Here is a 52,105-nt window from a genome sequence, read left to right as displayed (position 1 = left end):
CCGCCGAGGACTGCCGCTCGGCGGGGCTGCCGCCTCGGCGGGGTTGCCAGTCGAGCGGGGCGGTCGCCCGTCGGAAGGGGTGGCGACCGTGCTGGCCGCACTGCCCCGTAGGGCGGCGCGTGAGCTGCGGTCCGTCTTCCGCCCGCTCGACGAGCGTTACCTGGCGCGCGGTGGCCGACCCGCAGTCGTATCGCGTGCGAACGTTGCTCCTGTGACGCCACAGGCCGGAACCGTCGAGGACACCCGCTCGGCGGGCTGCCAGTCGAGTGGCGCGGTCGCGCGTCGGAAGGGGTGGCGGCGGTGCTGGACGCACTGCCCCGTAGGGCGGCGCGTGAGCTGCGGTCCGCCCTCTGGACGAGCGCTACCTGGCGCGCACCGTCGCTGGTTCGGAGACGCATCGCCTGCGAGCGCTGCTCCTGTGACGCGTCAGGCCGTGCCGCCGACGGCTGTCCACGGCGGCGACCCACGCGCCGCCCACGCCGGAACCCGATGGCCATGTCGCGCGTGGCCGCCGGCCTCAGTGCGGCCGCCGGGACGCCGGGGTCGCGAGCCGGAGCCGGCTCCGCCGCGCTGTCCCGGGCGCCGGCGGCGCCACCCGGCGTCCAACGGCAAGCGATCGGTCGCCCCGAGCCAGGCTCCCCGCCGGGCCTCCTCACTCAGGCCAACCCGGGCCGGATCAACCCCGTCTCGTAGGCCAGCACCACCGCCTGCACGCGGTCCCGCAGTCCGAGCTTCGCCAGGATCCGTCCCACGTGCGTCTTCACCGTCGCCTCGGAGAGGAACAGCTTTTCCGCTATCTCCACATTGGACAGGCCCTTCGCGATGAGCACCAGCACCTCCCGCTCCCGCTCGGTCAGCACGTTCAGCTCGGCCTCGTCGCGCAGGGGGCCGCCGCCGCTCATGAAACGGTCCAGCAGCCGCCGCGTCACCGACGGCGACACCACGGCGTCCCCGGACGCCACCGACCGCAGCGCCGACACCAGGTGGTCCGGCGGCGTGTCCTTCAGCAGGAACCCGCTGGCCCCGTTCTGCAGCGCCGCGTACACGTACTCGTCCAGGTCGAACGTCGTCATCACCAGCACCCGCGACGTGCCGGCCTCGACGATCCGCTTCGTCGCCTCCACCCCGTCCATCACCGGCATCCGCACGTCCATCAACACGACGTCCGGCCGCAGCGAACCGGCCAGTGACACCGCGTCCGCGCCGTTGCCCGCCTCGCCGACCAGGTCGATGTCGTCCTGCGCGCCCAGCACCATGCGGAACCCGACCCGCATCAGCTCCTGGTCGTCGACCACCACCACGCGGATCACGGGTCGAGCCTCACCGGGAAGCTCGCGTGCACCCGCCAGCCACCCCCCGGCCGCGGTCCCACCTGCAAAATCCCGCCGAACAGGTGCGCCCGTTCGCGCATCCCGATCACCCCGTTGCCTCCCGGCAGGTCCGGCCCGGGCACCAGCTCCCGCGCCTTCCCGGCCCCGTCGTCCACGATCTCCACGTCCACCAGGTTCTCGGTCCGCCGTACCCGCACCTCCGCCCGGGCCCCCTGTCCGGCGTGCTTGAGCGTGTTGGTCAGCGACTCCTGCACGATCCGGTACACGCCGAGCGACACCCCGGCAGGCAGTTCGGCGAGCGACCCGTCGATCGACAACTCCACCGGCACCCCCGCGGTCCGCACCCGCTCCGCCAGGTCGGCCAGCGACTCCGCGGTCGGCTGCGGGATGCGCGGCTCCCCGGCCACCTCTTCGTTGCGCAGCACCTGCAGCAGCCGCCGCAGCTCGGTCAGCGCCTGCCTGCCCGTCTCGGAGATCGTGCGCACCGCCCGCTCGGCCAGCTCCGGGTTGGACCGCAGCGCGTAGGACGCCCCGTCGGCCTGCACCACGATCACGCTCACGGCGTGGGCGACCACGTCGTGCAGCTCCCGCGCGATCCGCCCGCGCTCCTCGGCCACCGCGATCCGCCCGGCCTGGTCGCGTTCGGTCTCCAGCAGGTGCAGCCGCGCCTCCATCTCCGCGTGGTAGGCCCGGCGCGCGCCGACGAACTCGCCGAGCACCCAGCACAACGCGAAGGTCAGCCCGATGAACAGCAGCGGCGCCCAGCCCTGCGGCGACCAGCCCGCCCACATCTGCACCACGCTGACCGCGGCCTGCGCGAGCAGGTACAGCGCGGCCTGCCGCCGCCCGACGTAGACGACCACCGTGTACAGCGCCACGCAGCTCGCCGTCGCGCTGCCGACCCCCAGCTCCAGCGCGCTGTGCGGCACTGTCATCAGCAGGATCACGTAGGCCGTGACCACCGGGTACTTCCGGCGGAACGCCACCGGCCCCACCATCGCGAGGTCCAGCGGGATCGCCACGTACCACCGCTGACCCTCGCTGGGCTCGGCCCGCGCGACCAGGAACAGCAGGTCCATGAGCAGCAGCAACACGGCGAGCAGGACGTCCCCGACCATCGGGTGCGTCCGCATCCACAAGCTCAGTCGCCGCACACCGTTCACTCTAGGTCGGCGGCGGTCCACTCCGCGTCATCCCGAGGTATCACCGCACGTGGGACTTCGGGCCGAGCTTCATGGCAGGATTCGGGGGCACAACGCAGGCACCGGGAGGGGGCGACGTGACGGCGACGACGGATCAGGGCCGCCTGGCCGGTCCGCTGTCCGTGTCGGTAGCCAACCTCTGCCGCCGCCTGCAGCCGCAGGTTTCCGCCCGCACCGCCGCCGGGTTCGCCGAGGTGCTGCGCCGCCTCGGCGCGCCGCTGCAGGTCGCGGTCGCCGGGCGCATCAAGTCCGGCAAGTCGACGCTGGTCAACGCGCTGATCGGGCGGCGGGTAGCGCCGACCGACGTGGGCGAGTGCACCCGCCTGGTGACCCGCTTCCAGTACGGCACGGTCGACCGCATCGAAGTGGTCTTCGCCGGGGGTCACAAGCAGGTGCTGCCGTTCGCGCCGGACGGGTCGATCCCGGCCGAGCTGGGCGTGGACATCAGCAAGGTCTCGCACATCGAGGCGTACCTGACCAGCGCGGTCCTGCAGGAGATGACCGTCATCGACACCCCCGGCCTCGGCTCGCTGGACGCCGCGTCGGTGTCGCGCACCGAGCAGTTGCTGGGCGCGGCCCAGGCCGAAGAAGGCGGCGACGAGCTGGACGAGACCTCGCGCAACGCGGTCGCCGGCGCGGAGGCCGTCCTCTACGTCGTGACCCAGGGCGTGCGCGCGGACGACCAGCAGGCGCTCGCCGCGTTCACCGCCGCGACCGCGAGCCGCGAGGCCGGCCCGGTCAACGCGATCGCCGTGCTGAACAAGGCCGACACCATCCCGCCGGAGTCCGTCGAGGGCTCCGGCGGCGACGTGTGGCGGGCCGCGTCGATCCTCGCCGAGAAGCAGGGGCTGCTGCTCAAGCCGCGGGTCGCCGACGTGCTACCGGTGATCGGGCTGATCGCCGAGTCGGCCGAGTCGGGCAACTTCACCTCCGCCGACGCCGACGCGCTGCGCCAGCTGGCCGCTCTGGACGACGCGACGCTGGAGACCATGCTGATGGCGGCCGACATCTTCACCAGCTGGGACTGCGACGTCCCGGCAGGCACCCGCCTGCGGCTGCTGGAGAAGCTCGACCTCTACGGCATTCGCCGCGCCATCGACGCGATCCGCGCCGACTCGACGATCACCGCGGGCGCCCTGCGCAGGCTGCTGCTCAGCGCCTCCGGTCTGGACGCCGTCCGCGCCCGGCTGAACACGGTCTTCGCCGCCCGCGCGGACGGGATCAAGGCCGCCGCCGCGCTCGCGTCGGTCACCGCGCTGGCGCACGCCTCCGGTGACCCGGCCGAGCGGCAGCGCGTGCACGACGCCATCGAGGTGCTGCTCGCCAAGCCCGAGGCGCACCAGCTGCGGCTGCTGGAGGCGCTCACGCTGGTCGTGGCCGGCGCGGTCGACATGCCCGAGGACCTGGCCGAAGAGGTCCTGCGGGTGGGCAGCAACGCCGACATCGACGAGCAGCTGGGCCTGCCCGGCGCGTCCCGGCCGGAGCTCGCCGCGCACGCGCTGGAGCGCGCCGGCTGGTGGCGGTCGTTCGCGTCCTTCGGCGCGACGCCCGCGCAGAGCCGGGTCGCACACGTCGTGCACCGGGCGTACTTCCTCATCTGGCAGCAGCTGAGATGAACGAGGGGTGGTGAGCGTGGCTTCCTGGTTCCGGCGCCGGTCCGCGGACGACTCCCCGACCGGGCAGATCCCCGGCGCGCAACTGGCGAAGATCATCGACGAAGTCGAGGGAACCACAGCGGCGCAACCCCCGTCCAACACCGATGTGAACCGTGTATCCGATCTGGCCGCCGCCGGCCCGGAAGCGCTGGAGCAGGCGCGGGCCGACCGGCAGGAGCTGATCCAGCTCTGCCTCTACGCCCTGGACCGGGCGCGCAGCGGGGGCGTGGTCGAGCGCCTCGAACAAGGGCTGGCCCGCGTCGGGGTCGAGGCGGTGCGGCCGGACGGGCAGCGGTTCGACCCGTCCGTGCACGAGGCGGGCGGCGCGATCAAGACCGACGACCCGGCGCTGGACGGCGTGGTCGCCGAGACCGAGGTCGTCGGGTTCACCGACGGCGGCCGCCTGCTGCGCGCGCCCGTCGTGACGGTCTACACGAAGCGCTAAGGTCCGGTCGTGACCGCTCCGCCGCTCTCGTCCCTGCCCAACCAGGTCAAGCAGGCCCGCGAAGCACTGCTGACCCTGCTGCGGGAGAACGACCCGAAGGCGGCGGCGTGGGTCGAGGAGGTCCGCCGGTCGCGGCCGAAGAAGCCGCAGGTGGTGGTGGTCGGCGAGACCAACCGCGGCAAGAGTTCCCTGGTCAACGCGCTGCTGGCGACCCCCGGTCTGTCCCCGGTGGACGCCGACGTCGCCACCGCCGGCTACCTCGTCTTCGACCACGCCCCGGAGTGGGGCGCGCAGGCCTGCTACCCCGGTCAGCTCGCGCCGGTCGCCGTGCCGCTGCCTGAACTCGTTCGCTGGGTCTCGGCCGCGCACGAGCTGCCCGACGGCCAGCTGCCGCCGCGGTACGTCGAGGTCACCGGCCCCGTCCCGATCCTGGAGCGTGTGTCGCTGGTGGACACCCCCGGGGTCGGCGGGCTCGATTCGATGCACGGCGAGCTGGCCGCCGAAGCCGCGGCGAACGCGACCGCGCTGCTGTTCGTCGTCGACGCGTCGGCCCCGTTCACCGCCGGTGAGCTGGAGTTCCTGCGCCGCGTCGGCGATCGGGTGGAGACCGTGGTGTTCGCACTGTCCAAAACGGACGCCTTCCGCGGCTGGCGCGAGGTGCTGGAGGCCGACCGTCGGCTGCTGGCCGAGCACGCGCCGCGCTTCGCAGACGCGGTGTTCCACCCGGTGTCGGCGCGGATGTTCGAGATGGCCGCGAAGGCGCCGAACGAGCAGGCCGCGGTGATGCTGCGGGAGCGGTCCGGGGTGATCGAACTGCAGGCCGCGCTGCAGGAACTCGTCGTCGGCCGCTCGGCGATGCTCGGCGAGGCCAACACGCTGCGAGCGCTGTCCAGCGCGCTCGGCGAGGTGCACGCCGGGCTGCTGGCCGAGCAGCGGGCCCTGTCCTCCGGCGAGGCCGAGGCGGAGCGGTTGCGTGAGCGGCGCGACGAGCTGGCGGCCGAGCGCAAGACGTCCACCCGCGGCTGGCAGCTCAAGCTGCGCGGCGAGATCCAGCGGGCCAGGGTCGACCTCGGCCACGAAACCAGCCGCCAGGTCCGGGACGCCCAGTCCTACTTCCGCGCCCAGATCGACAACGCCAAGCGCGACCAGCTGACCCAGCTGCCGCAGCAGGTGGACGCGGCGCTGCAGATGATCTCCCAGCGCGTGTCGGCGACGATGGCGCAGCGGCTGAACCGGGTCACCGAGATCGCGCTGGCCGAGCTGTTCGCGCCGGAGGAGCTGGACGTGATCCGCTCGCAGTTCCTGCGCGCGGGCGGGCCGCAGGTGGTGCTGCGGCCGCCGGACCGCAAGCCGTCCACACCCGAGGACAAGCTGCTCATCTTCATGGGGATCTCCGGCGGGGTCGGGGCGGGCAAGATCGCCGCGCTGCCGCTGGCCGGGGTCGCCCTGCTCAACCCGGTCGTGTTGCCCGCGACGATCGTCGTCGGCCTGGGCGCGGGCTGGTGGATGGCCCGCACCCGGCGGCACGCGGCGGACAAGCAGCACCTCAAGCAGTGGCTGGTCGAGTCGATCGCGGAGGCGCGCTCGATTCTCGACCAGCTGGTCGCCGAGCAGCTCATCGAGGCCGAGCAGCAGCTGTCGCTGGCGCTCGACGAGGCGCTGTCCCGCCGGATCGACGCCATCGAGGCCGAGCTCAAGCAGGTCGACAAGTCGATCAAAATGGGCGCGCAGGAGCGGGCGAAGAAGCTGGCCGCGGTGAGCCGGAAGCTGAAGGAGACCGGTGACGGCCGTGATCGGGCCGAGACCCTGCTCGGGCGCATCCGCACCCTGCGTGAGCAGGCCTGAGAGGGTCGGTTGTGCCGGGGAACCGAACCGGCCTAACGTGAGTCAAAGCGTGTGACTTCATTGGTGTGAGATTGGGGAGTTCGGCGTGTGGATCGATGAGACCGGCGGGGTTGAGCCCACCGACGCCACGACCTCCGACGGTGACCTGGAGATCACGGTCGACGGGCAGACCTACACGGCCGAAGAGAACATGGACCTCAACCACGACGGGGTCAACGAGACGGTCCGCCTCGACAACGCCGACGGCACGATCACCGCGTACGTCGACACCGACGACGACGGGCGCGCCGACCAGTACGTGCACACCGACACCGAGGGCAACGTCGTCGACCTGGCCCGCTACGACGAGACCACCGGCGACTGGGTCGCCGACCACGACTCCGAGGCGGGCGAGCCGGACGCCACCGAGACCGGCCGCGCCGGCGAGATCACGGCGGACATGTCCGACGGCACCGTCGAGGTCGGCCCGGCCACTGTGGACAGCGACAACGACGGCACCGCCGACAGCGCGGTCGTCACCGACGACCAGGGCAACACGCGTGTCTTCACCGACGTCGACGGCGACGGCCAGGCCGACGTCCAGACGATCATCGCGCCCGAGGGTGAGACGACCACGTACCAGCACACCGGCCCCGGCGAGTGGACCGAGACGACGAACGGTTTCACCGCCGAGGTGCCGCCGGACAGCGACCAGCTGTGGGGCGGCAGCGGCGCACAGGCAGTGGAAGGGGTCGCGAAGATCGACTCCGGCACCGGGCAGTGGATCTCCCAGAACTGACGGCCGCGGAACCGAACTTCCCTGAACTGACCGGTAACCACGGCGACATCAGGCCCCGATCGTCCCTCGCGGACGGCGGGGCCTGATCGCGTTTCCGGGCAAATCACCCACCCCCGGATATCGGCGAGATCACGCGCAAGCCGAAGAACTTTCTCCGCTACGCCGGTTCAGCGATATCTGAATCGATTCCCTGATCGTTCTTGTGAGAGAACCGACAGGTCAGGCCTCGGTTACCGGCCGTCCATCCGGCTACCCTCGGGGAATCCCAGTATTTCCAGCACACCGGTAGGGCAGCCGGTGTGCGAAGCCATTCGGTCGCCGGCGACGGAGCGCTTCCCCGGACCACGTTCCGGGCGGGCGTTCCTGCCGTCGAAGTCAGGAGAAGGAATGACTGCAGTAGCCATCCCGGGACTGGACAAGGCGCCGACGTCGCACAGCGGTGTGCTTGCGTGGGTACGGGAGGTCGCCGAGCTGACCACCCCTGACCGAGTGGTGTGGTGCGACGGCTCCGACGAGGAGGCCGAGCGCATCAACAACGAGCTGGTCGAGGCCGGCACGTTCGTCCCGTTGAAGGCGAAGCCGAACTCCTTCTGGGCCGCCTCGGACCCGAGCGACGTCGCGCGGGTCGAGGAGCGGACCTTCATCTGCTCCGAGAACGAAGAGGACGCCGGGCCGACCAACAACTGGATGCACCCGGACGAGATGCGCGCCACCATGACCGAGCTCTACCGGGGCTGCATGCGTGGCCGGACGATGTACGTCATCCCGTTCTGCATGGGCCCGCTCGGCGACGAGAACCCGAAGCTGGGCATCGAGGTCACCGACTTCGCCTACGTCGTGGCGTCAATGCGGGTGATGACCCGCATGGGCACCAAGGCGCTGGAGAAGTTCGTCACCGACGACGGCACCGAGCGCGAGTTCGTGCCCGCTCTGCACTCGGTCGGCAAGCCGCTGGAGCCGGGCGAGAAGGACGTCGCCTGGCCGTGCAACGACACCAAGTACATCTCGCACTTCCCGGAGAGCCGGACGATCTGGAGCTACGGCTCGGGCTACGGCGGCAACTCGCTGCTGGGCAAGAAGTGCTACTCGCTGCGCATCGCCTCCGTCATGGCCCGTGACGAAGGCTGGCTCGCCGAGCACATGCTGATCCTCAAGCTGATCTCGCCGGAGAACAAGGCCTACTACGTGGCGGCCGCGTTCCCGAGCGCGTGCGGCAAGACCAACCTCGCGATGCTGCAGCCGACCATCCCGGGCTGGCGCGCCGAGACCATCGGCGACGACATCGCGTGGATGCGGTTCGGCGAGGACGGCCGCCTGTACGCGATCAACCCCGAGTTCGGCCTGTTCGGCGTCGCGCCGGGCACCGGTGTGAAGACCAACCCGGTGGCGATGAAGACCATCGAGGCCGGCAACACCGTCTTCACCAACGTCGCGCTGACCGACGACGGCGACGTGTGGTGGGAGGGCATGACCAAGGAGGCGCCGGCGCACCTCACCGACTGGAAGGGCCGCGACTGGACCCCCGAGTCGGACGAGCCGGCCGCGCACCCGAACTCGCGCTTCTGCACCCCGATCGCGCAGGTCCCGACGCTCGCGCCGGAGTGGGACGACCCGAAGGGCGTGCCGATCTCGGCGATCCTGTTCGGCGGCCGCCGCGCCACCACCGTCCCGCTGGTGACCGAGGCCCGCGACTGGCAGCACGGCGTGTTCATGGGCGCCACCATGTCGTCGGAGAAGACCGCGGCCGCGGCGGGCAAGGTCGGCGAGGTGCGCCGCGACCCGATGGCGATGCTGCCGTTCCTCGGCTACCACGCCGGCGCGTACTTCCAGCACTGGCTGGACACCGGCAAGAACGCCGACGCCGCCAAGCTGCCGAAGATCTTCTACGTCAACTGGTTCCGCCGCGGTGACGACAAGCGGTTCCTGTGGCCGGGCTTCGGCGAGAACTCGCGCGTGCTCAAGTGGATCGTCGAGCGCCTCGAGGGCAAGGCCGGCGCGGTCGAGACCCCGGTCGGCCTGGTGCCGCGCGCCGAGGACCTCGACCTGGACGGCATCGCCGAGCCGATCGAGGACGTCCAGGAGTCGCTCGCGGTCAAGCCGGAGGAGTGGCGCCAGGAGATCCCGCTGATCGAGGAGTGGTTCGCCAAGATCGGCGACCGGGTGCCCTCCAGCCTGCACGACGAGCTGGCGGCCCTGAAGCAGCGCCTCGGCTGAGTTTTCCGCCGCGCGAACGGCCATCCCCGGTTCCGGCCGGGGGTGGCCGTTTCGTCGTTTTCGGCTCTATGGTCGGAACATGCTGGGGATGCGCTTCGGTGTGAACATGATGGAGCCCGGATCGCGGGCGGAGTTCGTGGACAAGGTGCGGCGGGCGGAGGAGCTGGGCTTCGACGTCGTGACCGTGGCCGATCACCTGGGGATGCCGGCGCCGTTTCCGGCGCTGGTGCTCGCCGCGGAGGCCACGTCGACGGTGCGGCTGGGCACGTTCGTGCTCAACGCGCCCTTCTACCACCCCGCCGTGCTGGCGCGGGACGTCGCGACGACCGACCAGTACAGCGGCGGGCGGCTGGAGCTGGGTCTCGGCGCGGGGTACGTGCGCGAGGAGTTCGAGGCGGCCGGGCTGCCGTGGCCGGGGCGCCGGGTCGACCACGTCGAGCGGACGGTCGTGGAGCTGCGCAAGCTGTTCGGCGACCCCGAGCACCAGCCGCGCCCGGCGCAGGACGGCGGGCCGCCGCTGATGCTGGGCGGCTGGGGCGACCGGATGCTGGCGCTGGCCGCGGAGTACGCGGACACGATCGCGCTGACCGGCGCGCCGACGGCGAAGGGCGGCGGACTGGTCGGCCTGGCCGGCGCGGACGCGTTCGCCGAGCGGGTGTCGTTCGTGCGGTCACGGCTGGGCGACCGCACGGCGGAGATCAACGTCCTGGTGCAGCTGGTCGTGGTGACCGACGACCGCCGCGCCGCACTGGCCGACCTCCAGCGGTTCGCGCCGGAGATGAGCGTCGACGCGATCGGTGAGCTGCCGACGCTGCTGGTCGGTTCGGTGCCGGAGATCGTCGCGCAGATCGAGCGCATGCGGGAGCAGTTCGGGATCACCTACGTGTCGGTGCTGGAACGCAGCCTGGACGCGTTCGCCCCGGTGCTGGAGCAGCTGAAGTAGCCGCGAGTTCCGTGCTGTCCACGTTCAGTGTCGCGGTCCCCCCAACCGCGCGCATCCACCGTCAACCGGTCGGTACGCCGGTGATCGCGTCGCGCAGGGCGTCCAGTGGGAGGCCGACCGCGTCCGCGAGTGCGACCACCGTGAAGAACGCAGGCGTCGGGATGCGGCCGGTCTCGATCTTGCGCAGCGTCTCGACCGAGACGCCGGCCTCCAGCGCCACCTCGGCCATGCTGCGGGAACCCCGCGCGGCTCGCAGTGCGGCACCGAGACGCTCGCCGCGTTCGCGTTCGGCTTCGGTCAGCGGGACTCGCACCATGTCCACAGTCTATCCGCCCACCTGTCCCCAGCCTGTGGACAACTCTGTGCACAGCCTGGGGACTACCGGAAGAAAGGGGGCGTGAAAACCGCCGGAACGGCAACTCTCCTGCTGTGTCGCACGTCTCACTCATACCAGTCGGAGAGGAGGCCGCCATGTTGCTGGCCGGCGGACTGATGTTCGTGTTGACCCTGGTCTACCTGGTGTTGTGCACCTGCACGGGCCGGTTCCGCGAACTGAAGGAAGAACTGAAGAACCCCGCCGAGAACGAGCCCGGCGGGGTCCTGAAGACCGAGAACTAGGCGGTCGGGTCGGGCAGCGGCATACCAGGCAGCGTCTGGTCCCGCGGCACCACCCCGTCCACGAGGAAGTCCTCCACAACCTTGTCCACCGCCGCGTTGCCCCCGGCGTAGATCCCGTGGTCACCCTCGCCGGTCACGGTGATCATCCGCGAGCCCTTGAACGCGCGGTGCGCGCGCTCGGCGCCCTCGATCGGCGTCGCCGGGTCGTGCGTCGACTGCACCATCAGCACCGGCGGGACGCCCCGCCCGTCCAGGACCGGCAGCGGCTCCGGCTTGTTGTTCCAGAAGATGCACGGCTGGATCAGCCACCCCCAGCCCAGCAGCGGGTACTGCGGCCCCAGCTGCGCCGACTGCCGCACCGCCGTGTTCCGGTTGCCGAACCACGGACCCTCGTTGCACGGGATCGTCCAGAAGCTCGCGTCGTAGGCGTCGTCGTAGTCGGTGGGCACCACCAGCGGCTGCGGGCCGACCGCGTCGGTGACCGCCTTCACTTGGTCCAGCAACGCGGTCTGCTGCTGGGCCGACGCGGTGCCCTGCGTCAGGTTCCGCACGTTGACCAGGTAGTCGGCCAGCTCCGGGAAGTACCGCTTGTTGTACAGCTCGGAGGCGATGAACGAGTCCAGCGCGTTGGCCGACAGCTTCGTCCCGTCGACCTCGACCGGGTTCTGCGTCAGGGCGTAGCGCACCTGCTCGTAGGTATGCCGGGCCATCTCCGCGGTCGTGCCGAAGTGGTACAGGCTGTCGTATTTCGCCATCCACGGCAGGAAGTCCTCCCGCCAGCGCCGCTCGAAGCCCAGCGGCTGCCAGTCGAACGACATCTGCCACGTCGTGGTGAACTCGGTGTTCGAGTCGAGCACGAACTTGCCGGTGCGGTCCGGGAAGGCCTGCGCGTAGTGCGCGCCCATCCAGGTGCCCGCCGAGTAGCCGACCCAGTTGATCTTCTGCCGCTTCAGCAGCACGCGCAGCAGGTCGAGGTCGTTGATCGTCTGCCGGGTGTTGATGAACGGCCCGAGGTCGCCGGACTTCACCTGGCACGAGTCGGCCGCGTACTCGGTGGCGTCCAGGATCAGCTTCAGGTTCTCCCGGCTGCGGTCCCGCGGGTCGAGGTCGCTGCCGGTGCCGATCGCGCCGCCGCAGGTGATGTTCGTGCTCTTGCCGGTGCCGCGCGGGTCGAACCCGATGATGTCCTGGTGCTCACGTACCCGCGTCTGGTTGCGCAGCCGCGCCGGGAACATCCGGCCGGGCGCGCCCGGGCCGCCCGGATTGACGAACGTGCTTTCCGTCGCCTCGCCGGTCGCCTTGAGCCTGCTGACCGCGATCGTCACGTCGATGCCCTGGTTCGGCGCCGACCAGTCCCGCGGCGAGAGGTAGGTGGCGCACTCGATGCCCTCGGCGCCGGGAGGCGGGGTCTGCCCCGACAGCTCGTCGGGCGTGCAGGTGTGCCAGTTCAACGTCTGGAGGGCGTAGCGATCCGGGATGCCGGCCGAGTTCAGTGCGGGCCCGGCCGGCGCCGCGATCGCTGGTGTGCCCGCCGCCAGCAGGGTGCCGGCCAGAGCCGGGATCACCACCGCCCAGCGCGTCCGTGTCATGCTCGCCCCTTCGTCACTAGCCGCAGCCGCGCGCATACCCCGCGGCGCGCCTATTCATATCGGCCGGGCCGGGGCCGGGCAACCTGCGTTCGTCGGGTGTTGCGCTGATCAAATCGATACTCGGGCACGCGTGACGGCGGGGAGGCCAGGACTTAAGGTCAACGCGGCCATTCCCCGTCCAAGTGAGGTCACATGTCTGGCAAAGCCGCCGGGAAGGTCACCGGGCTCCAGATCAGCCCGTGGAACCTGATCCTGCTGTTACCACTGCTGATGCTCGTCACGCCGTGGTTCAACTTCGACAAGCCGCGGTTGCTGGGACTGCCGTTCTTCTACTGGTACCAGTTCCTCTTCGTGTTCGTCGGTGTCGTATCCGTGGCGATCGTCTACGTGATGACCAAGGGGAAGCCGGTCGTGACGGGCAAGCCGGACCGGCTCGCCGCCGAAGAGCTGGACGAGGGTGAGAAGTGATGGCACTGGCGCAGGCGCCCGGCAGCGGGCTGCAGTGGGTGGAGCTGAGCGTTTTCGTCCTGCTGTTCCTGGTGGTCAGCGTGATGGGCTTCGTCGCGTCCCGGTGGCGCGCGGCGGCCTCGCTGGACCACCTCGACGAGTGGGGCCTCGGCGGCCGCAAGTTCGGCTCGTGGATCACCTGGTTCCTCGTCGGCGGTGACCTCTACACCGCCTACACCTTCGTGGCCGTGCCCGCGCTGGTGTTCGGCGCCGGCGCGCTGGGCTTCTACGCCCTGCCCTACACGGTGATCCTGTACCCGATCGTCTTCCTGCCCGCGCTGCGGATGTGGTCGGTGTCCCGCTCGCGCGGCTACGTGACGCCGGCCGACTTCGTGCGCGGCCGCTACGGCTCGCCGACGCTGGCGCTGCTGATCGCGATCACCGGCATCGTCGCGACCATGCCGTACATCGCGCTGCAGCTGGTCGGCCTGGAAGCGGTGCTGCGGACGATGGGCCTCAACGGCGGCGGCATCGCCGGTCACCTGCCGCTGCTGATCGCGTTCCTGGTGCTCGCGCTCTACACCTACCAGTCGGGCCTGCGCGCGCCCGCGCTGATCGCGTTCGTCAAGGACGGCCTGATCTACATCGTCATCCTGGTCGCGGTGTTCTACCTGCCGTCCAAGCTCGGCGGCTGGTCGCACATCTTCGACGTGAGCCAGCAGAAGCTGCAGACGCCGGACCCGAAGACGGGCAACCCGTCGGGCTCGATCCTGCTGACCGCGAACAACCAGCTGCAGTACGTCACCCTGGCGCTGGGTTCGGCGCTGGCGCTGTTCCTGTACCCGCACTCGCTCACCGGCGTGCTCGCCTCGCGCGGCCGCAGCGTGATCAAGCGGAACATGATCGCGCTGCCCGCGTACTCGCTGCTGCTGGGCCTGCTCGCGCTGCTCGGCTACGTCGCGCTGACCGCGGGCGTCAAGCCGATCACCAACGCGGCCACCGGCAACGCCGACTCCAACACCGTGGTGCCGGTGCTGTTCGACACGCAGTTCCCGTCGTGGTTCGCGGGCGTGGCGTTCGCCGCGATCGGCATCGGCGCGCTGGTGCCCGCGGCGATCATGTCCATCGCCGCGGCGAACCTGTGGACCCGCAACATCTACAAGGAGTACCTGAAGCGGGACGCCACGCCGGCGCAGGAGGCCAAGCAGGCCAAGCTGGCGTCGCTGGTCGTGAAGTTCGGGGCGGTCGCGTTCATCCTGTTCATCGACCCGCAGTTCTCGATCGACCTGCAGCTCATCGGCGGTGTCCTGATCCTGCAGACCCTGCCCGCGGTGGCGATCGCGCTGTACACGCGATGGCTGCACCGGTGGGGCCTGATCGCCGGCTGGATCGTCGGCATGGTGTGGGGCATCATCATGCTCTACGGCATCCCGAATCCGAAGACGGGCAAGGCGCACTTCGGCGGTTCCGCGCTCGCGCTGGACAAGCTGTCGATCTTCGGCTGGCACCCGTTCTCGGGCTCGATGGTCCAGATCTACCCCGGGTTCGTGGCGCTGATCGCGAACCTCGTGGTGGCCGTGATCGTCACGGTGATCGCCCGGAGCCTGAAGATCTTCAACGGCACCGACGACACCGAGGGCACCGACTACCACGCCGACGAGCACGACAAGGACCTGCGCCCCATCGGCGCCGCGCACTAGAAGGAGACCAACGTGGACAGCCGGTTCGGTGTCACGGAGCTGGAAGACCTGCCCGAGGACCTGCGGGAGCGCATCGGCGTGATCGCGGAGAAGTCGGGGTTCGTGCCGAACGTCTTCCGCGCGCTGGGGCACCGGCCGGCTGAACTGCGTGCCTTCCTCGACTACCACGACGCGCTCATGGAGCGCACCGACGGCCTGAGCAAGGCCGAGCGGGAGCTGGTCGTGGTGGCGACGTCGGGGGCGAACCACTGCACGTACTGCGTGGTCGCCCACGGCGCGATACTGCGGATCCGCGCGAAGGACCCGCAGCTGGCCGACCGGGTCGCCACCAACCCGTGGCAGGTCGAGCTGGACGAGCGGGGCCGCGCGATCGTCGACCTGGCGCTCGCGCTGGCCCGCAAGCCCGAACTGTTCGGGGAGGCCGACATCGAGGCCGCCCGCAAGGCCGGGCTGACCGAGGACGAGATCTGGGACGTCGGCGCGATCACCGCGTTGTTCGCGATGTCCAACCGGCTGGCGCACCTGACCGCGTTGCGGCCGAACCCCGAGTTCTACGCGATGGGCCGCGATCAGAAGCGGTAGAGCGACTCGTGCAGGTCGCGCTGGATCTCGTACTTGCGGAGCAGGCGGCCGAGCAGCCGGGCCCACCACTTCGCCGGGTGCCGGTAGGCGCGCACCCACAGCGGCGGGATGCGGTCCGGGACCCGCGGGTCGGCCTTCGGGCGGAACTTGTCGCCGGTGAGGACGACGGTCGGGTGCCCGCGCGGGCAGGCCGTGGTCACCGAGATGACGCCGGGCGTCAGGTTGTGCACCCACTCCACCTCGTCGATGCCCATCAGGGTCCGGGTGTCGCAGGTTTCGCAGTAGACGACGAACACGTGGTCACAACTCCCGCCGCCAGGTCTCGCCGACGAGGTCGTGCCCGAAGCTGTGGTGGGGTTGCGAGTCGACGAGTTCGAACCCCGCCCGCCGGTAGATGTGCCGCGCGGCGGCCAGGACGCTGTTGGTCCACAGCTCCATCGCGGTGTAGCCGTGTGCCCGCGCGAAGGCCAGGCACTCGTCCACCAGGCGCTTGCCGACGCCGCGGCCGCGGGCGTGCGGTTCGACGAGCAGCAGGCGCAGTTTCGCGGTCTTGTCGTCCGAGCCGCGGACGCAGAACACGGAGCCGACGCGCTCCCCGCCCAGCTCGGCGATCCACCCGGCCTCGCGGGCCGGGTCGTAGTGCTCGACGTAGTCGGCGATGATCCGGGCGACGAGGGCTTCGTACGTGGCGTCCCAGCCGTACTCCTGGGCGTAGACCGCGCCGTTGCGCTGCACGACCCAGCCGAAGTCGCCGGGCCGGGGCGGGCGCAGCACGAGCGCCGGGGCGGGTTCGCGCTCGCCGACGAGGTGGCGGATGGTGCGCATGGACGTGACCAGGCGGTGCTGGTCGTCGTCGGTGAGGCGGCTGAGCAGCTTGCCGATCTGTTCGATGGTGCGGTCCTCGAGGACCTGCTGCTCGGCGCGGCCGGCTTCGGTGAGCCGGACGAGCTGGCGGCGGCCGTCGGTCTCGTGGCGCTCACGGACCAGCAGGCCGCGGCTTTCCAGACGTCCGAGCAGGCGGCTGGCGTACCCGGGGTCCAGATCGAGGCGGCGCCGCAGCTCGGCGACCTCGGTGACGCCCTCCTGCGCGAGCTCGTAGAGCACGCGGGCCTCGCCGAGGGAGTAGTCGCTGCCGACGAGGCCTTCTTCGAGGACCCCGATGAGGCCGGTGTAGAGCCGGTTGAAGGCGCGGACCTGGGTGATGCGGTCGAGCAGTGGCGGGCTGTTCATTGACCACCTCAAGAAACTCGTTGACTGAGTCAAACAGTACTCGGGTGGAGGTGGGCCGCAAGTGGTTTTTCGAGGTGGGAGCCCGGGAATTGGAAAACCCCGTGATGCTGCCAGGTCGGGGGTCCGCCAGCATCACGGGGTCATCTGGGGTATCGCCACTTCCCCTGGTGGCGTTACAACCTGATCTATTTGTGGCCTAGCTCACGCGTCAGCGCAAGTTGGACTGACGCGCCTGGGCGATGGCGATCAGCTCCTGGCGGACCGTCACGGAACCGGCGGTGTCGATCGCGCGGCTCAGCGCCCGGCGGGTGCGCGCCTCGGCGCGGCGGGCTCGGAGCTTGGCGGCGATGTTGCTCATCGGTGTTCGCATCCCTCGTGCATCTCGGTGGCTGTGCTTCCAGTATGCACCTTTTTTCACAAGGTCGCCAACGATTATCCGGTGACCTAGGGCACTTGCCTACGAATCATCGGCAACAGCTCGATCTTGCGGAAGATCGCCATTTCTAGCTTCATCCCTAGAAAGCGGTAGAGACTGCCAGATGCGACTACGCAGATCGGCGCCGCGGATGACCTGGATCCGCCACGGCTCGAGCCGGAGCACGTGCAGCTCCGGGTCCGACGGCGACCGCCAGAACGCGCCGAGGTCGTACCCGGCGCCCCGCGGGCTGGTGTTGCGGTAGAGCCGCCACACGTGCGACTTCACGTCCACGTCGTCGACCCACTCGGCGACCGCCTCGACGGCGACCGAGTTGTTCCCCGGCTTCCAGTACGAGAACGAGGTGTGCGGGTTGCGGGCCAGGTGCGCGGCCTTGACCGGCGTCCGGTAGGTCGCCAGCCACCCGCGCGGCTGCCCGTCCACGTTCTCCCAGACCGGGATGAGGATCCGCGTGCGAGGCCGGTTCCGGGAGTCGACCGTGACCATCGTGGCGTACCCGATCGACCCGACGTAGGCGTTGAACTCGGCTTCGAGCTCGGCGAAGGAGGCGACGACGCGGCTCATCGGGCCACCCGCTTCCGCAACCCGGACGCGCTGATCACGGCGGCCACCGCGGCGGCCGCGATCGGCACCACCAGCGCGGACCGGTAGCCGTCGACCCCGCCGCTCGCCCCGGTGAGCACCGCCGTGCACGCCGCGAGCCCGAGCGCGGCGCCGAACTGGAAGGCCGTGTAGAGCAGGCCGCCGGCCAGCCCCTGCTCGTGCTCGGCGACCCCGTCGGTGGCGACGATCGTCAGCGGGCCGTAGGCGAGCGCGAACGCCACCCCGAGCACGATCATCGTCGGGAACATCGCCAGGTAGACGGTGTCCGTGGAGATCGGCAGGAACAGGGCGTAGGACACCACGGCGAGCACGAGACCGGCCACGATGACCTTCGCGTTGCCGAACCGCTCGACCAAGCGCGGGGTCAGGGTCGGCGCGAGCACGGCGTCCGCGCCGATCGCCAGCATCGCGAGGCTGGTCTCCAGCGCACTCCACCCACGCAGCTCCTGCAGGTACAGCACGGCGATGAACTGGAACCCGAAGAAGGCCGCGGCGAACAGCAGGCCCGCCAGGTTCGCGCGCACCAGCGCCCCGGACCGGAGCAGCCCCAGCCGGATCAACGGAGCCGCGGACCGGCGCTCGACCAGGACGAACACGGCCGCGAGCACGAGCCCGGCAGCGATGGTCGCGGTGGTCCAGCCCGCGGCGGAGTGCGCCGAGCGCTCGACACCCAGCACCAGCAGCACGATGGCGGCCGTGACGGTCACCGCGCCGAGCACGTCGACCCGCCGGTCCCGGGTGCGCTCCTGGGGAGTGGCGGGGATCAGCGCGGCCCCCAGCAGCAGGATGACCAGCGCGAGGGCGGCGGGCACGAACAGCACCAGCCGCCAGTTCACGGCACTGAGCAGCCCGCCGAGCACCAGGCCGAGCGAGAAACCGCCCGCGGCCGTCCCGGAGTAGACCAGCAGCGCCCGGTTGCGCTGCGGGCCCTCCTCGAAGCCGGTGGTGATGATCGACAGTCCGGCCGGGGTCATCACCGCGGCGGCGACACCCGCTACGAACCGCGCGGCGATGAGCAGCCAGCCCTCCCCGGCGAGCCCGCCGACGGCGGAGACGACCAGGAAGACGGCGAGCCAGATCAGGAACATCCGGCGCCTGCCGAACAGGTCCGCGGCCCGGCCGCCGGCGAGCATGAACCCGCCGTAGCCGAGCACGTAGGCGCTGACCACCCACTGCAGCTCGCCGGTGGACAGGCCGAGATCGGCGCGGATGGCGGGCAGCGCGACGTTCAGCATCGCGACGTCGATGCCCTCCAGGAAGATCGCGCCGCACAGGACGAACAGCGTTCCCCAGGTTCGTGGGGTGAAGCGCGGTGGCGCTCCGGCGGTGGTGGACACGAGATCCGCTCCCAAGGTTTCGATTGGTAACAGACGAATCTTGTGTGACCATGGACGACTGTGGAAGACGGCACTTCAAAGGCACTCGGTTACTGCACGGGAACCGAGGACGACGAGGTCATCCAGTGGGACACCCGCGCGGACTGCGACGTCCGGCGCATCCTCGACCGGATCGCGGACAAGTGGTCCCTGCTCGTGATCGCGCTGCTCGACCGCCGGACGATGCGGTTCTCCGAGCTGCGGCGGGCGATCGACGGGGTCAGCCAGCGGATGCTCACCGTGACGCTGCGGCACCTGGAGCGGGACGGGATCATCAGCCGGACGGTCTACCCGGTGGTGCCGCCGCGCGTCGACTACGAGCTGACCCCGCTGGGCATGTCGCTGCACCAGGTCATCAAGTCGCTGGTGACCTGGACCGAGGAGCACCAGCGGGAGATCGCCGCGGCGCACGAGGCCTACGACCGGCGGGTCGCCGAGGAGGAGCGGGAACTGCTTCAGTCCACGGCGCGGCTGAGCAGGTAGTGCCCGAAGTGCGGCACGGTGAAGGCGATGTGCCCGCGCTCCGCGGAGTACACCAGCCCCTTCTTCATCAGCGAGTCCCGCGCCGGGGACAGTGACGAGGGCTTGCGGCCCAGGTAGACCGCCACGTCGGAGGTGCCTGCGCTCTCGTCCCGGCCCTGGGTCAGCTCCGCCATCGCCCGCAGGTACTCGCGCTCGGCGGGCGTGGCGCGTTCGTAGCGGGAGCCGAAGAACCCGACCGCCAGTTCCTGCTCGGCCTCCGGCGCGGCGACCTGCACGTCCTGCACCGTGATCGGGTCGTCCGGCGCCGCGTCCCAGGCCGCTTTCGCGTAGGCCTGGATGAAGTACGGGTATCCGCCGGAGGCATCGAACAACGCGTCCAGCGCCTCGGGCTCGATGCCGGCGTCCTCCCGCTCGATCGGCGCCAGCACGGCCCGGTCGGCCTCTTCCCGGTTCAGTCGGTCGATGCGCACGTACCGGAACAGCCGCTCGGAGTAGGACTTCGACGCCGACAGCACCGCGGGCACGTGTGGCAGCCCCGCCCCGACCACCACCAGCGGCGCGCCCGACTGGGACAGCTCGTGGCACGCCGCGCACAGCGCCGACACGTCGTCCGGCTGCAGGTCCTGGATCTCGTCGATCAGCAGCGCCACGCCGGTGCCGACGTCCGCGGCCAGCTCGGCGACGTCGGTGAACAGCTCGACCAGGTCGATCTCGATGTCGCCGGAGTCGGCGCGGCCCTGCGCGGCGGGCACGTCGATGCCCGGCTGCCACCGGTCCCGCAGCTTCGCGTCCGCCTTGTTCGACCGCAGCGCGAACGCCTTCAGCACGCCGAGGACCTCTTCGACCCGGTCCGGCGCCCGGTGCCGCACCGCCAGGTCGCGGATCGCGCGGTGCAGCGCCGCCGACAGCGGCCGCCGCAGCTCCGCGTCCGGGCGCGCCTCGATCTTGCCCGCGCCCCACTTGTGCTTCACGGCCATCGACCGCAGCTCGCCGAGCAGCACGGTCTTGCCGACGCCCCGCAGGCCGGTCAGCACGAGACTGCGTTCCGGGCGGCCACGGGCGACCCGCTGCAGCACCACCTCGAACGCGGTCAGCTCGCGTTCACGGCCCGCCAGCTCCGGCGGCCGCTGTCCCGCGCCCGGCGCGAACGGGTTGCGGATCGGGTCCACTCTGCCAACGTATCGGCGCGTCTAGCGCGACCCCGATATTTGTGGAGATTCCGCTACCGGCGTGTCGCTACCTTTTTATAGGGATATCTAGCGTGCGAACTAGAAAACGTTAGGGATGAACAGACGCGGGAATGGGTAGATCCTCGACGTGACATGTCGCATCCGAGGAAGGCGAGGATCGTGATCTTGCGTCGACTGGCCCGCCCCATGCTGGCGAGCATCTTCATCTACGGCGGCATCAACGCCCTGAAGCAGGCCGAGGGGCACGCGGAGGCGGCCAAACCCGTGCTCGACAAGGTCGGCGAGCAGCAGGACAAGCTGCCCGACGCGCTCCCGACCGACCCGGTGAGCCTGGTCAAGATCGACGCGGGGGTGAAGATCGCGGCCGGGACCCTGTTCGCGCTCGGCAAGTTCCCGCGGCTGTCCGCGCTGGCGCTGGTCGGCAGCCTGGTCCCGACGACCGTCGCCGGCCACCCGTTCTGGGAGGCCAAGGACCCGCAGCAGAAGCAGGACCAGCTGATCCACCTGCTCAAGAACGCCGGACTGGCCGGTGGCCTGCTGATCGCGGCCGCCGACACCGAGGGCAAGCCGTCGCTGGGCTGGCGCGCCCGCCGCGCCGCCGACAAGGCGAGCAAGCAGGCCCACAAGGCGACCGAGAGGGCGAGCAAGCAGGCGCACAAGGCGTCGAAGCAGATCCAGTCGACGGCCGCGTCCGCCCGCGACGTCCTGCCGGTCTAACCGAGCAGGCGGATCACCAGGTCCCGGCGGCTGCGCACGCCGACCTTGTCGAACACGGCCTTGAGGTGGTCTTGCACGGTGTGCGCGGAGATGTGCAGCCGGTCGCTGATCGCGCGGGTCGGCAGGCCACGCAGGACGAGCGTGGCGACGTCGGCCTCGCGCGTGGTCAGCCCGTGCGCGGCCAGCACCAGCGGAGCCGCCGCGCGCGCGTCGGCCGGTTCGACGACGACGGCCAGCTGCCGGGTGCCGGTGAGCCGCGAGGCGTGCAGCGTGAGCCATGAGCCGTCGGCGCCACGCACCCGGACACTCGGCACCGCGCTACCGGACCGCAGCGCGGCGGCGACCGCGTACACCGGCAGGGGCAGCGGAACGCCAGGCGGGAGCAGGGACAACAGGTGCTCGGCGTCGGGGGTGAGCGAGACGAGCCGCAGGTCGTCGGTCAGCAGCACCACGCCCGGCCGGTGGTCCGCGGCGGCCGGGCCGTCCACGAGAGCCGCGGTGCGGATGGCGTGCGCGAGATGAGGGGCGAGACGGGCGAGCGCGGTCTTCTCGGTCGCGGTGAAGCCGGGCAGGCCGTCCTCGCGGTGCAGGCAGAGGTAGCCCCAGCAGCGGCCGCCGGTCACGAGCGCCGCGCGCATCTCGTCGCCGAGCCCGAGCGGGCGCATGATCTCGCGGTAGCGCTCGCTGGCCCAGCGGTCCCGCCCGGTGGCGCCGTCCAGGGTCGCGACCGGCCTGCCGGAGGTGACCAGCCCGGCGAAGGTGTTCACGTCGCCGCCGCCGAACTCGTTGTCCAGGAACAACGGCGCCGCGGTGTCCAGCGGCGGGTCCGGCCAGGCGCCGGTGAACAGCAGCGTCTCCGGATCGGCGGTCGCGAAGAACGTCGCGTCCGAGGGCACCACGCGGCGCAGGGCCCGCAGCACCTCCCGCCGGACGCCGGTGGTGTCCAGGCCGCTGTGCGACAGGCGGATCACGTCGTGCTCGGCGCGGACCGCACTGGGCGATCGCCGCATGCGCCCAGTGTGCGCCCCCGCCGTGCCCCGCGGAAATCCCAGACGCGTGGGATGGTCCCGGGGTCATCGCCGCCGCAGCATCACCGCATGACCACTGACCAGCTCAGCAGCAACAAGCAACTCGTCGAGGACTTCATCCAGGACCTGTTCACCAAGGGCGACCTCGGCGCCGTCGACCGCTACCTCGACCCCGCGTTCGTCAACCACGACCCGCCGTTCCCGGGCATCCCGGACGGGCCCGACGGCATGCGCCAGGCCGCCGCGACGATGCGCCAGGCCATGCCCGACTGGCGCAGCGAAGTCGAGCGGCTCGTCGCCGAAGACGACATCGTCGTGGAGGTGTTCACCGCCCGCGGCACCCACCAGGGCGAGCTGATGGGCGTGCCGGGCACCGGCCGCACGATCACCCTGCGGGGCATCAACGTCTTCCGCGTGCAGGGCGATCGCATCGTCGAGCGCTGGGGCAGGCTCGACCAGCTCGGCCTGCTCCAGCAGCTCGGGCTCGTGCCATGACAATCGGCCTGCGTTGCGGTGCGGGTGGCGGAACCTCAGACTCCCGCCCGTCACCCACCACCACCCTCAACCGACGCGCTCCGCGCGGCTGAGCCAACTCAGAACCCGCGGCGGTGCCGGCTGCTGGCCCACAGCAACCGGCTCCGCCGCTCAAAACCTCTGTTCACTTCTCCAGGATCGCCGTGATGCCCTGGCCACCCGCGGCGCAGATCGAGATCAGGCCCCGCCCGGAGCCCTTCTCGTGCAGCAGCTTCGCCAGCGTCGCCACGATGCGGCCGCCCGTCGCCGCGAAGGGGTGGCCCGCGGCCAGCGACGAGCCGTTCACGTTCAGCTTCGACCGGTCGATCGGCCCGAGCGGCGCGTCCAGCCCGAGCTTCTCCTTGGCGAACGCCGGGCTCTCCCACGCCTTCAACGTCGCGAGCACCTGGGAGGCGAACGCCTCGTGGATCTCGTAGAAGTCGAAGTCCTGCAGCGTCAGGCCGGCCTTCGCCAGCATCCGCGGCACCGCGTACGCCGGGGCCATCAGCAGGCCCTCGCCGCCGTGCACGTAGTCCACCGCCGCGGTCTCCGAGAACGTCAGGTACGCCAGGACCGGCAGCTTCCGAGCGGCGGCCCACTCCTCGGTGGCCAGCAGGACCGTCGACGCGCCGTCGGTCAGCGGGGTCGAGTTGCCCGCGGTCATCGTGCCGTCCGGGCCGCCGAACACCGGCTTGAGCTTGGCCAGCTTCTCCGCGGTCGAGTCCGGCCGCAGGTTCTGGTCGCGGGACAGGCCGAGGTACGGCGTCACCAGGTCGTCGAAGAACCCGCGCTCGTACGCCGCGGCGAGGCGCTGGTGGCTGGTCGCGGCGAGGACGTCCTGCTCCTCGCGCGAGATCTCCCACTCCTTGGCCGTCAGCGACGCGTGCTCGCCCATCGACAGCCCGGTGCGCGGCTCGGCGTTGCGCGGGATCTCCGGCACGATCTGGCCGGGCCGCAGCTTGGTCAGCAGCTTGAGCCGCTGGCCCACGGTCTTCGCGGAGTTGAGCTGCACCAGGATGCGGCGCAGGTCGTCGTTCACCGCCAGCGGGGCGTCGGAGGTGGTGTCCACGCCGCCGGCGATCGCCGAGTCGATCTGGCCGAGCGCGATCTTGTTCGCGACGTTGACGATCGCCTGCAACCCGGTGCCGCACGCCATCTGGACGTCCGCGGCCGGGGTCTCCGGCGAGAGCTTGCTGCCCAGCACGCTCTCCCGGGCCAGGTTGAAGTCCCGCGCGTGCTTGAGCACGGCGCCCGCGGCTACCTCACCGATGCGCTCGCCCTGCAGCGCGAAGCGGCTCACCAGGCCGTCCAGCGCGGCGGTGAGCATGTCCTGGTTGGACGCGTTGGCGTAGCGGCCGTTCGACCGCGCGAACGGGATGCGGTTGCCGCCCACGATGGCGACGCGACGAACGTCCATCAATTCCTCCCACTGCGGTGGTGAGCCTCGGATGACAGTGTAACCTACTCACGAGTAGGTAAGCTCGGTAAGGAGGCACGTGATGGCCGACCGGTATCAGCAGTTCACCAAGACGCCGATCGGGAAGTTCCTGGTGCCCAAGCTCGGGCTGCCCAACCCGCCGGTGCTGCGTCGCTACCGCCCCGGACAGCCCGCCCTCGATGGTCCCGCACTTTTCGGCGCCGCGCCCGGTGGGCGGCTCGAAAAGACCGTGCAGAACCAGCTCGCGGCGGCCGGCATCACGGTGCTGACCGAGCCCGCGGGCGGTGACCAGCGCTACGGCGGCCTGGTGTTCGACGCCACCGGCATCACCGACCCGGCGCAGCTGCGCGAGGTGTACCTGTTCTTCCACCCGGTGATCCGCAAGATCGGCTACTGCGGCCGGGTCGTCGTGCTCGGCACCCCGCCGGAGCTGGCCGACGGCCGGGAGCGGATCGCTCAGCGCGCGCTCGAAGGGTTCGTCCGCTCGGTCGGCAAGGAGCTCAAGCGTGGCGCGACCGCCCAGCTCGTCTACGTCGCGCCCGGCGCCGAGGAGGCCGCCGAGTCGACGCTGCGGTTCGTGCTGTCGGCCAAGTCGGCGTTCGTGGACGCCCAGGTGATCCGCGTCGGCGCCACCGGCACGCCGTCGGTGCCCGCGATCGAGAACTGGGAGAAGCCGCTCGACGGCAAGGTCGCCCTGGTCACCGGCGCCTCCCGGGGCATCGGCGCGGCGATCGCCGAGGTGCTCGCCCGCGACGGCGCGCACGTGGTCGGCCTAGACATCCCGGCGCAGGGCGGCGAGCTGTCCGAGGTCGCCAACAAGGTCGGCGGCTCCGCGCTGCAGATGGACATCACCGCGGCGGACGCGCCGGACAAGCTGGCCGCCTACCTCAAGGAGCGGCACGGCGGGGTCGACATCGTCGTGCACAACGCCGGCATCACGCGCGACAAGACGCTCGGCAACCTCACCGAGGGCGCCTGGGACGCGGTGATCACCGTGAACCTGGCCGCGCAGCTGGCGGTCAACGACAAGCTGCTGAGCGAGAAGGTGCTCCGCGAGAACGGCCGCATCATCGGCGTTTCGTCGATCGCCGGCATCGCGGGCAACGTGGGCCAGACCAACTACGGCACCAGCAAGGCCGGCGTGATCGGCATGGTGCAGGACGGCGCACCGAAGCTCGCCGAGTACGGCGCCACCATCAACGCCGTCGCGCCCGGCTTCATCGAGACGAAGATGACCGCGGCGGTCCCGCTGTTCATCCGCGAGGCCGGGCGGCGGCTGTCCAGCCTCGGCCAGGGCGGGCTGCCGGTGGACGTCGCCGAGACGATCGCCTGGTACGCCAACCCCGCGTCGGCCGCGGTGAACGGCAACGTGGTCCGCGTGTGCGGCCAGGCTCTGCTGGGGGCGTGATGGGCACGAAGGAACTCCGCGAGGCACCGAAGCTGGCGCCGTTGTACGCCAAGGCGTTGCTGCCGCACAGCGGTGGCGGCGGCCTGCCGGACACCGAGTACGTGCGCGCGGGCGTTGAGTTCGACCCGGCGCACGTGGCGGCCTACAACCAGGTCTGCGGGTTCCGGCTGGGCGACGAACTGCCGGTGACCTACCCGCACATGCTCGCGTTCCCGCTGCAGATGGCGCTGATGACGCAGCCGGACTTCCCGTTCCCGCTGCTGGGCATGGTGCACGTCGCCAACCGCATCACGCAGCGCCGCCCGGTGCGGCTGACCGACACCGGCACGGTCCGGGTGCGCGCGGAGAACCTGCGGCCACACGAAAAGGGCCGCCAGTTCGACGTGATCAGCGAGTTCACCACCGCCGACGGTCCGATTTGGACGGAGGTGAGCACGTACCTGCGGCGCGGCGGCGGTGAGGGCGGCGGGAAGCGCGAGCAGCTCGCGGCGCCCGCGCCGAAGGCGATCTGGCGGGTGCCCGCCGACATCGGCCGCCGCTACGCCGAGGTCTCCGGCGACCGCAACCCGATCCACCTGCACCCGCTGACCGCGAAGCTGTTCGGGTTCCCGTCGGCGATCGCGCACGGCATGTGGACGAAGGCGCGCGTGCTGGCCGCGTTCGAGGGCAGGCTGCCGGACGCCTACACGGTCGACGTGAAGTTCAAGCTGCCCGTGCTGCTGCCGGCGAAGGTCGCGTTCACGTCGTGGCAGACGGGCGACGGGTGGGCGTTCGAGCTGTGGGCGGCGAAGAAGCCGAAGCCGCACCTGGAGGGGACGATCACTCCTCCGGACGCCACACCGAACCCTCGATGAGGTCGTTGAACCCCAGCCACACCAGGTTCATCAGCCAGGACGCGAGCACGCCGTCCGACACCTCGGAGTGATCGAGCCACCAGTCGGCCAGTGATTCGGCGGCTCCGACGAGCGCCACGGCGAGGGCCGGGCCGGAGAACTCGGCCCGGTCCCCCAGGCCCTTCTTCATGCCCGCGGTGACCACGAGCGCGGTGACCACCTCGATGGCGCGCGAGCGCAGCATGGTGATCTCGTCGGCGAACCGGCCGCCGACGGTCAGGGCCTGGCGGTGCAGCACCGTCCAGGAGTCCCGGTACTCGGCGACGAAGCGGTAGAACGACCGCAGCCCGTGCCACAGCTGCATGTCCGGCGGCAGTTCCGAGCGCAGTCCGTCGCGGACCGCCTCCAGCAGGCGGCCTGCCTCGCGGCGGATGCACTTGGCGAACAGGTCTTCCTTGGCGCCGAGGTAGGAGTAGATCATCGGCTTGGAGACGCCGGCGACCTCGGAGATCTCGTCCATCGACGCGGAGTGGTAGCCGTGCCGGGAGAACACCTCCACGGCGGCGTCCAGGATCTGCCGTTCTCGCACGGCTCTGGGCAACCGCCGCGAGCGCGGGGTCTTCACGTCTTCCGTCACGCTGACCTCCTTCACGCCGAAACGCTACCTCCTCACCCCTTCGCCGGTAGAATCTCCGCCTGTGTCCGGCACAGTGGTCGACGCGTTCGCCCGCCAGATCGATCTGAGCAGGCTGTCCGCGGAGCAGTTCATCCAGCTGCTCGAAACTCTGCACATGCTGGGGTCGGCCGGGACCGGCGTGCACCTGAGCGGGATGTCCACGGAAACGCTCGCCGACGTCGTGCGGCGCGCGTCGAAGGAGCAGCTCAGGGCGATCGGTGAGCATCCTGAACTGCGGATGGTGTTCCTGGAGGAGATCTTCCGCCGGATGTCGGACCACTTCCTGGCGGAGAAGGCGCGGTATTCGAGCGTCGTGGTGTGCTGGCGGTTCCCGGGTGGCTCCGGGATCGGCGGGTACGACCGGTTCCAGACGGTCATCGAGGACGGCCGGTGCCACTCGGGGAAGGACCTGGGGCGCGAGCCGGACACGACGATCACGATCGCGCCGGACGACTTCTTTCGCGTCGCGACGGGCAACGCCGCGGTGGCGGCGATGTTCGTGACCGGCAAGGTCAAGGTGAAGGGCGAGTACGCGCCCGCGGTGCGGCTGTCGGGTTATTTCGATATACCGAAGCCGGCTTAGCCCTCGATGATCGGGCGGTTGGTGGTCTCCTTGTCGACCACCTCGCTGTCGACGACGATGAGCCGGTTCGGCATGCGGCGTTCGGCGCGCTTGAGCCAGGCCCGGCGGACGATGCCGCGGGTGGGCGGCAGCAGCAGCGCCAGCCCGGCGAGGTCGGAGAGGAAGCCCGGGATCATGATGAGCAACCCGCCGAACGCGACGAGCATGCCGTCGGTGATCTCCGCGTGCGGCGACCGGCCGGCGCGAGCGGTGGCGAGGAACGCCTGAGCGGCGCGCGCCCCTTCCCGCCGGGCGAGCCAGGAGCCCAGGAACGCCCCGACCACGAGCAGCCCGAGCGTGCCCAGGAAGCCGATGAGCGAGCTGACCGCCCAAACGGCAGCCACCTCGGCGACGATGTACAGCAGCAACACGACAGCCATACCGGTTCAACGTCCGGAACCGGCGGATTTCTCCCGGGCCAGGCCGGAGAGGAACAGCCCGGCCTCGCGCGGGGTGGTCAGCAGGTACTGCCGGGCGCCGCAGCCGTGCTCGGCGATCGCGCGCAGGGCCCGGGGCCGCGAGCGGCGGCGGAAGGCCCAGATCCAGGCCAGGAACTCGAGGGACAGACGTTCCGGGCAGCCCGGCGCCTGCCCGTCCCGCCCCCAGCCCCGCAGGACACGCAGGACGGCCCGGCGCAGGCAGACCCTCCGCGGCGGGTCGAGAAGGATCACGGTGTCGGCGGCGGCGAGCCGGATCTCCAGCGTGCCGCCGTAGTTCCCTTCGAGGAGCCACCGCTCGCCGGCGACCAGGGCCCGCTGCCGCGCGGCGAACTCCCCGGCGGGCAGCGGCACCCAGCCCGGCTGCCAGTAGACGTGGTCGAGGTGGGTGACCGGGAGGTCGAGCAGCGCGCCCAGCCGCCGGGAGAAGGTCGACTTGCCCGCCCCACCGCAGCCGAGCACCACGACGCGCCGCATGGCCGCCGACCCTAGCCCACCTGTCTCAGCACGGCCGCGAGTTCCGCCGGCCGCGTCAGGAACGGGTGGTGCCCGCACGTCATCTCGACCACCGAGCCAGCCCGTTTCGCCTGCTCGCGCTGCACGTCCGGCGGTGTCGCCGGATCGTCGGCGCACACCACGTACGTCGAGGGCAGCGAGCGCCACGCGGCGGCCCGCACCGGCTGGGTGAAAGCCGTCGCGGTCTGCGGGACCAGCCGCGTCATGGCGCCGGCCGCAACCTCCGGGTCGCAGTCGTGCAGGTAGCGCGGCGCGAGCGAGGGGCGCAGCGACACCAGCCCCTCCCCGGCGGGCTCCACCGGCGCCACGCCGCCGGTCACGTCGGACAGGGACTCGCCAACGTCGGGCAGGTACGAGTCGACGTAGACCAGGTGCCGCGCCGCCGGGTGATCCGCCGCGGCCTCGGTCATCACCACTCCGCCGTAGGAGTGCCCGCACAGCACCGCGGGGCCGTCGTCCAGCGCCGCCCGCACCGCCGCGACGTCCGCGTACAGGTCACCCCCGCCGCCGCAGCTGGGCAGCTCCACCGCCACGCTCTCCGGCAGCAGCGGCGCCATCGGGCTCCACCACCAGGCGCCGTCGCGGACCAGGGCACCGTGCACGAACACCACCCGCATGCCCCCAACCTGGCACCGCCCGGCGGCCGCCGGAAGCGTGTTCGCTCAGGGCTTGCGGGCCACGCCGCCGAGGACGCGGGACTCCGAGGGCGTCCGGCGGAACAGGGTGCGCCGGTCCGGGTGCCACGACGGCGCGTACACCAGTCCGGGCTCGAGCAGCTCCCAGTCGCCGAAGAAGCGGGCGAACTCGGCCCTCGTGCGCAGCTGCCCGGGGTTCGTGGTGCCCTCGTAGTACTCCACCAGGTCGGCCAGCGCCTGCCGCTCCTCGTCGCTGCGCGGGTTTTCGTTCGTCATCTGCGACAGGACCAGCAGCGAGCCCGGCCCGAGCCGGTTCCGGAAGTAGGCGACGCGGCTGTCCGGGTCGTCGGCGTCCTTGATGAAGTGCAGCACCGCGTTGATCACGAGCGCGACCGGCTGCCGCGCGTCCACCATGCCGGTGTCCAGGACCCGTTCCCACAGGTCCTCGGCGTGCATGAAGTCGGCGGCGATCGCCACGTGCCGCGCCGGGTCGGCGGTGTCGGCCAGCAGCAGCTGCGAGTGCGCCAGCGCGACCGGCTCGTTGTCCACGTACACGACCCGGCTATCGCGTTGGGGCCGCGCCTCGTCGGCGACGTCGTGCACGTTGCCCGCCGTCGGCAGCCCCGACCCGATGTCCACGAACTGCCGCACCCCCAGCCGCGCGCACTCCCGCACCGCGCGGCCGAGGAACTGCCTGCTGGTCTTCATGTACTCGCCGATGAGCGGCAGCCTGCGCCGGATCTTCTGCGCGAACTCCCGGTCGATGGCGTAGTTCGTCGTGCCGCCGATGAAGTAGTCGTAGACCCGCGCCGCGGACGGGCGGTCCAGACTGTTCTCCACAGCGCGCAACGCCTCGTCCATGCGCCCCATGGTAGTGATCAACGAAGTCCGGATGTGATCCGAAATGAATTGCCCGATTGGAGCGTGATGGCCGAATTCGTCCTGGTCCACAGCCCGCTCGTGGGTCCGCAGACCTGGCAGCTGGTCGCCGCCGAACTCCGTGCGCGTGGCCACCGCGTGGCCACCCCGTCCCTGGTCGCCGCGCTCGACGGGCCCGGCCCCTACTACCCGCGGCTCTTCGACGCGGTCCGCGAACCCGGCACCCTGGTGGTGCACAGCGGCGCGGGTGCGCTGGCCGCCGGGATCGCCGCCCGCACCGGCGCACCGCGGGCCGTCTTCGTCGACGCCCTCCTGCCGCACCCCGGCCGCAGCTGGTTCGACACCGCGCCGCCCGAGCTGGCCGAGCGCCTGCGCGACCTGGCCACCGACGGCAGGCTCCCGCCGTGGCACGAGTGGTTCCCGCCCGGCACGGTCGAGGACCTGCTGCCCGACCAGCGGATCCGCGACGAGTTCCTGGCCGGGTTGCCCCGCGTCCCGCTCGCCTACTTCACCGAACCCGCGCCCGCCGAGACCGAACCGCCGAGCGCCTACCTCCAGCTCAGCGGCGCCTACGACGAGGAAGCCCGCGAAGCCGCCGGACGCGGCTGGCCCGTGCAGCGCCTGGACACCCACCACCTCGCGCCGCTCACCGACCCCGCCACCATCGCGGACGCCCTGGAACGGCTGTGAGATTCCACATCGTGAGCTGCGGGAACAAGCGGATTCCCGCGTCTCGTTGAACCGTTCCGTGGCATCAGAGCAACGGCAGGCGCGCGTGCGCGCGCCCGAACTCGCCGGCGACGTGTGGCTGAACACCGGCGGTGAGACCGTCACGCTGGCCCAGCTGCGCGGCAAGATCGTGCTGCTCGACTTCTGGACGTCGGGCTGCATCAACTGCCTGCACGTCCTGGACGAGCTGCGCCCGCTGGAGGAGGAGTTCGCCGACGTGCTCGTCACGATCGGTGTGCACTCGCCGAAGTTCCTGCACGAGGGCGAGGCCGCGGCCATCGAGGCGGCCGTGCGCCGCTACGAAGTGCACCACCCGGTCCTCAACGACCCCGACATGACGACCTGGTCGCAGTACGCCGTGAAGGCCTGGCCGACGCTGGTGATCGTCGACCCGCAGGGCTACGTCGTGCACACCGCCGCCGGCGAGGGGCACGCCGAGGCGCTGCGCCGGGTCGTCGCCGAGCTCGTCGAGACCCACGACGCGAAGGGCACCCTGCGCCGCGGCGGCAACCCGTACGTGCCGGTCGAGGAGCAGCCCGCCGACCTGCGCTTCCCCAGCAAGGCGGTGGTGACCGCCGAGGGCCGCATCCTGGTCGCCGACACCGGCAACCACTCGATCGCCGAGTTCGCCTCCGACGGCGAGACCCTGATCCGCCGCTTCGGCAGCGGCGCCCGCGGCCGCGCCGACGGCGCGTTCGACGTCGCGAGCTTCGCCGAGCCGTCCGGTCTCGCGTTGCTGCCCGCCGAGGTCGCCGACCAGGCCGGCTACCACCTGCTCGTCGCCGACACGGCCAACCACCTGCTGCGTGGGGTGGACCTCGTCACCGGCGAGGTCACCACGGTCGCCGGCACCGGCAACCAGTGGCGCGACGGCGAGACCGACGGCGACGCGCTGTCCATCGACCTCACCAGCCCGTGGGACGTGATCTGGTGGGAGCCCGCGGGCGGCGCGGTCGTCGCGATGGCTGGCAACCACACGCTGGGCCTGTTCGATCCGCGCACCGGCCGGATCTCCCGGTTCGCCGGCACGACCGTCGAGGGCCTGCGTGACGGCGCGGCCGCCGAGGCGTTCTTCGGGCAGACCTCCGGCCTCGCCGTCCAGGGCGACCGGTTGTGGCTCGCCGACGCCGAGACCTCCGCGCTGCGCTACCTGGAGGACGGTGCCGTGCACACCGCGATCGGCACCGACCTGTTCTCCTTCGGCCACCGCGACGGCGACGCCGCGGACGCGCTGCTGCAGCACCCGCTGGGCGTCGCGGTGCTGGCCGACGGCACCATCGCGATCGCGGACACCTACAACGGCGCCGTCCGCCACTACGACCCGGCGAGCGGCAAGGTGTCCACGCTGGCGAAGGACCTCGCCGAGCCGTCGGGCCTGCTGGTCACCGGGGACGCGCTGCTGGTCGTCGAGTCGGCCGCGCACCGCCTCACCGCGCTGCCGCTGACCGCGGACGGGCAGCAGGTCGCCGGGGACGCGCTCGCCGTGCGCCGCCCGCCGACCGAGCTGGCCCCGGGCACGGTCGAGTTCTCGGTGGTCTTCACGCCGCCGCCCGGCGAGAAGCTCGACGACCGGTTCGGCCCGTCGACCCGCCTGCAGGTGACGGCCGCGCCGCCGGAGCTGCTGGTCGAGGGCGAGGGCACCGGCACCGAGCTGACCCGGTCGCTCAAGATCGCCGAGGGCCACACCGAGGGCGTGCTGCAGGTCGTGGCGCAGGCCGCGAGCTGCGACGCCGACGCCGAGCACCCGGTCTGCCGGGTGACCCGCCAGGACTGGGGCGTGCCGATCCGGATCACGCCGGACGGGCCGGACCGCCTCCAGCTGATCCTCGCGGGGGCGTGAAGGCGCGCTCCAGCACGTCCATGGCCTGGTGGAACAACGTGACCAGGTCCGGATCCGAACCGGGCTGCCAGCGTCCGATGGCGGCCCGGTTCGCGCCGATCGCGGCCGCGGCCGTGGTCCGCACGTAGAGGTCGTCCGCCGGTAGTCCGGTGCGCGCGGCCAGGGCTTCGGCCACCGCCTCTTCGAGCGCGCGGTTGGCCTGTGCCACTCGCGGCATCAGCTCCGGGTGCTCCCGCAGCAGCAGCGTCCGCTCGGTCCACACGTCAGTGGCGGCCAGTTCGGCGAAGCGCCCGGCGAACACCTCCCGCAACGCCGTCAGCGGCGGCTCGTCCGCGGGCCGGTCCGCGATGCGCTGCCCCAGCGTGGCGGCCGCGATGTCCAGCGACAACACGGCCTCGTCCTTGGTCGCGAAGTAGTTGAAGAACGTCCGTGGCGAGACCCCGGCGGCCGCGCAGATGTCCTCGACGGTCACCGCGTCCGGCCCGTGCCTGCGGTACAGCGTGACGGCCGCGTGGCGCAGTGCTTCGCGGGTGGCTTCCTTCTTGCGCTCGCGCAGACCGGTGGGCGGGCTCACGATTCTTACAGTACTGCATTTTTGCAGCGCCTGCAAAAAGTGATAAGCTGACAGCATGGCGGAACATGTCGAAACCCAGGAACAAGAACCCGGAAAGCTCCGCACCCTGGCCGAAAGCCTGTGGTTCCCGGTCTTCTTCGCCCTCGGCTTCGTCTTCTGCTACCTGCTCGCGTTCCACGCGCCGTCGCCGCACCACATCGAGGTCGCGGTCGCCGACGAGACCGCCGCGGCGCGCATCGAGGCGGCCCTGGGCCAGGCGAGCCCCGGCGCGTTCGACATCCAGCCGGTCGCCACCGCCGACCAGGCCCGCCAGGCGGTGCTCGACCGCGACGCCACCGCCGCCTACTCGGCCGATCCGGCGCGCCCGACGCTCTTCGTCGCCAAGGCCGACGGCTACCTGCTCGAATCGGTCCTCAACCAGGCCTTCGCCCCGGTGGCCGCCCAGACCGGGCACGCGCTCACCGTCGTCGACCTCGCGCCGACCGAACCCGGCGACGCGATGGGCACCGGTCTGTTCTACCTCGTGCTGATCTGGAACATCCCCAGCTACATCGTCGTGATGATGTTGCTGCGGGCGGTCACGCTGAGCCGCCGCGCCAAGGTCGCCACGCTGGTCGGCTTCGGCGCCCTGCTCACCCTCATCGGCTACGCCGGCGGCGTCGCGATGGACGTCATCCCGAACGACCCGGTCGCGATCCCCGTCGCATTCCTGCTCACGCAGGCCGTCTCGCTGACCTCGTTCGGCCTGGTGCCGCTGGTCAAGCAGTGGTTCCCCGGGGTGGCGATGGGTCTGTTCGTGCTGCTGTCGATGCCGTCCAGCGGCGGCGCGGTGCCGGTCCAGATGGTCCCCGGGTTCTTCCGCGCGCTGCACCCGTTCTTCCCGATGGGCAACCTGATCGAGGCCCTGCGCGGCATCTTCTACTTCGACGGCCGGGGCGTGCTGCGGCCGGTGCTGGTGCTGTGCGGGTGGGTCCTGCTCGGCGTCGTGTTGATCGCCGGTCACGCCCTCGTGCAGCGTCGCAAGGGCGGCGCGGTCGAGGAGCCGCCGGTCGAGGACCCGGCCTTCGAGATGCCGCAGCCGACCGCGGTGCCGGCGGACCACCGCCACTTCGGCGAGCCGGTGCCGACGCTGACCGGCGCGGTCCACGCGGCCGACGGCTCGCCGGTGCCGGGCGCCGCGGTGACGGTGATGGACGGCCGCGGGCACCAGCTCGTCCGCACGACGGCCGACGGCGAGGGCCGCTACGCGGTCGCCGGGCTGCCCGGTCAGTTCGTCGACCTGGTCGTGTCCGCGCCAGGGTTCGAGGCGACCGCGAGTCGCGCGCTGGTGCGCGAGGGCGGGACCACGCACCGGGACTTCACCCTGCGCGGACGGCAACCGCTGGTCTCCGCGGCACGCTGAGGACACGTAGCATTACCGGCGTGTCGGAAGCCAAGAACCTGCCGGACGCCGCGGCGAAGCTGGAAATCCAGATGCTGCACGACCGCGTCCTCGTCCGGGTCTCCGCGGAGGAGGGAGAGCGCCGCAGCAGCGGCGGCATCGTGATTCCGGCGACCGCTCAGGTGGCGCGCCGTCTCGCGTGGGGCGACGTACTGGGGGTAGGCAGTAATGTACGCAACGTGAAGGTCGGCGACCGCGTGCTGTTCAACCCCGAGGACCAGCTCGAGGTCGAGGTCCAGGGCGAGGCGTACCTGGTGATGCGGGAGCGCGACATCCACGCGGTGGCCACCGAGCGCACGGAGCACGGGACGGGCCTGTACTTGTAACGCGTCCGGGAGGAAGCGTGGGGCGGGAGGACCAGTACTGGCCGGAGCGGGACCCTGATTCCCTCCGGAACGCCGAGACCGCGGTCGGACCGCGTCCGCCCGCCGAGTTCCTGCTGGACGAACCGCTCGACGCGACCGAGGACGCCCTGGTCGGGGAACTCCTTGAGGTCGGCGACGCGCCTGCGGCGCCACCGTCGCCCGGCAAGCGCTTCCTGGCCCGCGCGTTCATGGTCGCCGGCTGCCTGCTGGGCGTCGGGGTCATCCTCTACGGCGCGGACCTGATCGTCAGCGCCGGTGACGTGCCGCGCGGCGTCACGGTCGCCGGTGTCGAGGTCGGCGGGCTCAGCCGGGAGGACGCCGAGGCGAAGCTGCGCCGCGAGCTGGGCCCGCGCCTGAACGCGCCGGTCCCGGTCGAGGCCGGGGACGTGCGCACCACGCTCGACCCGGCGCGGTCCGGCCTGACTGTCGACTGGTCGTCGACCGTCGCGCAGGCCGGGCGCCAGCCGCTGGACCCGCTCGACCGGATCACGTCGTTCTTCCGCACCCGCGAGGTCGGGGTCGTCACGTCCACCGATCCGGACAAGCTGCACCAGTCCATCGCGCGGCTGGCGGCCGAGCGCATCAACCACCCGCCCACCGAGGGCAGCATCGGGTTCGTGACGGTCCCGGGCACCGACGGCGGGGTGAACCCGTACCCGATCGAGCCGAGGAACGGGCAGGACCTGGTCGACGTGAAGGGCGCCGGGGACATCCTGCGGGCGAGCTGGCTGGACAAGAGCGGCGTGCGCCTGCCGGTCGTGCTGACGCCGGTCAAGGTCACCTCGGCCGGGGTGCACTTGGCGCTGGAGCGGCTGGTCGCGCCCGCGGTGGCCAAGCCGGTCACGCTGCACGGCGACGGCGCCGACGCGGTGCTCAAGCCCAGCGCGATCGCCGCCGCCCTGAAGTTCAGCCCGGCCGACGGCGGCGCGCTGCGGGTCGAGGCCGATCCGGGGAAGCTGCAGCAGGCGGTGCGGGACCCGCTGGTGTCCACCGAGAAGCGCGGCAAGGACGCGCAGATCGTGTTCGCCGGTGGCGCGCCCGCCGTCCAGCCGTCCGAGGACGCGCGCAAGATCGACTGGAACCGGACGTTCCAGCCGCTGATGGACGTCCTCGCCAAGCCGGACGGCCGCGACCTGGCGGTGCGCTACCAGACGACCCGCCCGCAGACCACGACCGAGGAGGCGAACGCGCTGGGCATCAAGGAGGTCGTCGGCGAGTTCACCACCAGCGGGCTGTCCGGCCCGGCCGCGACGAACGCGCGGATCATGGCGGACAAGGTGAACGGCACGATCCTGCGGCCCGGCGAGACGTTCAGCCTCAACGCGCGGGTCGGCGCCCGCAGCCAATCGCAGGGGTACGTCCCGGCGCCGGTCAACGAGGACGGGTTCGGCCCGGAGGTCATCGGCGGCGGCTCGTCGCAGCTGGCGACGACCCTCTACAACGCGGCGTACTTCGCGGGCCTGACCGACGCGGGCCACACCGAGCACAGCTACCACCTGGACCGCTACCCGGCGGGCCGGGACGCCGTCGCGATCACCGCCGACGGGGCGGCGGTGGACCTGAAGTTCACCGACAGCCTCAAGAGCGGGGTGGCGATCCAGGCGTCGGTGTCCGGCGGCAGCGTCACGGTGAAGATCTGGGGCACCAAGCAGTACCGCGTGGAGTCCTCGACCGGTTCGTTCTCGGACTTCCGGCCGCCACCGCTGCAGCCCGGCGGCCCCGGTCCGGACTGCCGCCCGTCCGGCGGCCGCCCCGGCTTCACCACCACCGACACCCGGGTGCTCTACGACGTGACCACCGGAGTGGAGGTCCGCCGCGACACCAGGACCGTCACCTACGCCCCGAAGCCGGCCGTGCTGTGTGGTTTCGGGGTGAGCTCCGACCCGGGGCACGGCACGGAAATCCGGTAGCGGAGCCGCCGGGGCCGCTGTCAGCATCCGGTGGTGGAGATCTTCGGACCGGTGCTGGACGTGCGGCCGCTGTTCGGCCGGGAGCGTCGCGAACTGCTGCGGTTGCTGGGCTCGCTGAGCGCGGCGGAGTGGTCGGCGCCGACGGTGTGCCCGGGCTGGACGGTGCACGACCTCGCCGGGCACATCCTGAACGACTACATGCGCCGGTTGTCCGGCGGCCGGGACGGCTTCGCCGGGGCGAAGTTCGCCAACGACGAGACCCTGCCCGCCTACCTGACCCGGGTCAACGACGAGTTCGTCCGTGCGATGCGGCAGGTCAGTCCCGACCTGATCGTCCAGTTGCTCACCGTCCTCGGCCCCGAGCTCGACCGGCTGTGGGAGTCCTTCGACCTGACCGCGCCGGCGATGCTGGACGTGTCGTGGGCCGGTCCCGGCACCAGCCCGGCGTGGTTGGACATCGCGCGCGAGTACACCGAGTTCTGGGTGCACCAGCAACAGATCCGGGACGCGGTGGGGCGGCCCGGCGCGGACGAGCCCGAGCTGGTGCGCCCGGTGCTGGACGCGTTCATGCGCGCGCTGCCCCACACGCTGCGAGACGTGGTTCGCCCGGAGGGCACCGTGGTGCGGGTCGTCGTCCCCGACGGCGGGACGTGGCACGCTAGGTCGGACGGGCAGCGCTGGCGGATGGCCGCCGGGGGCGAACCCGCCGCCACCGTCACCATGCGGCCCGGCGATTTCTGGCGCCTGGCCACGCGGGGCATCTCCGTCGACGAGGCCCGCCGTCGCGCGGACCTCGACGGCGACCGCGAACTCGCCGGGGCGGTGACCACCCTGCTGGCCGTGGTCGCCTGATCTCAGCGCAGCACGAGGCAGTCGTCGAGGTCGTCGAGCCAGTCCGGGGTCTCCAGCCACCGGTTCCAGCGCAGGTCGAGCTTCACCAGCGGCAGCTCGGCGAGCCCGTCCGGCAGCGTGCGCAGCTCGTTCTCCCGCAGGTCCAGGTACCGCAGGTCGCGCAGCTTCCCGACGGACGCGGGCAGCTCGGTGAGGTGGTTGCCGCGCAGGTGCAGCTCCCGCAGCTTGCTCAGCTCGCCGATGCTGTCCGGCAGCTCGTGCAGGTCGTTGCGGTACAGGCGCAGTTCGCGCAGCTCACGCAGGCCGGAGAGGTCCGAGGGCAGCGACTTCAGCCCGTTGTCCGTCGCGCTCAGGTAGCGCAGACGGCCGAGCCGGGTCAGCGAGTCCGGCAGCGTCGTCAGGCGGTTGTCCGAGAGGTACAGGTACTCGGTCAGGTTCGGCAGGTCGCCCAGCTCGCTGGGTAGTTCGGTGAGCTGGTTGTGGCCGAGGTCGAGGGTGTGCAGCGAGGTCAGCCGCGCGAGGCCGGCCGGGATCGAGGTCAGCCGGTTCGCGGCCAGGTTCAGCACGGCCAGCCGGTCGAGGTCCCACAACTCGTCCGGCAGCTCGGTCAGCTCGTTGTCGTAGGCGCTCAGGTACTCCAGGCCGGCGGGCAGTTCGGGCAGCCGGGTGAGGCCCTGGTGGTCGAGGTCCATCGGGCGAACATACCGGCGCGATCACTCCGCGTACGTTCCGATACCCTCCGTCACCGTTCTCGAGAGAGGGAGGATCCACGTGAAGAAGTCCCTTGCCCTGCTGGCGGCGGCCGCGGCGGTGGTGGTGCTGCCCGGGACGGCCACGGCCGCGGAGGGCGAGCCGGCCCTGGTGCACGCTTCGCCGCAGAACGGCTGCAAGCTGAACATCCGGGCGGCCGCGGACGTCGGCTCGGCGCTGCTGCACACGCTGACCTGCACCAACTACACGACCTGCGTGCACGCGCCGGAGCGGGACCTGCCGTGCGGGCAGGTCGTCACGGGCGGGCAGTACACCTGTGTCGGAGCCGAGGGCAAGCAGCTGACCGACAACCGGTGGGCCGAGGTGCTGTGGCGCTCGCCGCAGCAGTCGTTCGTGGCCGTCGGCTGCGCCGCGTTCCGGTCCTGAACGCGAACGTGCCCGGGAAGGCGGACCTTCCCGGGCACCACGTCCGAATGTGTTACCTGGTCAGTTTTCGCCGGCCGTACATGCCGCTGACCAGCGAGACCCCGATCGCCGCGATGACCACCTGGGTGATCAGCTCCAGCCAGTCGAAGCCCTTGGTGTCCGCGTAGCCGATGCCCCGCGCGATCGCGGTGCCGATGAACGCCGCGACGATACCGACGATGATCGTGAGCCAGATCGGAATCCCCTGCTTGCCGGGTGCGATCAGCCGACCGAGCGCGCCGATGATCAAACCAACGACGATCGCGCTGATGATTCCACCGATTGTCATCGCAACTCCTTCAGCTTCGGTGTGCTTCCGGGGTACCTTCCCGCGCCGCTTTCAAACCCGCATATTTGCTGTCGCTTATATACGTCTTGTGTGATACTTCGCGGGTGGACGTCTTCGAAGCGGTGGCCGAGCCCAGCCGGCGCACCCTGCTGGACCTTCTGGCCCAGGGCGAGCTGCCCGCGGGCGATCTGGTCGCGGCGCTGCCCGGCCTCACCCAGCCGGCCGTGTCCCGCCACCTGCGGATCCTGCGGGAGGTCGGGCTGGTCGAAGTTCGCCCGGACGGGCAACGCCGGATCTACGCGTTGCGCCCGGACGGCCTGGCCGAGATCGACAAGTGGCTCGGCCGGTACCGCCGCTACTGGGCGCGCCACCTCGATTCCCTCGAGCGCCACCTGGCGCGCAACCAGGAAGGACACCAGGAGTGAGCTCCGAGAACGGCACGATCGAAACCGACGGCGAGGCGGCGGTCATCCGCTTCGAGCGCCACCTGCCCTTCCCGATCGAGACGGTGTGGGCCGCGATCACCGATCCCGCGCAGCGGCGGGCGTGGTTCGGCGAAACGGTCCTGGACACCGAGGCGGGCACCATCGAGATGCTGCCCGAGGACCCGCCCGCGCCCGACGACGCCAAGCGCATGACCGGGCGGATCCTCGTGTGGCAGCCGCCGCACGTGTTCGAGCACGAGTGGCGCCAGCGCATCGTCGAGGACGGCGTGGTGCGCTACGAGCTGTCCGAGACGCCGGACGGCACCCTGCTGAAGTTCACCCACCGGGGACTGTCAGTGCGCAACGCGCGGGGCTTCATCCCGGGCACACACGCCTTCTTCGACCGGCTGGCCGCCCACCTGGCCGGCGCGGAGCCGCCCGCGTGGCCGGAGCGCTACGCGGCCGTCGCCGAGCGCTACCCGGCCTGGTCCTGACGCCCTGTCAGCGATCATCCGTGGCAGTGGGCCACGTCGGGCGGCTCGGCGAGGAAGGGGCGCAGCTCGAGCCATTCGTGGATCGGCTTCCCGCCCGCCCCGGGCGCGGCCGACAGCTCCCCGGCCAGCTCGACCGCACGGTCGTAGCTGTCCACGTCGATCACCATCCACCCGGCGATCAGGTCCTTGGTCTCCGGGAACGGACCGTCGGTCACCGGCGGACGCCCCTCCCCGTCGTAGCGCACCCACGTGCCCTCCGGCGCCAGCGCCTGACCGTCGACGAACTCACCGGTCTCCTCCAACCGGGCCGCGAAATCCCGCATGTACTGCACGTGCGCGGTGATCTCCTCCGGCGTCCACTGGTCCATCGGCACGTCGTTGACCGCCGCCGGAGCACCGCGGTAGTGCTTGAGCAGCAGGTACTTGGCCATGATCGTCTCCTCGGTGTGGTGCGCCCATTGTGGCCGCGTTCGCACCGGGGACGGAGCCGATCGCGGGTTCTCGACACCGACGCCGATTCTTTCGGCGAACACGCGAAAGGCCCCCTCGCGCTGGGCGAGGGGGCCTTCCACAGGGGATCTACGGGGAGATCAGAACGCCGACTCCGGAACCTCCATGAGGTCGTTGTCGGCGGCCTCGACGACCGCGCGGCGCGCGGTCAGCTCGGGCAGCACCTGCTTGGCGAAGAACGACGCCACCGCGATCTTGCCCTGGTAGAACGCCTGGTCCTTGGCCGAGGCGCCGTCCAGCTTGGTCAGCGCGATCTCGGCCTGGCGCAGCAGCTGCCAGCCCACCAGCAGGTCACCGGCCGACATCAGGAACCGGACGGTGTGCTGGCCGACCTTGTACAGGTTCTTGACGTCCTCCTGCGACGAGGTCAGGTAGCCGATCATCGAGCCGAGCATGCCCTGCACGTCCTCGAGGGCGCGCTTGAGCAGCTCACGCTCGTTCTTCAGCCTGCCGTTGCCCGCCTCGGACTCGATGAACTTGGTGATCTCGTTCGCGATGTAGCCCAGCGCCTGGCCCTTGTCGCGGACGATCTTCCGGAAGAAGAAGTCCTGCGACTGGATGGCCGTGGTGCCCTCGTACAGCGAGTCGATCTTCGCGTCGCGGATGTACTGCTCGATGGGGTAGTCCTGCAGGAAGCCGGAGCCGCCCAGGGTCTGCAGCGACTGCACGAGCTGCTCGGTGGCGCGCTCGGAGCCGACGCCCTTGACGATCGGCAGCAGCAGGTCGTTGACCCGCTCGGCCAGCTTCTGCGACTGCTCGTCGCCTTCGCCGGTCCACACCTGGTCCTGGAAGGACGCGGTGTAGAGGTACACGGCGCGCAGGCCCTCGGCGTAGGCCTTCTGCAGCATCAGCGACCGGCGCACGTCCGGGTGGTGCGTGATGGTGACCCGCGGCGCGGTCTTGTCGGTCATCTGGGTCAGGTCGGCGCCCTGGACGCGCTCCTTGGCGTACTCCAGCGCGTTCAGGTAACCGGTGGACAGCGTGGCGATGGCCTTGGTGCCGACCATCATCCGGGCGTACTCGATGACCTGGAACATCTGCGCGATGCCGTCGTGCACCTCGCCGAGCAGCCAGCCCTTGGCCGGGATGCCGTGCTGGCCGAAGGTCAGCTCGCACGTGGTGGAGACCTTCAGGCCCATCTTGTGCTCGACGTTGGTGACGAAGGCGCCGTTGCGCTCGCCCAGCTCACCGGTGTTGGTGTCGAAGTGGAACTTCGGCACGAGGAACAGCGACAGGCCCTTGGTGCCCGGCTTGGCCTCGATGCCCGGACCCTCGGGACGGGCCAGCACCAGGTGCATGATGTTCTCGGTCATGTCCTGGTCGGCGGAGGTGATGAACCGCTTCACGCCGTCCAGGTGCCAGCTGCCGTCCTCCTGCAGCACGGCCTTGGTGCGGCCGGCGCCGACGTCGGAACCGGCGTCCGGCTCGGTGAGGACCATCGTGGCGCCCCACGCGCGGTCGATCATGATCCGCGCCCAGCGCTTCTGCTCCTCGGTGCCGTTGCGGTCGAGGATCATCGCGAAGTTCGGGCCCGCCATGTACATGAACAGGGCCGGGTTGGCGCCGAGGATCAGCTCGGCCGCCGCCCACTGCACGGTCGGGGGCAGGCCGAGGCCGCCGAGGTCGTTGGTGAGGCCCAGCCGCCACCACTCGCCGTCCCAGAGCTGCTGGTAGCTCTTCTTGAACGACTCCGGCAGGGTGGCCGAGAACGTCTTGGGGTCGTACACCGGCGGGTTGCGGTCGGCGTCGGCGAAGGACTCGGCCAGCGGGCCGACCGCGAGGTTGTTGAGTTCCTGCAGCGCGCCGCGCGCGGTCTCCTCGTCGGAGTCCGCGAGGACCCCCTTGCCGAGGCGCTCCTGGACGTTCAGGACCTCGAACAGGTTGAACTCGAGGTCTCGCACGTTGGACTTGTAGTGGCCCATGTCGTCGCTCCGTTGTCGATCGGGTTTCCGGCTGGGCGCATGCTGGTCCCCTACTGGCCGGTAACATCAGGATATTACCTGTGGGTAACCGCGGCAAGCGAAACCAGCCTGTTGTGACGCACGGATCGGCTAGCGGGAGCGGTACTCGACCACCCCGGAAGCCGTCGAACCGGGCGAAACCCGCTGCTCCGGGCCGTCGTCGGGCTGGGCCACCAGTATCCCGGCGCGGAAGGCGATCGTGACGGCGTGCGTCCGGTCACGGGCGGAGAGCTTGCGCAGGATGCTCTTCACGTGCGTGCGCACGGTCTCCACGGACAGGTAGAGGACCTTCGCGATGCCCGCGTTCTCCAGTCCCTCCGCGACGAGCTGCAGGACCTGGTACTCGCGGCGGGACAACGGCATCTGGGCGCGGCGCACCGCGGCGGCGCTGGCGGACTGGCGCGCCGCGGACACGAGGGTCACCAGCGACGGGTCGACGTAGCGGCGGTCGAGGTAGGCGCGGCGGATGCCCTCGACCAGCCGGCGCGACTCGGCCGAGCGCGGGATGGCGGCGTGCACGCCGGCCGCGATGGCGTCGTGCAGGAACGCCGGGGTGCGGTTGGCCTCCCGGACCAGCGCGATCACGATCAGCGCCGGGTCGCCGGCGATCAGCAGCTTGCTGAGGTGCCCGCGGGGGTCGAGTCCGGAGTCCACGAGGATGACGTCGGGGTGGATCTGCTCGGCGAGCTGCAGCGCGCCGTGCGGGTTGATGGCCTGTCCCGCCCAGTGCATCCCCTGCGTGCGCTGCACGAGCCCGGACAGGCCCTCGCGGTAGATGGGCACCGGGTCCACAGCGGCGACACCCACGCTGCGGCCGGCCGGCGGTCCCTGCGGCACCCTGCTGGGGTCGTTACTGCGCGTCATCACGAAAAGAACCTCGTCTCGGCAAGGCCGGCCGTGGGAGCAGCACCGCCAGGACGGTCCGCCCCCCTCGACGTCCGCCCGGGCTTCCGTGGCGCCTTGACCCGATCCTCCCTGCTGGAACCGGCCACGACCGACACCCGTCAATTGTCTGACCCGTCAGGGCCGTCCGCGTGACGCGGGTTCACCCGCTTGTGTCGCGCACTACTCTGAGTAAACCGAGTTCCGCAGGTCGGCGAATGCTTCGGCGAGTGTCGTCGGGGTCCAGTGTGCGTTGAGACCACTCGGATTGGGCAGCACCCACACGCGTGTTTCACCGAGCGGGTCCGGCTGGCGGCCCACGGTCGCCTTCGGGCGGTCGAACGCCGTCCGGAACGCGGTGATGCCGACGACCGCGAGCCAGCGCGGCCGGTACTCCGCGACCTTCGCGGCGAGCCGGACGCCGCCGGCGCGGAGCTCGTCGCCGGTCAGCTCGTCGGCGCGGGCGGTGGCGCGGTTGACGACGTTGGTGATGCCGAGACCGAGGTCGAGCAGTTCGTCCTGCTCACTGGGGTCGAACCGGCGCGGGGTGAAGCCGGACGCGTGCAGCGCCGGCCAGAAGCGGTTACCGGGGCGGGCGAAGTGGTAACCGGTGGCGCCGGAGTAGAGGCCGGGATTGATCCCGCAGAACAGCACGTCCAGGCCTGGCCGGAGGACGTCCGGGATGGTCGTCCCCGCCGCTGCGGCGAGCTGTTCTCTGGTGGGTCGGGAGGAAGCCATGCGAAGCCGGATACTAGCCGTCGCCGTCGACTGCCACGACGCCGAAGCGCTCGCGCGGTTCTGGTCGCGCGCGCTCGGCTACGAGGAGATCCGGCGCTGGCGGGACGACAAGGGCGTCGAGTACGTGAACGTCGGCTCGGACGACCAGGAGATGCTGGTGTTCCAGCCGGTCGGCGAGGACAAGGTCGTCAAGAACCGCCTGCACCTGGACCTGGCGCCGGAGGGCGGCAGCCAGGCCGACGAGGTCGCACGGCTGGTGGAGCTGGGCGCGCGGGTGCTGTCGGACGACGACGGCCTGCCGTGGGTGGTGCTGGCGGACCCGGAGGGCAACGAATTCTGCGTGCTCCCGCCGCGCGAGGCGGGCTAGGCTGTCCGGGTGTTCTGCGTGTGCGTGGCCTTGGACTGGTGGGCGCCGTCCGTGTGACGGCCGTTGTGACACCCACTTCGAGCCGTCTTCGGACGGCCGTGCCCCCGAAGGCGGCTCCCTGCCCTGGAGCCTTCCGTGGAACCCCCGATCGAAGTCGGCGCCGACCTGCGTCCTGAAGTAGCCGTCCGGCTGGCGTCCCAAGGCGTCCGCCTGCTGTGGCGCGACGATTTCCCGGCCGCCCGCCGCCTGCTCGCCGCCATGGGCAAGCGCTTGCCCGCGCGCTCGGCGGATTTCTACCGCTACCGCCAGTCCAGGCGGAACCGGGCGCGGGTGCTCGGCATGCTGCTGGTCGAACTCGGCCCCGACCTGCGGATCGACCTGCCGCGCGCGCCGGACGTGCGCGACGCGGTCCGGGCGGCCGGTGGCGTGCCGGGACTGGTGCCGCTGACCGAGCTGCTCGGCATGCTGAGCGCGCACGAGTGGCGGGTGAAGGGCGTGCCCGTGCCGGAGCTGGGCGCGCGGATCCACCCGCACTACGGCGTGTTCTCGCCGACCCGCCAGGACTACGTCTCGCTGGTGGCCCGCGCGCCGCTGCCCGCGGTCCGCACAGCGTTCGACATCGGCACGGGCACCGGGGTGCTCGCTGCGGTCCTGGCGCGCCGCGGGGTGCCGGAGGTGGTGGCGACGGACATCTCCCCGGTTGCCGTGGCGTGCGCCGAGGAGAACGTGCGGCGGCTCGGGCTGCCCCAGGTCCGCGTGGTGGAGGCGGACCTGTTCCCGGCGGGCCGCGCGGACCTCGTGGTCTGCAACCCGCCCTGGCTGCCCGGCGCGGCGCACTCCCCGCTGGACGCCGCCGTGTTCGACCCCGGATCGCGGATGCTGACGGGCTTCCTCGGCGGTGCGGCCGCGCACCTGGAGCCCGGTGGCGAGGCGTGGCTGGTCCTGTCCGACCTGGCGGAGCTGGTCGGCCTGCGCACCCGCGCCGAGCTGCTGACCCGGTTCGCCGCCGCGGGCCTCACCGTGGTGGACCGGCTGGACGCGCCGCGCCGGCGGTTCCCTGGCGAGGACCCGCTCGCGAAGGCGCGGTCCCGGGAGGTGGTGTCGCTCTGGCGCCTGCGGCCCTGACCGGCCGACACTGGCCGCATGGACGCCACCACCGCCGACGGCTCCCCGGTCGAGGTCTACCGCCTGCTGCCCCCGGCAGGCGAAGCGGAGATCGTGCACCGGGCGGCCCCGCCGGGCGCCGCGGTGCTCGACCTGGGCTGCGGCACCGGCCGCATCGCCCACCGGCTGGCCGAGCTGGGCCACCCGGTCACCGCGGTCGACGACTCGCCGGAGATGCTGGCGCACGTCCGCGGCGCCGAGACGGTCCAGGCGAGCATCGAGGACCTCGACCTCGGGCGGCGCTTCCCGGTCGTCCTGCTGGCCAGCCACCTGGTGAACCAGCCGGACAGCGCCGCCCTGCTCGCGACGGTGGCGCGGCACCTGGCCGGTGACGGCGTCGCGCTCGTCGAGTGGCACCCGCCGTCCTGGTTCGACACGGTCACCGAGGGCGGCGGCCGGCTCGGCGAGGTGCTGGTCAGCCTCTCCGGCATCAGCCGCGACGGGCCGCTCCTGAGCGCGACTGTCCGCTACCAAGCGCGCGGGCGGTCGTGGGAGCAGCCGTTCACCGCTCGCCGGCTGACCGAGTCCGAGCTGCGGGTCCGCCTCGCCGAAGCCGGTCTCCGCTTCTCCCACTGGTGCACCCCGGACCACCGCTGGTTCGCCGCGAAACGGACGGAGGTGGCGGATTCACCACGACCCGAGTACGGTATGTGATCTGCCACACAAGCACGACGCCAAAGGAGGCGGCGTGGAATTCGCGATCGTCCTCGGGCTCGTAGTCCTGGTTTTCCTGGCGGCCGGCGTGGTCGTCACCTGGGAGGACCGCCGGGCGGCCAGGCGCAAGGCCCACCAGCGGGCCGCCGCCCTAGCGCGCCTCGGTGAGGTGGACCCGCTCGCGCCGCGCAGGCTCGCGGACCGGCTGGACGGCTGACCGCAGCACCAGGAACAGCGTGGCGGCGATCCAGCCGAGCGCGGCGCCCGTGGTGTTGGTGATCAGGTCGTCGACGTCGAAGATCCGGTACTGGAACGGCGCGGTCCCGAAGTTCGCGGTCAGCTGCGTGATCTCCACGGCAAGCGAGATCGCGAAGCCGAGCAGCACGCCCCCGGTGAACCCCCGCTTCCACAGCAGCCGCGCGAACAACCCCAGTGGCACGAACAGCAGCACGTTCAGGGTCATCTGCTCGAAGGCCGTCGTGGACAGCGCGTTGATCCCGTCCTCGACGGCCTCCCGCCGCGCGTCCGCGATCCACTGGAACGGCACCAGCTGGATGGTCTGGGCCAGCCGCCGCCCGCCTGCGTTCGGCAGCGGCAGGAACGTCACGGCGAGCGCGAACGACGCGTAGGCGATCAGCGTGGCGGTCGTCACGACGCGGCCCGGCACGATCCGCCCGAACCGGACGTGCTGCAGCACCAGTTGCGGGACCAGCACGGTCCCCCAGATGGCGAGGAACCCGATCAGTCCGAAGTGGAGTGCGTTGACCTGCGCTGTCGTCATGCTTCGACGTTATGGCGACCACCTGGCCCGCCGAATCGGCCGAGAAGCCCGGCGACGATCACCGGCATCGGCCGAACGGCCGACATTTCACCGGCCTTCCACCTTTCGGGCCTGGTGGTCGTTGCGCCGCGGAGGTTAGATCGCGCCGGTACGCCCCTGACCGGAGGAAAGATGTCCCCTTCACCTCGCGTGCTGCGACGCTGCGTAGCGGCCACCGCCGCGGCGGTGGCCGCCGTCGCGGTTTCGGCCGCGCCCGCATCCGCGGCCCAGCCGTCCGGCACCACCGACGTCCGGCTGATCACCTTCAACGACTTCCACGGCAACCTCGAACCGCCGTCCGGCTCGTCCGGCCGGGTCACCCTGCCCGACGGCTCGACGGTCAACGCGGGCGGCGCGGCCTACCTGGCCACGCACGTCAAGCAGCTGGAGAGCGAGGTCAAGAACTCGATCCTGCTGTCCGCGGGCGACAACGTCGGCGCCTCGCCGGTGGCCTCCGCGCTGTTCCACGACGAGCCGACCATCGAGTTCCTCAACGAGATGGGCGTGCGGGCCTCCGTCGTCGGCAACCACGAGTTCGACGAGGGCTACCAGGAGCTGCAGCGCATGCAGTTCGGCGGCTGCCACCCGGCCGACGGCTGCCAGTTCCGCGACAGCTACGGCGGCGCGGACTTCCCGTTCCTCGGCTCCAACGTGTACTTCGACAACGGCGCGCCCGCGCTGCTGCCGTTCACCGTCGAGTTCTCCGGCGGCCAGCCGATCGGCGTCATCGGCGCCACGCTGAAGGACCTGCCGACGGTCGTCTCGGCCGAGGCCATCAAGGGCCTGGAGTTCGGCGACGAGGTCGAGGCCATCAACCGGACCTCCGGCTGGCTCGACCGGCTCGGCATCAAGGCCCAGGTCGTGCTGCTGCACCAGGGCGACAACACGCAGGGCGGCGGCCCGGACTCCTGCACCGTGAGCCCCGGCCCGGCCAGCCAGATCGCGAAGGGCGTCTCGGCGAGCGTCGACGCGATCTTCACCGGCCACAGCCACCAGCAGTACAACTGCTCGATCGCGGACCCGGCCGGCAACCCGCGCCCGGTGATCCAGGGCCTGTCGTTCGGCCGCCTGCTGTCGGTCGTCGACCTCAAGATCGACAAGCGGACCCGGGACGTCGTGCGCGGCGCGACCGTGGCGCACAACGAGATCGTCACTCGCGACGTCACGCCCGACCCGGCCGTGGCCAAGCTGGTCGACGAGGCCGTGACCAAGGCGGCGCCGATCGCGAACGAGCAGATCGGCGCCATCACCGGCGACCTGAAGGCGGCCGGCGCCGCCTCCGGCGAGTCGGCACTCGGCGACGTGATCGCCGACGCGCAGCTCGAAGCCACCGCCGCGAACGGCGCGCAGATCGCCATCACCAACCCCGGTGGCATCCGCGCCGACCTCAACTACGCGTCCTCGCCCGCGGGCGAGGGCGACGGCGTGGTGACCTACGGCGAGGCGTTCACCGTGCAGCCGTTCGGGAACATCATGCAGACCATCACGCTGACCGGCGCGAACCTGAAGAACGTGCTCGAGCAGCAGTGGACCGCCACCACCACGCGGATCCTGCAGATCTCGTCGTCGCTGCACTACACCTACTCGGCGTCCGCGCCGGTCGGGTCGAAGGTGCGGGACATCACGGTGAACGGCACGCCGGTCGACCCGGCGGCCACCTACCGGGTGTCGGTGAACAACTTCCTCGCCGGCGGCGGGGACGGCTTCACCGAGTTCACCAAGGGCACCGACCTCGCCGGCGGCCCGGTGGACCTGGACGCGCTGATCGCGTACTTCGGCGCGCACTCGCCGGTCACGCCGCCCCCGGCCGACCGGATCACCGTCGTCGCGTAGTCCCGTTGCCGGTGTGCGGCTCGGATTGCCCGGGCCGCACACCGGTTTTCGCCCGGTCGACATCCGGGCTGCGGTACAGGACCTCCGGGATCTGGGCCAGTTCCGAGCGGCGCAGTTTCCCGCCGAGCCCGTAGAACTCCTGGAAGCTCATGATCAGCGGCCGCCACCGGTCCGGGTCGATCCGGTCGGTCGTGCCGGGCATGCGGATCTCGTCGTGCACGTGGACCTTCTGCACGCGCAGTTCGAAGCACAGGATGCTGCCGAGCTGCGCTTCGTCGTCCGCGGCGACCGGGTGGATCGCCTCGACGACCGCCTCCAAGGCCACCGGGCACTCCGCGACGCGCGGCGGCGCCACGGTCGACGACGGCACCGCGGTCAGGCCGGCCACCCCGAACTTGTCCGCCTCGTAGCGGTATCCCCGGCGCAGCTTGGATTCCGGGACCTCGGCGGTGCCGGTGGTGCGGGCGAGCCGGTCGACTGCGTCGACCTCGCGCACGGATGGCAGGTTCAGCACGCACTCCCTGGTGCGCCGCAGGTTCCGGGCGGTCTGCGACCGGGCGCCGATGCCGATGATCGCGCGCCAGCCCAGCCAGAACGCCGATGAGATCGGGGCGAGGTTGGGGGTGTCGCCGGCCGTGCTGACGAGCACCACCGGCGTGCCGAAGTACAGGATGTTCGGCTCGATCTCCACGTGTGTCACGGTTTCAGCTTCACGATCCACCGATGGCGCCGCTGGCGGGAAACGGACGCGTCGTTCGCCACGGAGAGCGATGCCCGGTCGTCCCATTGAGCGATATTCGTGTTGGCCCGTATCGATTGCTCAAGCCGCGCGTCTAACCAGACGACATGACTTGAATGACGGAGGTGGAACGGGTGACCTCGGAGCGGGCACGGCCGGACGAGACCGACCTGCTGAGCCTGCACGAGGCTATCGCGGAACTGCACGCCTCGCAGGGCGACTTCCGCACGGCCTACGAGCACCTGAGGACAGCGCTGGGCATCGCGCGCACCGCCCGTCCGCAGATCCCGGAGCAGTTGCGCCGTGAGTTCGACCGCCTCCGCCGCGAGCGCGCCCAGGCCCGTGAGGAAAGCCTGCGGGACGCGCTGACCGCGGTCTACAACCGCCGTTACCTGGACAACCGGCTCGCCGATCTGCTCGGGGACGCGCGGACCCCGTTGGCGGTCGCGTTGATCGACATCGATCTGTTCAAAAGCGTCAATGACACGTTCGGTCACTTGATCGGTGACCAGGTGTTGCGACGGGTGGCCGAGTTGTTGCGCGAAGGCGTGCCCGCGCCGGGGTTTTGCGCGCGTTACGGCGGCGAGGAGTTCATGCTCGTGCTGCCGGAGGTCCAGCCAGGGACGGCGCTGCGGATAGCCGAGCACGCCCGGCGCCGGGTGGCGCAACACGCCTGGTCAGAGATTTGTCCCGGGCTCGGCGTGACGATCAGCGTGGGTGTTTCGCACGAGCCGGTGAGCGGTCCGGAGCAGCTGCGGATGGCCGACGACCTCCTTTACGCCGCGAAGCACGCCGGGCGCAACCGGGTCGCGTACCGCGAACGCGGCGGAGTCCGCGTGCTTGAGCACTGTCAGTAATTGACGGCGGTCGTTTCCCCGTTTTGCCGGTGTGCGGCATCACCCCGTTTGTCGCACTCGGCCCGCTTTGGCGCACGCTATGTAAAAAAATCAGCAGGAGGGTGTCGTCAGGACCCGCGAGTATCTCTACGATAACGATGCTCGCCGTCCCGGCGATGATCACTGAGACGGTCCCCTCCCGGCGGGCCGGCGCGACCGAGGGAGAGGAGACCGGGTGCCAGACGACCACGCCGCAGGCCCCGGTCACAGAGCCGACGACGACGCCCCCAACGGCCGGCGACGCAGGCGTTCCCTGGACACGCACGGCGGCATCAACGTTTCGGATCTGGTAGCCCAGCACACCGGATACCGCCCGAGGTTCGATGGCGCCCGGTCGAACGCGCACACGGCGCCCGCGGACCAGGCGCCGGCGGTGGCGCGCCGGAGCGCACCCCCGGCCCGCCCGGAGCCGCGCGCGCCGGAGCCCCCACCGCAACGCCGCTCCCCGGCAACCGGCCGCACGGCAGGCGCGCCCCTGCCGCCCGCCCAGCAGCCCCGCCGAGCCGTACCCCCACGCCGCGGCGCGGCGCCAGCTGGCGAGCCGTCACCCGAGACCCCGAACAGCTTCACCCCGAAGCCGCTACCCGGTGCCGCGGACGCGCCGGAGTCCTCGGGCCGGGCCGCTGCGCCAGGCCGCCACGCGGGTGGTTTTGCCGAAGCGCCAGAGCCCTCGGGCCGGGCCGCTGCGCCGGGTCTCCACACCGGCGGTTTCGCCGAAGCGCCGGAGCCGTCGAACGGTGCCGCGCACCCGAGCGGCTTCGCGAAGACCCCGCCCCGCACCGATGCACGGCACGCGAGTGGTTTCGCGGAGCCGCCGGAGCCGTCGAGCCGGGCTGCTGCACCGGGCCGCCACACCGGCGGTTTCGCCGAAGCGCCGGAGTCCTCGAACGGTGCCGCCCACCCGAGCGGCTTCACGAAGACCCCGCCTCGCGCCGACGCACGGCACGCCAGTGGTTTCGCGGAGCCGCCGGAGCCGTCGAGCCGGGCTGCTGCACCGGGCCGCCACGCGAACGGTTTCGCGGAGCCACCGAAGCCGAACGGCGTCGCGGCACCTGCCCGCCGCGCGCCCCAGCCCGA

Annotated in this window: 57 protein-coding genes; 31 read left to right on the top strand and 26 right to left on the bottom strand. The window is 71.2% G+C overall.

Features of this window, described 5'->3' with window-relative positions; translation table 11 throughout:
* Positions 1-656: 656 nt before the first annotated feature.
* Positions 657-1,310 carry a response regulator transcription factor gene (locus AMY39116_RS0335105; protein WP_020422271.1) on the bottom strand — a complete coding sequence of 218 codons (654 nt, stop codon included), beginning with the start codon at positions 1,308-1,310 and terminating at the stop codon, positions 657-659.
* Positions 1,307-2,449, bottom strand: coding sequence for a sensor histidine kinase (locus AMY39116_RS0335100; protein ID WP_020422270.1), 1,143 nt, complete (start codon positions 2,447-2,449; stop codon positions 1,307-1,309). The genes AMY39116_RS0335105 and AMY39116_RS0335100 overlap by 4 nt, the downstream gene beginning before the upstream one ends.
* Before the next feature lie 116 nt (positions 2,450-2,565).
* On the opposite strand from AMY39116_RS0335100, the gene AMY39116_RS0335095 reads away from it, so the two are divergent.
* From AMY39116_RS0335095 to AMY39116_RS0335070, 6 genes are all read left to right on the top strand, one after another.
* Positions 2,566-4,149: a dynamin family protein gene (locus tag AMY39116_RS0335095; RefSeq protein ID WP_157358798.1), complete on the top strand. Its 1,584-nt coding sequence runs from the start codon at positions 2,566-2,568 to the stop codon at positions 4,147-4,149.
* Positions 4,150-4,156: 7 nt separating this feature from the next.
* On the top strand, positions 4,157-4,633 hold the full coding sequence (grpE, locus tag AMY39116_RS0335090) for a nucleotide exchange factor GrpE (RefSeq protein WP_020422268.1): 477 nt from the start codon (positions 4,157-4,159) through the stop codon (positions 4,631-4,633).
* A gap of 9 nt (positions 4,634-4,642) precedes the next feature.
* A complete protein-coding gene (locus AMY39116_RS0335085; protein WP_020422267.1) occupies positions 4,643-6,478 on the top strand; it encodes a dynamin family protein in 1,836 nt (611 codons plus the stop codon).
* A gap of 85 nt (positions 6,479-6,563) precedes the next feature.
* Positions 6,564-7,256 (top strand): DUF6802 family protein, encoded by a 693-nt coding sequence (locus AMY39116_RS0335080; RefSeq protein ID WP_020422266.1) that lies wholly within the window; start codon positions 6,564-6,566, stop codon positions 7,254-7,256.
* Positions 7,257-7,643: 387 nt separating this feature from the next.
* Positions 7,644-9,470 (top strand): phosphoenolpyruvate carboxykinase (GTP), encoded by a 1,827-nt coding sequence (locus AMY39116_RS0335075; protein WP_027936490.1) that lies wholly within the window; start codon positions 7,644-7,646, stop codon positions 9,468-9,470.
* A gap of 79 nt (positions 9,471-9,549) precedes the next feature.
* The gene (locus AMY39116_RS0335070) at positions 9,550-10,413 is read left to right on the top strand and encodes an LLM class F420-dependent oxidoreductase (RefSeq protein WP_020422264.1); all 864 of its coding nucleotides are present in this window, start codon (positions 9,550-9,552) and stop codon (positions 10,411-10,413) included.
* A gap of 61 nt (positions 10,414-10,474) precedes the next feature.
* On the opposite strand, the gene AMY39116_RS0335065 is transcribed toward AMY39116_RS0335070, so the two are convergent.
* Positions 10,475-10,729, bottom strand: coding sequence for a helix-turn-helix domain-containing protein (locus AMY39116_RS0335065; RefSeq protein WP_020422263.1), 255 nt, complete (start codon positions 10,727-10,729; stop codon positions 10,475-10,477).
* Between the two features lie 155 nt (positions 10,730-10,884).
* Here AMY39116_RS0335065 and AMY39116_RS46895 point away from each other — a divergent pair, with 155 nt between their 5' ends.
* Positions 10,885-11,031 (top strand): hypothetical protein, encoded by a 147-nt coding sequence (locus AMY39116_RS46895; protein ID WP_020422262.1) that lies wholly within the window; start codon positions 10,885-10,887, stop codon positions 11,029-11,031.
* Here AMY39116_RS46895 and AMY39116_RS0335055 read toward each other — a convergent pair.
* On the bottom strand, positions 11,028-12,620 hold the full coding sequence (locus tag AMY39116_RS0335055; RefSeq protein ID WP_020422261.1) for an alpha/beta hydrolase: 1,593 nt from the start codon (positions 12,618-12,620) through the stop codon (positions 11,028-11,030). The two genes, AMY39116_RS46895 and AMY39116_RS0335055, sit on opposite strands and share 4 nt — an antisense overlap.
* 192 nt (positions 12,621-12,812) lie before the next feature.
* On the opposite strand from AMY39116_RS0335055, the gene AMY39116_RS0335050 reads away from it, so the two are divergent.
* Genes AMY39116_RS0335050 through AMY39116_RS0335040 form a run of 3 tightly spaced genes read left to right on the top strand, consistent with a single transcriptional unit; the run spans position 12,813 to position 15,349 of the window.
* Positions 12,813-13,088, top strand: a complete 276-nt coding sequence (locus AMY39116_RS0335050) for a DUF3311 domain-containing protein (RefSeq protein WP_020422260.1) — start codon at positions 12,813-12,815, stop codon at positions 13,086-13,088.
* Complete coding sequence (mctP, locus tag AMY39116_RS0335045; protein WP_020422259.1) at positions 13,088-14,767, top strand: monocarboxylate uptake permease MctP; 1,680 nt, start codon at positions 13,088-13,090, stop codon at positions 14,765-14,767. Before AMY39116_RS0335050 ends, mctP begins: the two co-directional genes overlap by 1 nt.
* Positions 14,768-14,779: 12 nt before the next feature.
* Positions 14,780-15,349 carry a peroxidase-related enzyme gene (locus tag AMY39116_RS0335040; RefSeq protein WP_020422258.1) on the top strand — a complete coding sequence of 190 codons (570 nt, stop codon included), beginning with the start codon at positions 14,780-14,782 and terminating at the stop codon, positions 15,347-15,349.
* Here AMY39116_RS0335040 and AMY39116_RS0335035 read toward each other — a convergent pair.
* The 5 genes from AMY39116_RS0335035 to AMY39116_RS0335015 all read right to left on the bottom strand — a co-directional run bounded on the left by AMY39116_RS0335035 (position 15,337) and on the right by AMY39116_RS0335015 (position 18,955).
* Positions 15,337-15,645 (bottom strand): hypothetical protein, encoded by a 309-nt coding sequence (locus AMY39116_RS0335035; protein WP_020422257.1) that lies wholly within the window; start codon positions 15,643-15,645, stop codon positions 15,337-15,339. The genes AMY39116_RS0335040 and AMY39116_RS0335035 overlap by 13 nt on opposite strands.
* Before the next feature lie 4 nt (positions 15,646-15,649).
* Positions 15,650-16,579: a bifunctional helix-turn-helix transcriptional regulator/GNAT family N-acetyltransferase gene (locus AMY39116_RS0335030; RefSeq protein WP_020422256.1), complete on the bottom strand. Its 930-nt coding sequence runs from the start codon at positions 16,577-16,579 to the stop codon at positions 15,650-15,652.
* A 208-nt stretch (positions 16,580-16,787) separates the two neighbouring features.
* Positions 16,788-16,937: a hypothetical protein gene (locus tag AMY39116_RS46890; protein WP_017985832.1), complete on the bottom strand. Its 150-nt coding sequence runs from the start codon at positions 16,935-16,937 to the stop codon at positions 16,788-16,790.
* Between the two features lie 99 nt (positions 16,938-17,036).
* On the bottom strand, positions 17,037-17,579 hold the full coding sequence (locus tag AMY39116_RS0335020; RefSeq protein ID WP_020422255.1) for a pyridoxamine 5'-phosphate oxidase family protein: 543 nt from the start codon (positions 17,577-17,579) through the stop codon (positions 17,037-17,039).
* Entirely contained in the window at positions 17,576-18,955 is a 1,380-nt protein-coding gene (locus AMY39116_RS0335015) for an MFS transporter (protein WP_020422254.1), read from the bottom strand. Before AMY39116_RS0335015 ends, AMY39116_RS0335020 begins: the two co-directional genes overlap by 4 nt.
* A 60-nt stretch (positions 18,956-19,015) precedes the next feature.
* Here AMY39116_RS0335015 and AMY39116_RS0335010 point away from each other — a divergent pair, with 60 nt between their 5' ends.
* Complete coding sequence (locus tag AMY39116_RS0335010; protein ID WP_020422253.1) at positions 19,016-19,477, top strand: helix-turn-helix domain-containing protein; 462 nt, start codon at positions 19,016-19,018, stop codon at positions 19,475-19,477.
* Here the strand turns inward: AMY39116_RS0335010 and AMY39116_RS0335005 are convergent.
* A complete protein-coding gene (locus tag AMY39116_RS0335005; protein ID WP_020422252.1) occupies positions 19,450-20,646 on the bottom strand; it encodes an ATP-binding protein in 1,197 nt (398 codons plus the stop codon). The two genes, AMY39116_RS0335010 and AMY39116_RS0335005, sit on opposite strands and share 28 nt — an antisense overlap.
* Before the next feature lie 207 nt (positions 20,647-20,853).
* On the opposite strand from AMY39116_RS0335005, the gene AMY39116_RS0335000 reads away from it, so the two are divergent.
* Complete coding sequence (locus tag AMY39116_RS0335000; protein ID WP_020422251.1) at positions 20,854-21,384, top strand: DoxX family protein; 531 nt, start codon at positions 20,854-20,856, stop codon at positions 21,382-21,384.
* Here the strand turns inward: AMY39116_RS0335000 and AMY39116_RS0334995 are convergent.
* Positions 21,381-22,394 (bottom strand): LuxR C-terminal-related transcriptional regulator, encoded by a 1,014-nt coding sequence (locus AMY39116_RS0334995; protein WP_051123656.1) that lies wholly within the window; start codon positions 22,392-22,394, stop codon positions 21,381-21,383. The two genes, AMY39116_RS0335000 and AMY39116_RS0334995, sit on opposite strands and share 4 nt — an antisense overlap.
* 87 nt (positions 22,395-22,481) lie before the next feature.
* Between AMY39116_RS0334995 and AMY39116_RS0334990 the strand changes: the two genes are divergently transcribed.
* On the top strand, positions 22,482-22,907 hold the full coding sequence (locus AMY39116_RS0334990) for an ester cyclase (protein ID WP_020422249.1): 426 nt from the start codon (positions 22,482-22,484) through the stop codon (positions 22,905-22,907).
* Positions 22,908-23,070: 163 nt separating this feature from the next.
* Here AMY39116_RS0334990 and AMY39116_RS0334985 read toward each other — a convergent pair whose 3' ends face one another.
* The gene (locus AMY39116_RS0334985; RefSeq protein ID WP_020422248.1) at positions 23,071-24,342 is read right to left on the bottom strand and encodes an acetyl-CoA C-acetyltransferase; all 1,272 of its coding nucleotides are present in this window, start codon (positions 24,340-24,342) and stop codon (positions 23,071-23,073) included.
* Positions 24,343-24,424: 82 nt separating this feature from the next.
* On the opposite strand from AMY39116_RS0334985, the gene AMY39116_RS0334980 reads away from it, so the two are divergent.
* Together AMY39116_RS0334980 and AMY39116_RS0334975 are read left to right on the top strand one after the other, a co-directional pair.
* Positions 24,425-25,771 carry a 3-oxoacyl-ACP reductase gene (locus AMY39116_RS0334980; protein WP_020422247.1) on the top strand — a complete coding sequence of 449 codons (1,347 nt, stop codon included), beginning with the start codon at positions 24,425-24,427 and terminating at the stop codon, positions 25,769-25,771.
* Entirely contained in the window at positions 25,771-26,625 is an 855-nt protein-coding gene (locus tag AMY39116_RS0334975) for a MaoC/PaaZ C-terminal domain-containing protein (protein ID WP_027936489.1), read from the top strand. The genes AMY39116_RS0334980 and AMY39116_RS0334975 overlap by 1 nt, the downstream gene beginning before the upstream one ends.
* Here AMY39116_RS0334975 and AMY39116_RS0334970 read toward each other — a convergent pair.
* The gene (locus tag AMY39116_RS0334970; protein WP_020422245.1) at positions 26,591-27,256 is read right to left on the bottom strand and encodes a TetR/AcrR family transcriptional regulator; all 666 of its coding nucleotides are present in this window, start codon (positions 27,254-27,256) and stop codon (positions 26,591-26,593) included. The genes AMY39116_RS0334975 and AMY39116_RS0334970 overlap by 35 nt on opposite strands.
* Before the next feature lie 46 nt (positions 27,257-27,302).
* Between AMY39116_RS0334970 and AMY39116_RS0334965 the strand changes: the two genes are divergently transcribed.
* Complete coding sequence (locus AMY39116_RS0334965; RefSeq protein ID WP_027936488.1) at positions 27,303-27,863, top strand: SCP2 sterol-binding domain-containing protein; 561 nt, start codon at positions 27,303-27,305, stop codon at positions 27,861-27,863.
* Here the strand turns inward: AMY39116_RS0334965 and AMY39116_RS0334960 are convergent.
* From AMY39116_RS0334960 to AMY39116_RS0334945, 4 genes are read right to left on the bottom strand one after another with little or no spacing between them, the layout of a single operon-like run.
* Positions 27,860-28,282: an FxsA family protein gene (locus tag AMY39116_RS0334960; RefSeq protein WP_017985824.1), complete on the bottom strand. Its 423-nt coding sequence runs from the start codon at positions 28,280-28,282 to the stop codon at positions 27,860-27,862. The genes AMY39116_RS0334965 and AMY39116_RS0334960 overlap by 4 nt on opposite strands.
* Positions 28,283-28,288: 6 nt before the next feature.
* Entirely contained in the window at positions 28,289-28,816 is a 528-nt protein-coding gene (locus tag AMY39116_RS0334955) for a hypothetical protein (protein WP_020422243.1), read from the bottom strand.
* An 11-nt stretch (positions 28,817-28,827) separates the two neighbouring features.
* On the bottom strand, positions 28,828-29,472 hold the full coding sequence (locus AMY39116_RS0334950) for an alpha/beta fold hydrolase (RefSeq protein ID WP_020422242.1): 645 nt from the start codon (positions 29,470-29,472) through the stop codon (positions 28,828-28,830).
* Positions 29,473-29,517: 45 nt separating this feature from the next.
* Positions 29,518-30,360: an SAM-dependent methyltransferase gene (locus tag AMY39116_RS0334945; RefSeq protein ID WP_027936487.1), complete on the bottom strand. Its 843-nt coding sequence runs from the start codon at positions 30,358-30,360 to the stop codon at positions 29,518-29,520.
* 57 nt (positions 30,361-30,417) lie between these two features.
* Between AMY39116_RS0334945 and AMY39116_RS0334940 the strand changes: the two genes are divergently transcribed.
* Together AMY39116_RS0334940 and AMY39116_RS0334935 are read left to right on the top strand one after the other, a co-directional pair.
* Positions 30,418-31,059, top strand: coding sequence for a hypothetical protein (locus AMY39116_RS0334940; protein WP_020422240.1), 642 nt, complete (start codon positions 30,418-30,420; stop codon positions 31,057-31,059).
* A gap of 85 nt (positions 31,060-31,144) precedes the next feature.
* Positions 31,145-32,938 (top strand): NHL domain-containing thioredoxin family protein, encoded by a 1,794-nt coding sequence (locus AMY39116_RS0334935; protein WP_020422239.1) that lies wholly within the window; start codon positions 31,145-31,147, stop codon positions 32,936-32,938.
* On the opposite strand, the gene AMY39116_RS0334930 is transcribed toward AMY39116_RS0334935, so the two are convergent.
* The gene (locus AMY39116_RS0334930) at positions 32,889-33,512 is read right to left on the bottom strand and encodes a TetR/AcrR family transcriptional regulator (RefSeq protein ID WP_020422238.1); all 624 of its coding nucleotides are present in this window, start codon (positions 33,510-33,512) and stop codon (positions 32,889-32,891) included. The two genes, AMY39116_RS0334935 and AMY39116_RS0334930, sit on opposite strands and share 50 nt — an antisense overlap.
* A 55-nt stretch (positions 33,513-33,567) precedes the next feature.
* Between AMY39116_RS0334930 and AMY39116_RS0334925 the strand changes: the two genes are divergently transcribed.
* The 4 genes from AMY39116_RS0334925 to AMY39116_RS0334910 all read left to right on the top strand — a co-directional run bounded on the left by AMY39116_RS0334925 (position 33,568) and on the right by AMY39116_RS0334910 (position 38,080).
* A complete protein-coding gene (locus tag AMY39116_RS0334925; RefSeq protein WP_020422237.1) occupies positions 33,568-34,914 on the top strand; it encodes a carboxypeptidase regulatory-like domain-containing protein in 1,347 nt (448 codons plus the stop codon).
* Positions 34,915-34,985: 71 nt separating this feature from the next.
* The gene (locus AMY39116_RS0334920) at positions 34,986-35,279 is read left to right on the top strand and encodes a co-chaperone GroES (protein ID WP_051079572.1); all 294 of its coding nucleotides are present in this window, start codon (positions 34,986-34,988) and stop codon (positions 35,277-35,279) included.
* A 17-nt stretch (positions 35,280-35,296) separates the two neighbouring features.
* Complete coding sequence (locus tag AMY39116_RS0334915; protein ID WP_020422236.1) at positions 35,297-37,228, top strand: VanW family protein; 1,932 nt, start codon at positions 35,297-35,299, stop codon at positions 37,226-37,228.
* A 33-nt stretch (positions 37,229-37,261) separates the two neighbouring features.
* Positions 37,262-38,080, top strand: coding sequence for a maleylpyruvate isomerase family mycothiol-dependent enzyme (locus AMY39116_RS0334910; RefSeq protein ID WP_157358797.1), 819 nt, complete (start codon positions 37,262-37,264; stop codon positions 38,078-38,080).
* 2 nt (positions 38,081-38,082) lie between these two features.
* Here AMY39116_RS0334910 and AMY39116_RS0334905 read toward each other — a convergent pair whose 3' ends face one another.
* Positions 38,083-38,772 carry a leucine-rich repeat domain-containing protein gene (locus AMY39116_RS0334905; protein ID WP_020422234.1) on the bottom strand — a complete coding sequence of 230 codons (690 nt, stop codon included), beginning with the start codon at positions 38,770-38,772 and terminating at the stop codon, positions 38,083-38,085.
* A 79-nt stretch (positions 38,773-38,851) separates the two neighbouring features.
* On the opposite strand from AMY39116_RS0334905, the gene AMY39116_RS0334900 reads away from it, so the two are divergent.
* Positions 38,852-39,217, top strand: a complete 366-nt coding sequence (locus tag AMY39116_RS0334900) for a hypothetical protein (RefSeq protein ID WP_020422233.1) — start codon at positions 38,852-38,854, stop codon at positions 39,215-39,217.
* A gap of 52 nt (positions 39,218-39,269) precedes the next feature.
* On the opposite strand, the gene AMY39116_RS0334895 is transcribed toward AMY39116_RS0334900, so the two are convergent.
* Positions 39,270-39,545, bottom strand: a complete 276-nt coding sequence (locus AMY39116_RS0334895) for a GlsB/YeaQ/YmgE family stress response membrane protein (RefSeq protein ID WP_020422232.1) — start codon at positions 39,543-39,545, stop codon at positions 39,270-39,272.
* 104 nt (positions 39,546-39,649) lie between these two features.
* On the opposite strand from AMY39116_RS0334895, the gene AMY39116_RS0334890 reads away from it, so the two are divergent.
* Both AMY39116_RS0334890 and AMY39116_RS0334885 read left to right on the top strand, forming a co-directional pair.
* Entirely contained in the window at positions 39,650-39,970 is a 321-nt protein-coding gene (locus AMY39116_RS0334890) for a helix-turn-helix transcriptional regulator (protein WP_020422231.1), read from the top strand.
* A complete protein-coding gene (locus AMY39116_RS0334885; protein WP_020422230.1) occupies positions 39,967-40,464 on the top strand; it encodes an SRPBCC family protein in 498 nt (165 codons plus the stop codon). The genes AMY39116_RS0334890 and AMY39116_RS0334885 overlap by 4 nt, the downstream gene beginning before the upstream one ends.
* Positions 40,465-40,478: 14 nt before the next feature.
* On the opposite strand, the gene AMY39116_RS0334880 is transcribed toward AMY39116_RS0334885, so the two are convergent.
* The 4 genes from AMY39116_RS0334880 to mug all read right to left on the bottom strand — a co-directional run bounded on the left by AMY39116_RS0334880 (position 40,479) and on the right by mug (position 44,555).
* Positions 40,479-40,895, bottom strand: coding sequence for a YciI family protein (locus AMY39116_RS0334880; RefSeq protein WP_020422229.1), 417 nt, complete (start codon positions 40,893-40,895; stop codon positions 40,479-40,481).
* 159 nt (positions 40,896-41,054) lie between these two features.
* Positions 41,055-42,896 (bottom strand): acyl-CoA dehydrogenase, encoded by a 1,842-nt coding sequence (locus tag AMY39116_RS0334875; protein WP_020422228.1) that lies wholly within the window; start codon positions 42,894-42,896, stop codon positions 41,055-41,057.
* Between the two features lie 129 nt (positions 42,897-43,025).
* Positions 43,026-43,799, bottom strand: coding sequence for a response regulator transcription factor (locus AMY39116_RS0334870; RefSeq protein WP_027936486.1), 774 nt, complete (start codon positions 43,797-43,799; stop codon positions 43,026-43,028).
* 201 nt (positions 43,800-44,000) lie between these two features.
* Complete coding sequence (gene mug / locus AMY39116_RS0334865) at positions 44,001-44,555, bottom strand: G/U mismatch-specific DNA glycosylase (RefSeq protein WP_039791927.1); 555 nt, start codon at positions 44,553-44,555, stop codon at positions 44,001-44,003.
* On the opposite strand from mug, the gene AMY39116_RS0334860 reads away from it, so the two are divergent.
* From AMY39116_RS0334860 to AMY39116_RS0334845, 4 genes are all read left to right on the top strand, one after another.
* Positions 44,554-44,922 carry a VOC family protein gene (locus tag AMY39116_RS0334860; protein WP_020422225.1) on the top strand — a complete coding sequence of 123 codons (369 nt, stop codon included), beginning with the start codon at positions 44,554-44,556 and terminating at the stop codon, positions 44,920-44,922. The two genes, mug and AMY39116_RS0334860, sit on opposite strands and share 2 nt — an antisense overlap.
* A gap of 135 nt (positions 44,923-45,057) precedes the next feature.
* Entirely contained in the window at positions 45,058-46,047 is a 990-nt protein-coding gene (locus tag AMY39116_RS0334855) for a class I SAM-dependent methyltransferase (RefSeq protein WP_020422224.1), read from the top strand.
* Between the two features lie 18 nt (positions 46,048-46,065).
* Positions 46,066-46,740 carry a bifunctional 2-polyprenyl-6-hydroxyphenol methylase/3-demethylubiquinol 3-O-methyltransferase UbiG gene (locus AMY39116_RS0334850; RefSeq protein ID WP_020422223.1) on the top strand — a complete coding sequence of 225 codons (675 nt, stop codon included), beginning with the start codon at positions 46,066-46,068 and terminating at the stop codon, positions 46,738-46,740.
* Positions 46,741-46,774: 34 nt separating this feature from the next.
* Positions 46,775-46,957 carry a hypothetical protein gene (locus AMY39116_RS0334845; RefSeq protein WP_020422222.1) on the top strand — a complete coding sequence of 61 codons (183 nt, stop codon included), beginning with the start codon at positions 46,775-46,777 and terminating at the stop codon, positions 46,955-46,957.
* On the opposite strand, the gene AMY39116_RS0334840 is transcribed toward AMY39116_RS0334845, so the two are convergent.
* Positions 46,892-47,521, bottom strand: coding sequence for a VanZ family protein (locus tag AMY39116_RS0334840; protein ID WP_020422221.1), 630 nt, complete (start codon positions 47,519-47,521; stop codon positions 46,892-46,894). The genes AMY39116_RS0334845 and AMY39116_RS0334840 overlap by 66 nt on opposite strands.
* Positions 47,522-47,692: 171 nt before the next feature.
* Here AMY39116_RS0334840 and AMY39116_RS0334835 point away from each other — a divergent pair, with 171 nt between their 5' ends.
* The gene (locus AMY39116_RS0334835; RefSeq protein WP_051123655.1) at positions 47,693-49,393 is read left to right on the top strand and encodes a bifunctional UDP-sugar hydrolase/5'-nucleotidase; all 1,701 of its coding nucleotides are present in this window, start codon (positions 47,693-47,695) and stop codon (positions 49,391-49,393) included.
* On the opposite strand, the gene AMY39116_RS44110 is transcribed toward AMY39116_RS0334835, so the two are convergent.
* Positions 49,377-50,093, bottom strand: a complete 717-nt coding sequence (locus AMY39116_RS44110) for a flavin reductase family protein (RefSeq protein WP_235716276.1) — start codon at positions 50,091-50,093, stop codon at positions 49,377-49,379. The genes AMY39116_RS0334835 and AMY39116_RS44110 overlap by 17 nt on opposite strands.
* A gap of 155 nt (positions 50,094-50,248) precedes the next feature.
* On the opposite strand from AMY39116_RS44110, the gene AMY39116_RS0334825 reads away from it, so the two are divergent.
* The gene (locus AMY39116_RS0334825; protein WP_020422218.1) at positions 50,249-50,989 is read left to right on the top strand and encodes a GGDEF domain-containing protein; all 741 of its coding nucleotides are present in this window, start codon (positions 50,249-50,251) and stop codon (positions 50,987-50,989) included.
* Positions 50,990-52,105 lie beyond the last annotated feature (1,116 nt).

The sequence above is a fragment of the Amycolatopsis sp. ATCC 39116 genome (genome assembly GCF_000231075.2).
Classification (GTDB): domain Bacteria; phylum Actinomycetota; class Actinomycetes; order Mycobacteriales; family Pseudonocardiaceae; genus Amycolatopsis_E; species Amycolatopsis_E tucumanensis.
This window is presented reverse-complemented; position numbering and strand designations above follow the sequence as displayed.

Coding starts and splice junctions, on each gene's coding strand:
- AMY39116_RS0334945 (WP_027936487.1), bottom strand. CDS start 30,360: ATGGGGCGCATGGACGAGGCGTTGCGCGCTGTGGAGAACAGTCTGGAC.
- AMY39116_RS0334850 (WP_020422223.1), top strand. CDS start 46,066: ATGGACGCCACCACCGCCGACGGCTCCCCGGTCGAGGTCTACCGCCTG.
- mctP (WP_020422259.1), top strand. CDS start 13,088: ATGGCACTGGCGCAGGCGCCCGGCAGCGGGCTGCAGTGGGTGGAGCTG.
- AMY39116_RS0335070 (WP_020422264.1), top strand. CDS start 9,550: ATGCTGGGGATGCGCTTCGGTGTGAACATGATGGAGCCCGGATCGCGG.
- AMY39116_RS0335100 (WP_020422270.1), bottom strand. CDS start 2,449: ATGGTCGGGGACGTCCTGCTCGCCGTGTTGCTGCTGCTCATGGACCTG.
- AMY39116_RS0334840 (WP_020422221.1), bottom strand. CDS start 47,521: ATGACGACAGCGCAGGTCAACGCACTCCACTTCGGACTGATCGGGTTC.
- AMY39116_RS0335020 (WP_020422255.1), bottom strand. CDS start 17,579: ATGAGCCGCGTCGTCGCCTCCTTCGCCGAGCTCGAAGCCGAGTTCAAC.
- AMY39116_RS0334835 (WP_051123655.1), top strand. CDS start 47,693: ATGTCCCCTTCACCTCGCGTGCTGCGACGCTGCGTAGCGGCCACCGCC.
- AMY39116_RS0335065 (WP_020422263.1), bottom strand. CDS start 10,729: ATGGTGCGAGTCCCGCTGACCGAAGCCGAACGCGAACGCGGCGAGCGT.
- AMY39116_RS0334950 (WP_020422242.1), bottom strand. CDS start 29,472: ATGCGGGTGGTGTTCGTGCACGGTGCCCTGGTCCGCGACGGCGCCTGG.
- AMY39116_RS46890 (WP_017985832.1), bottom strand. CDS start 16,937: ATGAGCAACATCGCCGCCAAGCTCCGAGCCCGCCGCGCCGAGGCGCGC.
- AMY39116_RS0334895 (WP_020422232.1), bottom strand. CDS start 39,545: ATGACAATCGGTGGAATCATCAGCGCGATCGTCGTTGGTTTGATCATC.
- AMY39116_RS0335000 (WP_020422251.1), top strand. CDS start 20,854: ATGCTGGCGAGCATCTTCATCTACGGCGGCATCAACGCCCTGAAGCAG.
- mug (WP_039791927.1), bottom strand. CDS start 44,555: ATGGCTTCCTCCCGACCCACCAGAGAACAGCTCGCCGCAGCGGCGGGG.
- AMY39116_RS0334960 (WP_017985824.1), bottom strand. CDS start 28,282: ATGGCTGTCGTGTTGCTGCTGTACATCGTCGCCGAGGTGGCTGCCGTT.
- AMY39116_RS0334825 (WP_020422218.1), top strand. CDS start 50,249: ATGACGGAGGTGGAACGGGTGACCTCGGAGCGGGCACGGCCGGACGAG.
- AMY39116_RS0334955 (WP_020422243.1), bottom strand. CDS start 28,816: ATGCGGCGCGTCGTGGTGCTCGGCTGCGGTGGGGCGGGCAAGTCGACC.
- AMY39116_RS0334925 (WP_020422237.1), top strand. CDS start 33,568: ATGGCGGAACATGTCGAAACCCAGGAACAAGAACCCGGAAAGCTCCGC.
- AMY39116_RS0334975 (WP_027936489.1), top strand. CDS start 25,771: ATGGGCACGAAGGAACTCCGCGAGGCACCGAAGCTGGCGCCGTTGTAC.
- AMY39116_RS0334920 (WP_051079572.1), top strand. CDS start 34,986: ATGCTGCACGACCGCGTCCTCGTCCGGGTCTCCGCGGAGGAGGGAGAG.
- AMY39116_RS0334880 (WP_020422229.1), bottom strand. CDS start 40,895: ATGGCCAAGTACCTGCTGCTCAAGCACTACCGCGGTGCTCCGGCGGCG.
- AMY39116_RS0334870 (WP_027936486.1), bottom strand. CDS start 43,799: ATGACGCGCAGTAACGACCCCAGCAGGGTGCCGCAGGGACCGCCGGCC.
- AMY39116_RS0335030 (WP_020422256.1), bottom strand. CDS start 16,579: ATGAACAGCCCGCCACTGCTCGACCGCATCACCCAGGTCCGCGCCTTC.
- AMY39116_RS0335075 (WP_027936490.1), top strand. CDS start 7,644: ATGACTGCAGTAGCCATCCCGGGACTGGACAAGGCGCCGACGTCGCAC.
- AMY39116_RS0335095 (WP_157358798.1), top strand. CDS start 2,566: ATGGCAGGATTCGGGGGCACAACGCAGGCACCGGGAGGGGGCGACGTG.
- AMY39116_RS46895 (WP_020422262.1), top strand. CDS start 10,885: ATGTTGCTGGCCGGCGGACTGATGTTCGTGTTGACCCTGGTCTACCTG.
- AMY39116_RS0334995 (WP_051123656.1), bottom strand. CDS start 22,394: ATGCGGCGATCGCCCAGTGCGGTCCGCGCCGAGCACGACGTGATCCGC.
- AMY39116_RS0334990 (WP_020422249.1), top strand. CDS start 22,482: ATGACCACTGACCAGCTCAGCAGCAACAAGCAACTCGTCGAGGACTTC.
- AMY39116_RS0334940 (WP_020422240.1), top strand. CDS start 30,418: ATGGCCGAATTCGTCCTGGTCCACAGCCCGCTCGTGGGTCCGCAGACC.
- AMY39116_RS0334875 (WP_020422228.1), bottom strand. CDS start 42,896: ATGGGCCACTACAAGTCCAACGTGCGAGACCTCGAGTTCAACCTGTTC.
- AMY39116_RS0335050 (WP_020422260.1), top strand. CDS start 12,813: ATGTCTGGCAAAGCCGCCGGGAAGGTCACCGGGCTCCAGATCAGCCCG.
- AMY39116_RS0334985 (WP_020422248.1), bottom strand. CDS start 24,342: ATGGACGTTCGTCGCGTCGCCATCGTGGGCGGCAACCGCATCCCGTTC.
- AMY39116_RS0334860 (WP_020422225.1), top strand. CDS start 44,554: ATGCGAAGCCGGATACTAGCCGTCGCCGTCGACTGCCACGACGCCGAA.
- AMY39116_RS0334905 (WP_020422234.1), bottom strand. CDS start 38,772: ATGGACCTCGACCACCAGGGCCTCACCCGGCTGCCCGAACTGCCCGCC.
- AMY39116_RS0334980 (WP_020422247.1), top strand. CDS start 24,425: ATGGCCGACCGGTATCAGCAGTTCACCAAGACGCCGATCGGGAAGTTC.
- AMY39116_RS0335055 (WP_020422261.1), bottom strand. CDS start 12,620: ATGACACGGACGCGCTGGGCGGTGGTGATCCCGGCTCTGGCCGGCACC.